Genomic DNA, 54,795 nt, shown 5'->3' on the forward strand with positions numbered 1-54,795 from the left:
CGGGTGAAGATCGTGTAGTCCGCTTCCGATACCATCAGCGCCACGAAAACCAGCACCAGCAGCGGCGGCAGCAGGATGGCGTAGACGAGCGCCAGCCGTTCCCAGGCCATGTGCATGAAGACGGCGACAATCAGCCCGGCCTTCAGCATCATGAACACAAGGATCAGCGCCCACCTCAGATAACCCTGGATGCCGAGATAATCGACCATGTAGGAAAAGGCGCTGAGCACGAAGAGCAGGCCCCAGACGAAGAGATAGAGCCGGATCGGGTGCTGCTGTCCGGTGTGTGTTTGTGCATGCACCGTTTGGCTTTGCGCATGCGCCGTTGTCTCGCTCATGACGACCTCACCACAGATAAAAAAACGCGAAGATGAAGACCCAGACCAGGTCGACGAAGTGCCAATAGAGGCCCATGATCTCGACGGCCTCGTAGCGGCCTTTCCGGCTGGTGAAGAAGCCGCGCCGTTCCACGTCGAAATCGCCACGCCAGACCTTGCGGGCGACGATGAGCAGGAAGATAACGCCGATCGTGACGTGGGTGCCGTGAAAACCGGTGATCATGAAGAAGGTAGATCCGAACTGTGCCGCCCCCCACGGGTTCTCCCAGGGGCGAACGCCTTCGGTGATCAGCTTCGTCCATTCGAAGGCCTGCATGCCGACGAAGCAGGCTCCGAGAACCGCCGTCAGCAGCATCAGCACCGCGGTCATGCGGCGATCGCGGCGATAGCCGCAATTGACCGCCATCGCCATGGTGCCGCTGCTTGAGATCAGCACGAAAGTCATGATCGCGATCAGGATCAGCGGAACGTTCTGGCCGCCGATATGCAGCGCGAAGACCTCGCTCGGATTGGGCCATGCAACCGGCGTCGACATCCGGGCCGTCATATAAGCGATCAGGAAACAGCCGAAGACGAAGGTGTCGCTCAAGAGGAAGATCCACATCATCGCCTTGCCCCAGGAGGCGGTCTTGAAGGCGCGCTGATCCGAGCTGAAATCGGCAGCGACACCGCGCAGGCCAACCGGGCTGAGGCCTGGCTCGCCGTGTGTCTGGACGGGATGTACCATCTGCAATCTCCTAACTGAGCAGTGTGCGGCAGAGATCGACGAAATCATTCGCCCATCCGGCAAAGAGCGCGAAGAGCAACAGCCAGACGGCGAGCATGAAATGCGAGTAGATGGCGGAAAGATCGACGCTGAGGCGCAGCCTGTCCGTCGCCACAGCCGTTGAAAAGGCCCCGACCGTCGTGTGCGCGAGCACGGCAAGCCCGCCGAGGATATGCAGGCCGTGCAGCCCGGTCAGCATGTAGAAGAAGCTGTTGGAAGGGTTATCGGCCAGCACGTACCCGGCCGCCGTCAGCTCCCGCCATGCCTGGATCTGTCCGACGAGGAAGAAGATGGCAAGCGCAAGCCCTGCAGCAAGCGCCGGTCGCAGCACTTCCATGCGGCCATGACCTGCTTCTCTTTTCGCCCATTGAAGGGCAGCGCTGCTTAAGGCCAGTGCCGCAGTGTTCACCCAGAGCAGCCGGGGAACAGGCGTCGCCCACCAGTCGGTCGACGCCATGCGCATGAAATAGGCGCTGACGGCAAGGCTGAAGACAGCGCCGACGACGCCGAGAAACACGAAGAGCCCGATTTTCACCGCCGGCGCCGGCAGCCTTTGCCGCTCGGCACCGTCATGACCCGGCAGTTGCACCGACCCGGTTTCGAGCCAGGGCTTCGAGGTCAACCGCTGCCCGGAAAGCCACCAGAAGATAATGGCGGCGACTGCGGCGAGGAAGATCAGCATGACGTTCATGCGTGGACCTCCCGTGTGACGCCGCCGCCTGATGGCACCGTCTGCGGTATGAAGTCCTCGGCCGCCCCGGGCACGCTGTAGTCATAGGCCCAACGGTAGACGACAGGCAGATCCTTGCCCCAGTTGCCGTGGGCGGGCGGCGTCTGCGGCGTCTGCCATTCGAGCGTCGTTGCCCGCCACGGATTGCCGCCGGACTCCCTGCCCCGGAAAAGGCTCCAGACCAGATTGAACAGGAAGACCATCTGTCCGGCCCCGACGATCAGCGCCATGACGGTGATGAAGATATTCAGCGTATGGGCCGAAGGCGGAACGAAGGCCGTCTCTCCCATCTCGAAGTAGCGGCGCGGCACCCCGAGCAGGCCGAGATAGTGCATCGGAAAGAAGATCGCATAGGTGCCGAGGAAGGTGATCCAGAAGTGGATATGGCCGAGCACGTCGTTCAGCATGCGTCCCGTCACCTTCGGATACCAGTGATAGATCGCCCCGAAAATGACGAGGATCGGCGCCACACCCATGACCATGTGGAAATGCGCGACGACGAACATCGTGTCCGACAGCGGCACGTCGACGACGACGTTGCCGAGGAACAGGCCCGTCAGACCGCCATTGACGAAGGTGACGATGAAGGCGAGCGCAAAGAGCATCGGCAGCGTCAGGTGGATGTCGCCGCGCCACAGTGTCAGCACCCAGTTGTAGACCTTGATCGCCGTCGGGACAGCGATGATCAGCGTCGTCGTGGCGAAGAAGAAGCCGAAGGCCGGGTTCATGCCGCTGACATACATATGGTGCGCCCAGACGACGAAGCTGAGCGCACCGATGATGACGATCGCCCAGACCATCATGCGGTAGCCGAAGATGTTCTTGCGCGCATGCGTGCTGATCAGGTCCGAAACGATGCCGAAGGCAGGCAGCGCGACGATATAGACCTCCGGATGCCCGAAGAACCAGAAGAGGTGCTGGAAGAGGATCGGGCTGCCGCCGCCATGCTGTAGCTGCGTGCCCATTTCGACGATGGCAGGCATGAAGAAGCTCGTGCCGAGCAGGCGATCGAACATCATCATGACGCAGGCGACGAAGAGCGCGGGAAAGGCGAGCAGCGCCATCACGGTCGCGGTGAAGATGCCCCAGACGGTGAGCGGCATGCGCATCAGTGTCATGCCGCGCGCCCGCCCCTGCAGCACAGTCACCACATAGTTCAGCCCACCCATGGTGAAGCCGATGATGAAGACGATCAGCGAGGAGAGCATCAGCAGGATGCCCCAGTCCTTGCCGCCAGGCGTGCCGGAGAGAACGGCCTGTGGCGGATAGAGGGTCCAGCCGGCCCCCGTCGGGCCTCCGGGGGCGAAAAAGCCCGCAGCGAGGATCAGCACTGCGAGCAGGTAAATCCAATAGCTCAGCATGTTGGCGTAGGGAAACACCATATCGCGCGCGCCGACCATCAGCGGAATGAGGTAATTGCCGAAGCCGCCGAGGAACAGTGCGGTCAGCAGATAGATCACCATGATCATGCCGTGCATGGTGATGAACTGATAATAATGATCGGCATCGATGAAGGTGAAATAGCCGGGAAAGGCGAGCTGAATCCGCATCAGCCAGGAGAGTACCAGCGCCACCAGGCCGATTGCGATCGCCGTGAGCGAATATTGGACGGCAATGATCTTGGCATCCTGGCTGAACACATATTTTGTCCACCAGCTTTTCGGATGATAGAGTTCGACATCCTCGACTTCAGCAGAGGGGACGGCGCCTGCGCTGTCGGATGGAATCTCGACCATGATCTCTCTCCCCTTCGTCTCCCAGCGGTCTGCGACCGCTGGGGGTCAGTTTGCCGGCGGCATCTCTCCCGATGACGCCGTAAGCTGGGTGAATGTCTGCTGCTGCCCGAGCCAGGTCTGGTAATCCGCATCCTCCTCGACAACGACGGTGCCGCGCATTTGCCCATGGCCGACGCCACAGAGTTCGGCGCAGAGGATGTCGAAGGTCCCTGTCCGCGTCGGCGTGAACCAGAAATAGGTGATCATGCCGGGTATCATGTCCATCTTGGCGCGGAATTCCGGCACGTAGAAATCATGGAGCACGTCGACCGAGCGCAGCAATATGTGCACCGGCTTGCCGATCGGCAGATGCAATTCGCCGCCCTCGATGATCACGTCGTCAAGGCCGCTTGCGTCGTTTTTATCAAGGCCGAGCGGGTTTTCGGGGGTGACGTCGCCGGTTTCGGCGCGGCCGAGCTTTCCGTCGGCTCCGGGCAACCGGAAACTCCACAGCCACTGCTGGCTGACGACCTCGACGGATGCGGCATCGGCAGGCACTGTGATGAACTGGTTCCACACGATCAGGCCGGGCGCCAGCATCGCCGCAACACCGACCGCCGTTCCCCCTCCCAGCAGCAATTCCAGCCTGCGGTTCTCGGGCTCGTAATGTGCACGGTTGCCCGGCTTGTGCCGGAAGCGGAAGACGCAATAGGCCATGAACAAAACCACCGCCACGAAGACGATGCCTGTGATCCAGAAGGTGATGACGAGGGTGGTGTCGATATAGGTCCAGTTGGACGCGATCGGCGTCCACCACCACGGGCTCAGCACATGGAACAGCACGGAGCCGACGACAATCAGGACGAGGATCAGCACGACAGCCATGTCCGCTCCTCCTCGAGCAGGTCGACCCGTGAAACCGCATTCCGCAAAAAGTCCGTGTTTATTATCGCACAGATAGAAAATATCGGCAATTACGGCAATTTAGGCATGCGCCCCGGGCCGCGAGCCGCCATTTGGAGTATTGCCCGTCGCGGGGAATGTTGCCCATCACTTGGAATATTGTTTGAGATAGGCGATGAGATTGGTGATTTCCTGGTCGTCCTTCACCCCGACGAAGGCCATCTTCGTACCCTTCACCTTCCCCTTCGGATTGTGCAGATAGTCGCGCAGCACCGTCTCGTCCCAGACGAGACCGCCCTCGCCGGCCGCCTTCATCCCGGCCGAATAGGCGTAATTGGGATGCGTTCCGGCCTTCCGGCCGAACAGCCCGTTCAACGACGGGCCGACCTTGTTCGTATCGGAATCGGCGACATGACAGGTCACGCATTTCTTAAAAACGGCAGCACCCGCCGTCGCATCGCCCTCCTGCGCCCCGGCGTCAGCAGGGGAAAGAGCAATCACGGATGTGGCGATCAGCAGAACAACACGGTAATCCATGGCAAACCTCATCCTCCTCAAGGTTGCCAGCCACTTGCACCCTCCGCAATCTCTCGCGTGGGAGTAGTGGTTGTTATGGCATAAAGCTTAGTCCTTCGCGGCAACAAGTCAATCGGCCCCACAATTGGGGCCACTTGAACGCCATCTGATGTCCGGGGGACCCGAGACGCGGATAAGCTCGTTGAGATCGAAAATCCGGCCAGCTATCCTTCAATCCACGGCGTAATGGATATGATGCAGGCCCCGCGCCACCTCAACTGCCGCCATTTGACCTACGTGCCGATCGAAAGCGCCTCCTTTACCGCCAGCTCGGCCATGGCGAGAGCGGCTTCGCGGGTCCTGGCGGCAGCGATGAAGCGGCCGTTATGGCAGAAGCTTGCGCCCTCTATGCCGCAAACCGCCTCCAATGCGCCATTGGTGAGCCCGGCCCAGGCCGCCGGCAGGTCGGCCCTGAGCTCGAACCCGTCCTCGGCGCGGCGGATGCCGGTCACGCACCAATCCTTTTCGCGCGGGTGGACGACGAACAGCAGGTGATCGGCGCCCGCCTTGACGATAGCGGGACGGAAGGGCATGCCCCTCGGCAATTCCAGAACACGCCCCTGCCCCGCAGCCTCGATTGCCCGATGCACGATCGCCTCGGCCCGCAATTTTGCGGCACTCTGAGCGATCCTGGCCTCGACGAAACTGCGGGCAATGGCAAGGGCCGTGTGGAAGGCGCGATCGTCGGCCTCAGGGTCTGCTTCGTCGAAAACCGGTTTCAGGGTTTCCAGCAGCGCCGGCAGCGTCAGCGCGGCCAGCGGCCCGGATGGGCTGAGCGCGCCATTGTCGGTCAGATCGACCGGCAGCACGAAGCTGGCGTCGAAAGAGCCATGCATCGCCTCGACATGCGCTTCGGGAAGGCCGAAGGCTGCGAGATAATCACGGCCGTAATGCTTCCAGATCAGGCCGAACGAGCTGTAGGGCTGGCCATCGTCGCGCAACGGCGCGCCGCGCTGGTGGTGATCGAATATCCCGGCAGCGGGATCATAGGCTCCGCCGACATCGTAGATGATCCGGTCTTCGCCCGGCGTGATCCACTCCGCCGCGCGGCTGCGAACGATACGAGCCTGCGGGAAAAGCCGGGTCAGGATGACGCTCGACAGCAATTCGTCGGCATGAAAGCCACCGGAATGGGTGACGAGGAAATCGGAGATCATGGGAGCTATGCGCCTTGTCGTTCGCGGACGATCCGCTTGCAGGTCGGCTGGAGATAACCGTTGCCGGCTGCTATCTCAACCCATACCTTAAATTGCAGTCGATTTAAGGATAAAATTATGCAGCAATCCAATGTGTTACAGCGTCCCCTGACGGGGCATCAGGAGTAAGAGGCAGTCCGTGGAGATCCCTCAGCGCTTTCACGTTGTCGAGACGGCCGGATGGCTTGTGAACCACCGCATGAACTCCGCCCTTCCCGGTTACCTCATGATCAGTTCCAAGACCGACACCAACGATCTGTCGGATCTGCCTGAAGACGCTTTGGCCGAATTCGGCCCATTGCTCGCAAGGGCTCAGAGTACGCTGAAACGGCAATTGAATGCTCAGCGCGTCTATATCGGCCGGTATGGACACACGCCCGGTTATCCGATCCACTTCCATGTGATCCCGATATATGAATGGGTGGAGGCGTTGTTCTGGAAGGACGCTCGATATCGCCTGCTTGAGAATTTTGCAGAGGGACCGGGGGAAACCGCAACGGATGGCGCAGAACTGACACTGTTTGTCTGGCGAGAGTTCTGTGAACGCGCAGAGCCGCCGCCGATCAGAGGGCCTTCGATCTCAGAGGCTATTAAGTTGCTGCGGGAAGCAATGCGGTTTCCGCCGCTTTAGATCTTTGTACTCATGCATGTCGCCGGAAAATGCCCAGCGGTTTTGGCAGGACGGCATGCATGAAGAGACAGCGCCGGCCTTGTGACCGCTGGCGATCCTGTGGCCGAAAGCGAGGTCGAAGGTCTCCGACCGTCTCGACCAACAATCCCGGATCCCCTCCTTGAGATCGAAATTCCCGGCCATCCGTCAATCCATGACGTATTGGATATGATGCCGGCCATGCACGGCCGATTTCTGGACATGGGCGCGAACGCCGAAGACCCGGCCGATCATATCCTCGGTCAGCACCTCCTCCGGCGCGCCGGAGGCGACGATCTCGCCTTTCTGAAGCACCGCCAGCCTGTCGCAGAACATCGCCGCCAGATTGAGGTCGTGCAGCGCGACGATGCAGGTGATGCCGAGCTTCGAAATCAGCGAGAGAATGTCGAGCTGATGCTGGATATCGAGATGGTTGGTCGGCTCGTCGAGCAGCAGTTCGCTCGGCGCCTGCGCCAGCGATCTGGCAATATGGACGCGCTGGCGCTCGCCGCCCGACAGCGTCTGCCAGAGCTGGCCCGCCCTCTCCTGCATACCCACCCGCGACAGGGCCTCGTCGACGGCGGCGTCGTCTCCGGCACCCCAGGACGACAACAGCCCGCGATGCGGCGTGCGGCCGAGCCGCACCACGTCGCGCACGGTCAATTGCGTATCGGTCGTCGACTGCTGCTCGACGAAGGCGACGCGACGCGCAAGGGCTGCGCGCGGCAGCGAGGAAATGTCGTCGTCACCCAGCCGGATGATGCCGCTGCGAACCCTGCGCAGCCGGCAGATCAATCTGAGAAGGCTCGACTTGCCGGAACCGTTCGGCCCGAGCAGACCGAGCACCTTGCCCTTTTCCACCGTCAGGCTGACGCCGTTGACGATGACGATATTACCGGCGGCAAAGCTCACCTCGTCGATGCTGATGCTCATGCCTTCCCCCGCACACGATAGAGGATGACGGCGAAGGCCGGTGCGCCGAAGAGCGCGGTGACGACCCCGATCGGCAGGATCTGCTGCGGGATGATGATGCGCGAAATAATATCGGCGCCGACCATGTAGATCGCGCCGCCGAGCGCCGTTGCCGGCAGCAGCCGCCTATGCGCCGGCCCGACGAGGAAGCGGGCGGCATGGGGGATGACGAGGCCGACGAAGCCGATCGAACCCACCATGCTGACGACGCTTGCCGTCATCGCCGCCGTCATGGCGAACAGCACGATCTGGACGCGGCGTACGGCAATGCCGAGCGAGGCGGCGGCATCCGTGCCGAAGGCGAAGGCGTCGAGCGCCCGCACATGGGCCATGCAGATGACGAAGCCGGCAAGCGCGATTGGCACCGACAGATAGACATCGGGCCAGCGCACGCCGCTGAGCGAACCCAGCAGCCAGAACAGGATGCCGCGCGCCTGCTCGGCATTCGCCGATGTCGTCACGATGTAGGAGGTTAGTGCATTGAAGAGCTGCGAACCGGCGACGCCGCACAGGATGATGCGCTCACCGGTTCCCCCCGCACCCGTCGCCAGGATGCCGACCAGCAAAAAGGCAATGACCGCACCGATGAAGGCGCCGCTCGACAGGCCGAGAACACCGTAGCCGAAACCGAGGATCATCACGCAGACGGCCCCCGTCGAGGCACCGGCGGAGATGCCGAGCACGTAGGGTTCGGCCAGCGGATTGCGCAGCAGCGCCTGCAGGATCGCGCCCGAAAGCGAGAGCGACGCGCCGGCGCTGGCCGCGACGAGCGCGCGGCTCAGACGATAATCCCAGACGATGCCCTGGTGGATGCGGCTGAGCTCGAAATCCGTTCCGAACAGACGGTTCGAAATCGCCTCCGCCGTCGTCGCAAGCGGGATCGCGATCTCGCCGATCGAAACGGCAAGACTGACCATCAGCCCGAGCAGGAGAAGTGCCGCCGTGGTGAGCGCGGCAAGCGCCCACCATCCCTGTTGCCTGACCGACACTGCCTTCACTGCGCCAGGCCGAAGGACTTGATGCCGTTCGCCAATGTCTCGATACCGTCGATCGTGCGGATCGTCGGGTTCATCGACTGCGCGTCCATCATCACGAAGTGCTTGTTTTTGACCGCGTCCAGCTCCTTGGTCACAGGATCGTTCTCGAGGAAATCGACCTTGACCTTGGGATCGTCAGCGGCGTAACGGCGGCGGTCCATGGTCGCGAGCACGATGACGGCAGGGTTAGCCTGGGCGATGGTTTCCCAACCGACCAGCGGCCATTCCTCTTCCGTGGTGACGACGTTCTTCGCACCGATCGTCTTCAGAATATAGGCGGGCGCGCTGTTCTTGCCGGCGATGAAGGCGTCGCCATTGACCTCCTTGCTGGAGAACCAGAAGACGACGGGCAGGTTCTTGCCCGACGCGCCTGATATCGAGGCGACGGCATCCGACTCGCGCTTCTTCAGCTTGGAAATCAGCGCATCGCCGCGCTCCTTGACGTCGAAGATCTCCGAGAGCTCGGCGATTTCCCGGTAGATCAGGTCCATCGTGAACAGCTCCTTGCGCACGCCGTCGCCGCCATCAGTGTTGACCTTGGCGACGCAATCGGCCGGCGCGAGATAGGTATTGATCCCGAGATCCTTGAATTGCTCCCGCTTGCCGACCGAGCCCTGCGCGCCGACATGCCATTCGAACTCGGCCGTCACCAGGTCGGGCTCCTGCCCGACGACGGATTCGAAGCTCGGGTCGTTGTCGGCAAGCCGCTTTATCTTGCTGTTGGCCTCGGCATATTGCGGCAGGACGGGACCGACCCAGACGGCCGTTCCGGCGATCTTGTCGGCAAGGCCGAGCGAGAAGAGCACTTCGGTCATGCCCTGACCGATCGAAACGACTTTGGATGGCGCCTTTTCGAAGGTCACCTGCTGGCCGCAATTGGTGATGGTCAAGGGATATCGGGTCGCGGCAAGGCTTGGTGCCGCAAAGCCGGCGAGCCCGAAGGCAAATGTCATGGTGGCGAGAATCTGGCGCATGGAAAACCTCGATGAAGGGAAAATCACGGCCGTTCCGCGCATATGCGCGGACCGAAAGCACGCTTAGGCGTGCACTAGCCGCAGGAGGCCCAATCGAGACGGATGCATGCCGGAATTCGGCGAAGGTTCAGCAGGTCAATCATATCTGTTCCTTGTCCGGGCATCCCCGCCCGGTTGATTGGATCGTGATTGACGGCAGGTCTCCTGGCTTGCGGATATCCGTCGTTTCATCCTCCTTCCCGCGATATCTCGCAGTGGCAGGGCCATGAGCCCTTCAGAGATGGCCAGTCGCTGGCCACTCCTGAGATGATCGACAATCCGCTTACAGTTGCGGGGGCAGCCACGGTCTCGGTCCCTACTGGGTCATCCTCACCGTGTTCCCTATTAATCCCCTTGGAGTCATCTTCAGGGAACCGTCGCCCCAGTTACGTCGCCGGCCCGCCCGGCGTCAATAACTATTCCCGCGTGTCATGCCGCCTCACCGACAAATGCGCTTCATGCCGTCTCACCGCGCAAACCGCCGGTTGCCAGAAGACGTTTGACAGCAATGCTGCCATTATGGCATTAATACTGCCATGAATAAAGTGACACCGCCTCGACCCACGGCCCGCGAAGAGTTGGCGACCATCACGCAGGACCGCATCATGGAAGGTCTTGCCGCCCTGTTGCGCGCCGGTAGCGACGAGGTCACCTTCGATCTCGTCGCCCGCCAGTCCGGCGTGCCGCAGCGCACGCTTTATCGCTATTTCGCCAACAAGGAGACACTGCTCGCCGCGTTCTGGCACTGGGTGAATGCGCTGATCGCCGTGCCGGCGCTGCCGGCTTCGCCTGAGCAAGTAGTGGCGCATATTCCCGAGCTCTTTTCTGCCTTCGACCGCGACGAGCCGCTGGTGAGAGCGATGCTGCACAATCCTCATGGTCGCGCGGTGAGGCTCGCCCATGCCGAGGCGCGGCGCGAGAAGTTTTCGATCGCGCTGCGCGATGTCACCGGGACGATTCCCGCAGAAGATGCCCGGCATCTGCTCGCCGCTGTGACAGCGCTCTGCTCTGCTTCGGGATGGGAGAGCATGAAAGATAACTGGAGCCTGTCGGGCGCTGAAGCCGCGAAGGCCGCGCAATGGGCCGTGCAGGCCCTGATCGACGATGCACGCCGGCGTTCCCGCGGGACCGAGGCCCGCCAGCCGGCAACAATGGAAGGAGACGCGCGATGATTCATCACATGTCGTTCGGCGTGCGCGATCCCGGTCGCGTCGCCCGGGTGCTGGCGGAGCTCATGGAGGCGACCGCGCTGCGGGCGCCGACCCCGCCCTTTCCCCATGACGCCTGGCTCGTCGTATCGGGCGATACGCAAGGCTCCTTCCTCAAAATCCTGCCCGCAACCGCGGTCTTCGATCCGGACGCACCGCTCGGCATCCGCCAGCGCCCGGCGACCTTCGAGCCGGTCACCGCCCACGTGCTGGTCAGCGCCGCGGTAGACGCCGCGTCGATCGAGACTGCCGCCGCCCGCGAAGGCTGGTGCGCCGAGCAGGTGGAAACCGGCCTCTTCCGGATCGTCAAACTCTGGGTCGAGGACAACGTCCTGGTCGAATTCCTGGCAAAGGGTGAAGCCGATCGTTACATCGAAGCCTTCGGCCCCGCGGGCCTTCCCTCCCTCGACGGCAAATTGCGGGACCTCGAGGCAAAGCTTGGCGATGCCCTCGCGCAGAAGCTGCCGCCTGGCGTGCTGGAAAAAGCGCTGGGACATCCGCAGGCGTAGTCGTTGCCGGACCTGCGTCACGACGGATTGCGGAAGGCAGGCCCCGACATAGTTTTGGCGCCACCGATTTCAACGAGGTTTGATGTAGCAATGAGCAATCCGGATAGCACCGATCTCGCCGCCGCCAGGATAGACGCGATTCGCCAAGCAGCCGAGCAAGGCGATGCGCAAGCACAATTTGAATTGGGCCACATCACCGCACGAGGTGAAGGTGTCACCCGCGATAAAACAGAAGGCGCGGGATGGCTTCAGAAAGCCGCCGAACAAGGTCATGCCGACGCGCAATTCCTCCTGGCGGGCCTCTATCTCATGGGGGACGGAGTTGCACAGAGCGCGCCCGAAGGCTGCGAGTGGCTTGAGAAAGCCGCCAATCAAGGCCACGCCGACGCGCAATATTTGCTGGGCTTGATGAGAGAAGACGGCGACGGTTGCGATATCGATGCAGCAGACGCTGTCAGATGGTACAGCCAAGCCGCAGATCAGGATCATGCTGGTGCACAGTACAGGCTAGCCCAGTTGAAAGAGCACGGCGTGGGCTGCGAGATCGATCTGACAGAAGCATTCAAATGGTACCGTCGTGCTGCACTTCAGGATTACCCGGATGCAAGGGAAGATCTACTCGGATTATGCCGTGCACATCCAGACCTGCCGCTACCGGTGTCAGAATTGCTCGATGGCAAAGGTCGCTCCTGATACCCAGCTCTTTTTCCCGGGCGGCGCAGCGTCCAGACGTCGTCACCGGCCAACTATCCCCCGCTCTCACAAAGCATCCAGCGGTATCTTCAGATACCGCCGGCCATTCCCCTCCGGCTCGGGCAGCCGTCCGCCGCGGATATTCACCTGCAGCGCGTGCAGCATCAGCTTCGGCTTCGGCAGCGTGCGGTCGCGTGCCTGGCGCAGCGCCACGAAACCGGCCTCGTCGATGCCTGCAATATGCGGATTGGAGCGCTTCTGCGCCGCCACCGTGCTTTCCCAGCGTGGGTGCCGGCCGCCCGGCTGATAATCGTGGCCGGAAAAGAGCCGGGTTTCCTCGGGCAGCGACAGGATGGCCTGGATCGAGTGCCAGAGGGCGGCAGCACTGCCGCCGGGGAAATCCGTACGCGCCGTGCCGGAATCCGGCGTGAACACCGTATCGTGCACGAAGGCGGCGTCACCGATCACATAGGTGATCGAGGCGAGTGTGTGCCCGGGCGAAAACATCACGCGGACTTTAAGCGCACCGATCTCGAACGTGTCGCCATCGGCAAACAGCCGGTCCCATTGCGAACCGTCGGTTTTAAGGGCCGGCCAGTTGTAGATCTCCTTCCAGAGCTTCTGCACGTCGGTGACATGGGCGCCGATCGCCGTCGGCGCGCCGGTCTTCTCATGCAGATAATGCGCGGCGGAGAAATGATCGGCATGCGGATGCGTGTCGAGGATCCATTCGACTGTCAGCCCTTCACTTTCGATATGAGCGAGGATGGCGTCGGCATTGGCCGTTCCCGTCGCCCCCGACATCTCGTCGAAATCGAACACCGGGTCGATGATGGCACAGCGTCTCGTCGCCGGGTCGGAAACGACATATTGCACACTGCAGGTGCGGGGCTCGAAGAAGGCCTTCACATGAGGCACCTGCCCTGTCCGCTTCTCGAGAAAGCGGCGCGCGCCGGCAAGATCGAAACCCAGGTTTTGACCGAAGGCTTCGACATCCCCGGGCTTCATCCGCCCATCCAGCACCTCGCCCAGCACATAGAGCATCAGCGCCCGCGTGCCGCTCTTGCAATGGGCGACAACCGGCCCCTTCGCTTGCGCCATCGCCGACTGAAAGGCGCGGATATCGGCTTCGGTGATCTCGGTCCCCTTCACCGGCACGAAACTGTAGGAAAGCCCGACCGCGGAGGCGGAAGCCTTTTCCACCGTATTGCCCGGCTGCTCCGGCTCCTCGCCGTCAGGCCGGGCATTGATGACGGCGGCAAAGCCTTGAGCCGCGAAGGCAGCAAAGCCTGCGGCATCGGGCTGCCCCGCCACCGATATCAGCTCATTGACCTTCACGGATGTCATCGAAATCCCCGCGCTGCCTTCGTCGGGCATTATCGCATGTATATCGATACAATCTCACAAGTATATTGCCGAGCGCAAGAATAGGCGCTTGGTATTCTTCCGCGCCTGTCGCCGGTCCGCAAAGCCTGACGACGCCGGCGGGAGACGCCGCCCGAACTCCCGCCCATCCCGACGGTGTATCGTCAAAACGACAGCGTTGCAGCACCCTCCTTGATCTCGGCATGCATGGCGCTGGCGCCGACGATGACGACGCCGTCGAGCATGTCCTCCTGCGTGTAACCGCGAGAGGCGACGCAGGGCGGGCAGGCCCAGATCGTGCCGCCGCGCTGCTGGAAATTCTCGATCAGGCTCGACAGCGGATCGAGCGGCGGCACATGCGTCATGCGCTGGCCGCCCTTGCGCACCAGGTCGATCCCGGTGCTGGTGAGGAACACAGAAACCTTCAGCCCGGCGGTGATGCCGCCATTGGCAATGGTGAAGGCGACGGAGGACAGTTCGGATTCGATGCCCTTGGTAACAAGCACGACCAGTTTGTCGCTTTGAGTTTGCATAGTATTCTCCCAGTGAGTTGACGTGAACGCTCACTACGAGCGAGCGGGAACACCATAGGAGGGTGCGCGGGGCGCGTATTTGGCCGGAATGCGTGAAGCCTTGTCCGAAAATCCAGACGCTGCGGGTGTTGCGCGCGACGACGTGCTGTCGGCGCTGCTGTCGACGATCCGCCTTTCGGGATCGCTGCAGTTCTGCTTCATGCCGACGGGCGACTGGCAGACCGATGCCGCGCCGTCGCTGGCAAATCTTTCGGCCAAGGCTTCGGGCACGATGCCGTTTCACATCGTCGTGGAGGGCCGCTGCTGGTTGAAAACGGAAGGCGAAGAGAGCGAGCTGGAGGCCGGCGACGTACTGGTCTTCCCCTTCGGCACCGGCCATCAGCTCGGCGCGGGCAGAGACGGCACGCTGGTCCTGCCAACCCGCGACCTTCCGCAGAAGCCATGGCGTGAGATTCCCGTGCTGCGCTATGGTGAGGCGGCTCAAGGGGTGCGGCTGCTCTGCGGCTATCTGCAATGGGACGGGTTGAGCTTTGCGCCGCTGCGTCAAGCGCTGCCCAAGCTGATCCATGTCAGGACACGAGCCGCCAATGACGGCGACTGGCTGCGCGCCACCATCCGCCAGATGGTCGAGGAGGTCGACAGGCCTCGCGCCGGCGGCGTCTCGATGCTGCCGCGGCTGACGGAAATCGTCTTCATCGAGATTCTGCGCCATCAGATCATGATGGCCGAGCCGCGCTCGGTCGGCTGGCTGGCAGCGCTCGCCGACCCGGCGCTGTCGCGCTGCCTCTCCCTCATTCACGACGATCCCAAACGTGACTGGTCGCTGGAGGACCTCGCCGCCGCCGCCGGCCAGTCACGCAGCGCCCTCGCCGACCGCTTCCAGGCAATGCTCGATACCTCGCCGATCCGCTATATCAGGGACTGGCGGCTCTACCTCGCAAGCGTCGCGCTCGCCACCTCAGGCCAGACGATCGCGACGATCGCTTACGAAGCCGGCTATGCCACCGAAGCCGCCTTCAACCGCGCCTTCTCCCGCGCCTTCGCCACCCCGCCGGCAGCATGGCGGGCGATGGCGCGGGCGTAGAGGGTGATCGGCACCCGAGGAGAGCCTCGTTCTGAGGCGCGCCGCAGGAGCCGCGAAAGATGAGGTTGGTTGCAGAATGCCGCGACACTCATGGGTGGAAAGAATCAAAGGATGCGCTAATTAGAAAAACCATCAAATTCTGGAGCGAGCCTTGGATTCCGAATCCCCTAAGCCACTTACAGCTCGCTTTCCTGTCGGTGGCGGGGAAATTGGCCGGCTGATCCAGACCCGCGACTGGAGCAAGACGCCGCTCGGTCCTCTCGACCTCTGGCCGCAAAGTCTGAAGACGGCCACGAATATGCTCCTGCTTTCACCCGTGCCGATCGTTCTTCTCTGGGGCGAAGACGGTGTGATGATCTACAACGACGCCTACTCCGTCTTCGCAGGCAGCCGCCATCCGGATCTTCTCGGTTCCAAGGTCCGCGAGGGCTGGAGCGAAATTGCCGATTTCAATGACAATGTGATGAAAGTCGGACTGTCGGGGAAAACGCTCGCCTACGAGAACCAGGAGCTGACGCTGTTGCGCCATGGCAGTCCGGCTCCCGCTTGGATGAACCTCGACTATTCGCCCGTCCTCGACGAAAGCGGCAAACCCGCCGGCGTCATCGCGATCGTCGTCGAAACGACGAAAAGCGTCCTTGGCCAGCGCCGACTGCGCGAGAGCGAAGAGAGGTTCAGGGCGTTCACGACCGCGACGACCGACATCGTCTATCGTATGAGTGCCGACTGGAAGGAGATGCAGCAGCTCGACGGTCGTAACGTTCTCGCCGACACGGCCGATCCGACTGTCGCGTGGCAGGAGGCCTATTTATTTCCCGAGGACATTCCCGCGATCCAGGCGGTGATCGACGAGGCCATATCAAGCAAGGGTGTTTTCGAATGCGAGCATCGCGTCCGGCGGGCCGACGGCAGCACCGGGTGGGTGCTGTCACGGGCTGTTCCACTCCTGAACGACGCAGGCGCCATCGTCGAATGGTTTGGGGCCGCGACCGATATCACCGAGCGGCGACACAAACAGCAGCAGTTGGAACTTGTCGTTCATGAGCTCAACCATCGCGTAAAGAACAATCTGGCGATGGTGCAGGCTTTTGCGTACCGCACCTTCCGGGATGCCGAAGACATCCCTCGTGCACTGGACAGTTTCACGGCGCGGCTGGTGTCGCTCGGCCGTGCCAATGATCTGTTGACAGGCGAATTGTGGAGCAGCGCCTCCTTGAAACAGACGCTCGACCAGGCGACCGTTCCACATCGGCCGGACGGCGGGCGGTGGGAGTTGACCGGAGACGAAATCCGGGTTTCCGCAAAGACGGCGCTGGCCCTGACCATGGCCTTTCACGAACTCGGCACGAATGCCGTCCGCCATGGCGCATGGTCGAATGATGGCGGCGCCGTCAGCGTTAAATGTTCCCTCCAAATCATCGACGGAACGCAACGCTACCGCATAGACTGGAACGAACATGGCGGACCGCCTGTCGAACAGCCGAAGCGAAAGGGCTTCGGCACGGTCCTCATCCAGCGCGGCCTTGCCGCCGAGACGGGAGGCAATGTGGAGATTTCGTTTGCCGAAACGGGTTTTTCCTTCAGCCTCGATGCTCCGGCAGACTGTCTTCGGAACGAATGACATGGCCAAGCGTGTTCTTGTCGTCGAAGATGAAATGACCATCGCCATGATGATCGAGGATATGCTCGTCGACCTCGGTCACGAGGTCGTCGCGACAGCCGCGCGTTTGCCTTCGGCGCTGGAGGTTGCCGCCGATGGAAATCTTGATTTCGTCGTTCTCGATGTGAACTTGGCCGGACATCAGTCATTCCCGGTGGCCGCAATCCTTCAGCAGCGCGGTATCCCGTTTGCCTTCGCAACCGGATATGGGCCAGCGGGTATCGATCCCGCCTTTGCCGGCCGACCGGTGCTGACTAAGCCGTTCACAACTGCCGATCTTGCCGCTGTCATCGAAACTGTCGGCTGAGACCCAAGAAGGCCGACGCCCAAGCCCAAGAGCCGCCCGAATGAGAGGTGTTGTGGCGGGCGATGGCGCAGGGCTGAACTGGATCCGATCGACACCCAGATGGACGATCAGCGCGGTTGCGGGCCTGTCAATCCGAGGGCCAGCGTGATGTCGTTGATGATCCCCAGTCGCGCTTCGATCACCGCAATTTTCTCAGGCGTATCGGCACCAAAAGCCTCGATATCGATGAACATTTGCTCGCAGCCGCCTGGCGTGACCGTGCCGAACATCTGGCCGGGTTCGTCGCCTATGTTTCGCCAGCTGTGCGGTACATGTGGCGGCAGAACGACGACGGTTCCCACAGGCGCGTCGAACGCCTCGTCGCCGCATTGGAATCGATAGAGCCCGCGGATGACCCGAAAGACTTCGATCTCCCGCGTATGCGTGTGCGGGGCCGGACCATGACCGGGCGGCGTGAAGGTTTCCCACATCCCGAACGCGCCGCCGGTCTCGGCGGTCGTGGCATGGATGACGATCCTCGCGCCAAAGGGCGTCCTCGCCACGCGTTCCTTGCCGGGTAAAGAGACGACGGCGTTCCTGAAACTCGACATATCTACCTCCCCTCGATTGCAATCTTTGGGCGGAGCCTGCGCCTCACCCTTGCGTCGCCGGCTCATTGAGCATCGCTTCGATATTGTATCCGTCGGGATCGAGAACGAAGCAGGCGTAATAGTTCTCTTCATATTCCGGCCGCGGGCCGGGCGCGCCATTGTCCCGGGCGCCGGCTTCGAGCGCGGCCTGATAAAACGCCTCGACCTCCGCCCTGCTCCGAACCCGGAAGGCAACGTGCAGCCGCGTCAGAGGCGGCTTGTCGTCGGTGTGCTGGATCTCGAACAGGCTGCCGCCGACATCGAAGGCCCAGAACACACCCTCCTTCCCGAAGGAGAGGCGATAACCCAGAGGTTCGAAAGCGCGCTCGTAGAACAACTTGCTCTTCTGCAGGTCACCCACTGCGATGGTGATATGATCGATCATGCCGTGCCCTCCCTATCGTTCCAGCGCCCCATCATAGTCGAAATCGCCGCGGCGGAAAAACTGACGACTGATGGCAGGGTGAATGCCAGATCAGCGGTCCCTGCCCAGACAGAGCGGACTCGCCCACACCCGCAGCCCACCTGCCCGCCAGACAGCAAAAGCCCCGCCAATCATTGGCGGGGCTGTGCATGCTGAAAATCGATCGGCATCCTCGCTTTGTCGACCGACAGCCGACGCGTCCGCGCAGTCGAACATTCCGACTATCGCATCGACATCAACTTCGTCATCAGCCCTGCTTTGATTTCGAGCACAGGTCGATTGACTTGGGGATGGCCGATGTCATCCCGGGGATAACCGATGTCCCTCAGCTGGTCGGGCGTCAGATCTGCCAATGCCTTCCGTCTTGCGACGCTCCGCTGCCACTTCCTCAGGGCAGCGACGATGATTGCTACGCTGTTCGCCCCGGACCCAAACACCTGTCTTTCCGGCGCGCTGATGCCGGCATGAGTTTCCGTGTGAGCCATTTTCAGTCTCCCATCTGTGAGATTTGCAAGTGGGAGCCTGCCACGCGGGTGTTTTCGCGCTGTTCGGCTCAGCGTGAACGGCCGGGAAAACTTCGACAAGCCGCCGCTAAATCGGTGTTAAATCTCTTTGCCGAGATGCTATTCTGCGGCGGCAGTCGAAATCTGGGGGACAATCTGTGCGCATCAGGTTGCTGGGTGGCCTCGAAGTGACTTCGCCGGAGCATCGGCAGGTTCGCTTCACCACGCGCAAGACGTCGCTTCTCTTTGCTGCCCTCGTGCTCGCAGGCCGCCGCGGCTATCGCAGGGAACTGCTTTCCGAGACCTTTTGGCCGGGACGAAGCAATGAGCAGGCCCGCAACAGCCTGCGCCAGGCGCTGGTCGATATCAGACGATCGTTCCCGGCTGGCGGGGATGCCGCCGTCTACATCGACGGGGATCAGGAGACCGTCGCGCTGATAACAGGTCCTGATGAAACCGACATTTCGATCTTCGACCGTAAACTGGAGGCAGGTCGGACCGCCGATCTCGCCTTCGCCGCCGATCTCTACCGTGGCGAGGTGCTCGCAGGCGAGGCCATTCCGGACGGGCTGGATGAGTGGTTTGGACCTTACCAGAGCACATATCAACGCAAGGCGCTGCAGCTGGTGGAGCGGTTGAGCCTCGCGCTCTCCGAGCCGGGCGCGGCGGAAGAATCGGCCTGCGAAGCGCTGGCGGAGAGGCTGCTGGCTGTGGACCCGACCATGGAGGCAGCCCATCGGGCGCTGATGCGGATCCACGCTCTCAGGGGTCACGAAAACGCGGCCTTGCGCCAGTTCGAGGCCTGTCGGGCGTTCTTGAAGAAGCATCTTCAGGCAGAACCCGAGGCAGAGACCTCTTCCCTGGCCGCTTCGCTGCAATCGCGCCAGGGATCTAAACATCAGCGGACCACACCGAGCCCCGACCTCGCGCTGCAGCCGCAGGCCATCTCAGCCTCGGCGAAACATCACGACCGGCCATCGGTTGCCGTGTTGCCGTTTCAGAATCTGAGCGGCGACGCGGAGCAGGAGTATTTCGCCGACGGCATTGTCGAGGACATCACCATCGCGCTTGCTCAATTCCGCCACCTCTATGTCATCGCCCGGAATTCGAGCTTCACCTACAAAGGTCAGGCGGTCGACATAAAGCAGGTCGGGCGCGAGCTGGACGTGCGCTATGTGGTCGAAGGAAGCGTGCGCCGGACGGGTGACCGCCTGCGCATTGCCGGGCAGCTCATCGATACGTCGACCGGTACACATCTTTGGGCCGATCGTTTTGACGGAACCCTGGCGAATGTCTTCGATCTCCAGGATCAGGTCGCCTCGAGCATCGTCGGCGCCATAACGCCGAAAGTGGAGGAGGCTGAGATCGAGCGTGCCAAACGCAAGCCGACAGAGAACCTCGACGCCTACGACTACTATCTCCGCGGCCTGGCGGCCTTCGACCGGACGGTCACCAACCGATCGGTCATCGACGAGGCGCTGCGGCTTTTCAGGGAGGCAATCGAGCGTGACCCGGAATTCGCCGTAGCGCATGCACGGGCGGCACGCTGCTACGCCACACGAAAGAGCAATGGCTGGATGCTCAATCCCGCAGACGAGACTGCCGAAGCGACCCGGCTGGCGAGGAGAGCGGTCGAACTCGGCTGGGACGATGCGGTTGCGCTCACCTACGGCGGATATGTCATCGGTTATGTCGGCGGCGACCTCGATGACAGTGCGGCCTGCATCGATCGCGCACTCTTCCTCAACCCGAACCTGGCGGCTGCGCTCGGCGTCAGCAGTTGGGTGAAGGCGTGCCTGGGCGAGCCTGATAGGGCCATTGAACACGCAACACTCGCCATGCGTCTCAGCCCTTTGGATCCGCGCCTGTTTGCCTGGCAGTTCAATATCGGTCTCGCGCATTTTTGCGCCGGCCACTATGACGATGCTGCCGTCTGGGCAGGAAAATCGCTACGCCACCAGCTGAACTACCCGAGCGCGATGCGCGTGATGGCGGCGAGCCAGGCCATGGCCGGGCGGCTTGCGCAAGCCCGGGAAACGATCGCCCGCCTGTGCCTGATGGACCCAGCCCTCCGACTTTCCAATCTCGCCGACGTGCTGCCACCGTTCCGGCGACCGGACGATCGCAATCTATATATCGAGGCTCTCAGGATGGCGGGACTGCCGGAGTAGCTGCGGCTTCAGCGGCTTCTTCGGAACGAAGGGGTCATGCCGGGCTATTACCACCCCCTATCGGCTAATTGCGAAACGATGCTGCTTCGTGTGAAATTGCCATGCTATGAATCACACGGGCGAAGTTCTCATTCTCACCGGGCCGCCGGGCTCGGGGAAAACCACGATGGCCGAGGCGCTCGCCAGCGAGCCCGGCTCGCCGAAGGTCCATCTTCATTCCGACGACTTCTGGCATTTCATCAAGAACGGCGTGATCCCGCCCTATCTGCCGGAAGCGCATGAACAGAATATCGTTGTCGTCGACGTGTTGACGAAGGCGGCGTCAGGCTATGCCGCCGGCGGTTACTTCGTCGTCGTCGACGGCATCGTCGGGCCATGGTTCCTGGAACCGTTCCGGAAAATCGCGGCACCCCTCCACTACGTGGTTCTGCGCCCGCCGCTCGATGTCGCCATCCGGCGCTGCCGGGAGCGTGGCGGCGACACGCTGACCGATCCCGGCCCTATTGCGGCACTCCATCAGCAATTCTCGTCACTTGGCCCGTTCGAACAACATGTCGTCTCGACGGAGGGGCACGACAGGGAAGATACGTTGCGCACGGTGATCGAGGCTATGCGCAGCGGCACGTTTCGCCTGGCGTCATAACGCCAGCCCCTCAGCTTTTGGCACAAGCGGCAGACACTGCCGGGATTCTCTTACCCGATCCCGGTTCGTCCTCTCCGAGCGAGCCGGGAAATTCATGAGCGGACCTCATAAGTTCATGCCGATATCCACGGCTAATCGCCTCCGGACTTTGCCCTATCTTGGGATCAAACCTGGGAAGGAGGACTTGAAATGATCAAGCGCAAGCTCGGCCAAAGAGGCCCTGACATATCGGCGATCGGCTTCGGCTGCATGGGGCTGAATTACCATCGCGGGCCGGCGATGGAGCGCGGCGATGCCATTGCGCTCTTGTGGGCGGCGCATGAGCGGGGCGTGACCTTCTTCGATACGGCCGAGGCCTACGGGCCGTTCACCAATGAGGAGCTCGTCGGCGAGGCGCTGGCGCCGATCCGTGATGAGGTGGTGATCGCTACGAAATTCGGCTTCAAGGATGGCCGGCCGGAAATCGGCCTGGATAGCCGGCCGGTACGCATCCGTGTGGTCGTCGAAGAAGCCCTCCAGCGGCTTCGCACCGATCGCATCGATATCTTCTACCAGCATCGGGTCGACCCTGCCGTACCGATCGAAGAGGTGGCAGGCACGGTGAAGGATCTGATCGGCGCCGGCAAAGTGCTGCATTTCGGCCTATCCGAAGCTGATGCTGGTTCCATCCGCCGCGCCCATGCCGTCCAGCCCGTCACCGTGTTGCAAAGCGAATATTCGCTGTGGTGGCGCAACCCGGAACGGGAAATCCTGCCCGTCGTCGAAGAACTCGGCATCGGCTTCGTGCCCTATAGCCCGCTCGGCCGCGGCTTCCTCACCGGCACGATGGACGAGAACACCAGTTTCGAAGGCGGCAACGACCACCGCAAGACCAATCCGCGTCTCTCGGCCGAAAACCGCAAAGCGAACCAGCCGGTGGTCGATGCGATCGAGGCAATCGCCGCTCGCAGAAACGCCACCGCGGCCCAGGTCGCCATCGCTTGGTTGATGGCCCGCAAACCCTGGATAATCCCCATTCCCGGCACGACCAAGCTGCACCGATTGGAAGAGAATATCGCCGCCGCCGACATCACCTTCACATCGGAAGAACTGGCCGAGATCGACGCGGTTTTTTCAGGCATCGAGATCCACGGCGACCGCTACTCGGAAACATCGGCAGCCCGCGTCATGCGGTGAGCCGACGCCACCAGTCGCCGACGCTAAATCCCCATGACAAGGGATCGATCAATTCGGGCGGCGGGAGCATTTCCTTCAGGTCGAGAAGATGGCGTCTCGACGGCGGTGTCACGGCCTCCGATAAACCCGCAAAACCGCCCGCGAGACGCGGGCGGCTGCATCATCGTGTGGCACCCGCCTCAAGCGCGGATGATCAGTCCTGGCCCTGCAGGCGGTCCATCACCTGGAGTAGCAGATCGGCGCAGGCCTTCATCGGTTCGTCCTCGGCGCATTTGAGATCAATCCGGGTGTTCCCATCCTCGATCCGGAAATGCGCTGCCTTGGACGGCGGTGGCGGTGGCGGGCGATGACCGCGGAAACCACGGAAACCCATGTCGCCTCTCCGACCATGCCAGCGGTAATCCGGGCGATCTCCCGGCCTCGCATCCGGCCGGTCCGTCATCTGCTCATCGTCATCAGGAGCGGACGGAGACGGCGGCGGAGGCGGCGAGCCGGGTTCAGCCGCTGCGGGCGGAGGCCCAGCGGATGGCGGAGCCGGCGGCTGCTGGGCGAAGGCGGTGCCGGCCAGTGCGGCAAGGGCAAGGCCTGATAGCAGAAGTCGTTGCATGGAAACGTTCCTTTCGGAGTTATGAGGCGTGTCTGTTAACACCGCAGCGCGGCTTTGGTTCACGCCCGTCACGGCCTGTGATCGAAATCTGCAAATCGTCTGTGCGGAGGACCTTTCGGCGGACGCAGCGCTTCGGTTCGTCCATCCTGACGAACGAGGTAGCTCGCATGCACGAAGCCGTCGTCGAAGCGGCCCTGGACGGTGACGGCTTCATCCTTGGTGACGAGATCGCCATCCTCGCCGGCCCGGCCGGTTTCAACAAGCGCCTTGCCGCTCTCATCCTGCAACACGAACTTGTTGCCGTAGATCTCGGCGACCTTGCCCTTGATGGTGACGAGGCTCGAAACCGGCATGGCCGAAATCGCCACCGGCGTCAGCGGCGCCATTTCGGGCGTGGGGCGCATCATCTTCACGGCGCCCGCGCCCCCGGCAGCACCGATGACAAGCGCCACGGCCGCGGCGATAACGGGAACCGCCAGCCAGCGCCGGTGCGGCACGGGCGTTGCCCCCTCGGCATGTTCGTTGTCCTGGTCTTCGTTCGGCATATATCTGCTCCTTGCTTCAGTAATAGTCGCAATCTAGCCGAGCCGCCCCCTCACCTGCCTGAACCTCTCCGTTCAGACTGAGTTAAGCTCGGCCCGATAGTTTCGGGCCGTTCCCGCAGATGAAAGCCCTGCCCCATGCGCGTACTGCTCGTCGAAGATGACGAAGACCTGAGCGGCCGGATCGCCGCCGTGCTGCGATCGGAGAACTTCGTCGTCGATATCGCGCGCAACGGCGAGGACGCCCTCCATGCGGGGCTGACCGAACTCTTCGACGTCGCAATCCTCGACCTCGGCCTGCCGAAGATCGATGGCGTCAGCGTGCTGAAGGGCTGGCGCGAGGGCGACCGCAATCTGCCGGTTCTGGTGCTGACGGCGCGCGACGGCTGGCCGGATAAGGTCGCGAGCTTCAAGGCCGGCGCCGACGATTTCCTCGCCAAACCGTTCAAGGTGGAGGAATTGGTGCTGCGCCTGCGCGCCCTGGTGCGCCGGGCGTCCGGTCACGCCGCCTCGCGGCTCGTCTGCGGCGCGCTGGTCTTCGACGCCCAGCTCGGCACCTTCGAGCTCGACGGCCTGCCGCTGAAGCTGACGGCGCTGGAATGGCGGGTGCTCTCCTGCCTGATGCTGCGCAAAGAGATGATCGTCGACCGGCGCGAACTGACCGAGCGCGTCTATGACGGCGATGCCGAAGTCGACTCCAATTCCATCGAGGTCATCATTGCCCGCCTGCGCAAGAAGCTCGGGGCCGACCATATCGAGACGGTGCGCGGCCGCGGCTATATGCTGACGTCGGCATCATGAAGGCGCCCTCCCTCAAACCGAAATCGATCGCCGGCCGGCTGCTGATGTTCTCCGGCATCTTCGTGACCCTGGCGCTCGTTGTGGCCGCCATCGTGCTCTGGCTGGCGCTCAAAACGGTGGTGCGCGAGCAGGTTGACCAGCGCCTCGACACACAGATCGGCGCCCTTGCCGGCGCCGTGACGCGCGACGCACAAGGCAAGATCACCTTGTCCGCGCCGCTCGATGCGCCGCCCTTCGATCGCCCCTCATCCGGCTGGTACTGGCAGATCGACGACGGGCAACAGCGCCTGACCTCCCGCTCCCTGATGAACGGCACGATAGACGCGCCGCCGCCCCGGCAGGATCTGCGCCATGTGTTGATGGGCATGCCGACATCAGGCAGGGGCGGTGATCGCGGAAGAGGACTGCTCTATCTGCGCCAGGCCGTGCGCAGCATCGACGGCATGACGCTGACGATCACCGCGACGGCGCCGATGATCGCCCTCGTCGGCCCGGCACTGCGCGCCCTTTTCTGGCTGGTGCCCTGCATGCTGCTGCTCGGCCTCGTGCTGATGGCCGGCACGCTCTGGCAGATCCGCTTTGGTCTCAGGCCGCTGAAATCCATGGCAGCCAACATCGATGCCATCAACCGGGGAGAACGCGCCCGCCTGCCCGATGAGCCAACCGTCGAGCTTGCGCCGCTCGCGCTGAAAACCAACACGCTGCTGGCGGCCAACGAAGAAAGGCTCGCGGCAACGCGCATGCAGTTCGCCAACCTCGCCCACGGCCTCAAGACCCCGGTGGCGAGCCTGCTCCTGGCGCTCGACGAGCAAAACGATCCGCAAGGCGCACTGCGGAGCCTCGCCGCCCGCATCGACAACAGGATCAAACACCACCTCGCCGCCGCCCGCCGCGTGATGGCCTCCTCGGACAATGTCGCCAGCACCGACCTCGCGGCCTCAGTCGCCGATGTCCACCGCGCGATCAGCCAGATCCATGCCGAGCGCAAGATCGCCTTCGACACCGATATATCAAAGGGCCTGCGCGTCGCCTGCGACGAAAGCGATGTCGAGGAAATGCTTGGAAACCTGATCGACAACGCCTTCAAATGGGCCGCCTCCCACGTCACCCTCCGCGCCCGCCGCGACGGCCCGACCGCCCGCATCATCATCGAGGACGACGGGCCGGGCATCGCTCCGGACCGCCTCGCCGCCGTCCTCCTGCCCGGCGTCCGCGAAGACGAACACGTCCCCGGCAACGGCTTTGGCCTCAGCATCGTCAGCGAGCTTGCGGGGCTTTACGGCGGGTCGTTGGTGCTTGAGGCAAATGGGGCGGCGGGGTTGCGAAGTGTGCTGTGTTTGCCGGTGGCGGTGCGAGTGGTGGGGTAGGATTCCTTTGGTCGGGCGGCGAAGATGGATATCGCCCATCTCCATGCCAGTCCTTCGAACGGCGAATTCCGCGGGCTGGCGGCCGATACTTGTCTTCTCCGCAACGCTCGACCTTCTCTGATGCCCTTCCCTTAAAGCCGCAACCAGACTCCTCCCCGATCATCACCCTCTCGCCGAGACGTCTTTCGCCTCGCCTCTGCCTTGTTGCTCGCGTATCCTGACGCACGATTCGCCGTCCGCAAACGAGGGTGGGCATGAACGAAGCATCAAAGGAGAGCGCGATGACGGACGCCAAGAGCGGCATTTCGGGACTACGGCCGCATATTACAGTCATTGGCGTCGGTGGCGGTGGCGGCAATGCGATCAACAATATGATCGCGGAAAAGCTGGCGGGCGTCGAATTCGTCGCCGCAAACACCGACGCCCAGGTGCTCGCCACCTCCAAAGCGACGCGCCGCATCCAGCTTGGCGCGAATGTGACGGAGGGTCTCGGCGCCGGTTCGCTGCCTGAGGTCGGCCATGCGGCTGCCGAAGAGTCGCTCGATGAGATCATGGATCACCTGGCCGGCTCGCACATGTGTTTCGTCACCGCCGGCATGGGCGGTGGAACGGGCACGGGTGCTGCACCTGTCATCGCCCGCGCTGCGCGTGCCGCCGGCATCCTGACGGTCGGCGTGGTCACCAAGCCCTTTACCTTCGAAGGCAACCGCCGCATGCGAATGGCGGAAATCGGCATCGAGGCGCTTCGCCAGGCGGCCGATACGGTCATCGTCATTCCCAATCAGAACCTCTTCCGCATTGCTGATGCAAAAACGACGTTCGCCGATGCTTTCATGACGGCCGACCGCGTGCTCTACGCCGGCGTCGGCTGCATAACCGATCTGATCGTCAAGGAAGGCCTGATCAACCTCGATTTTGCCGACGTGAAGTCGGTCATGTCAGGCATGGGCCGCGCCATGATGGGCACTGGTGAAGCCTCCGGTGAGAGCCGCGCGATGAAGGCGGCGGAAGCAGCAATTGCCAACCCGCTTCTGGACGACATCTCGATGCGGGGCGCCAGGGGCGTGCTGATCTCGATTTCCGGTGGTTCGGATATGACGCTGTTCGAAGTGGACGAGGCGGCAAGCCGCATTCGTGACGAAGTGCAGGAAGACGCCGATATCGTCGTCGGCGCGATCTTCGACCGCAGCCTCGACGGAAAGTTCCGTGTCTCAGTGGTGGCAACCGGCCTGGAAGGCAGCCCGCTGCCCGCATCCGCGCCTCACGCCGCCGAGCAGGTTCAGACGCGCACGCTGCAGTAAGCGCAGCGGCGCGACATATCCGAGCACGACAGCCTGCCACGTCTTTTCAGACGCGCGGCGCTGTCGTGCTTCAATGTCCTGCGCCCCGGGGAATCGCCGCGATCACCGGTCGTTGATTCGCGATCATCTGTCGTTGATCGTGGGAAGGTGCGTTTCGACCTCTACGCGGCGCTTGTCATCCAACGGCTCAATGTGCTTCTGCCAGAAGGCCTCGGCCTCCGGCGTGTCATCATCCCAGTGGCGGATCTTGACAATATTGTCATCGATCTTGGCCAGCCGTTTACCGCCAAGCCGCAGGTATTCGTCCGCCAGTTGTTTCGATCGGGTCGTTTGCATGTCGTGTTCCTCCATAGGCGAACCGAAAGGCCGATCGTCATTACCGGGTTGGCTGGCAATCGGCATCCCCGTTATCGGCGCTTCCGCGCCTTCCAGTTAAACAGTACGGCGGGATCATGGTTCCAAATCATCGGCCGAAACCGGTCCACGCGGCCGGCTGAAGGCGTCGGCCGCCATCCATGTTCCACACGGCCCGCCGCTCTTGCTGCCGGGACAGCCGGAGACGCCTCGTACTGGCTGAAGAGCGGCCTTGTCCGGAACGGTAAGACTGCATACGTCGGGGCGATCTTCGACCGCAGCCTCGACGGCAAGTTCCGCGTTTCGGTGGTGGCGACCGGTCTGGAAGGCAGCCCTCTGCCTGCATCCGCGCCTCACGCCGCCGAACAGATCCAGACGCGCACGCTGCAGTAAGTGGCCACTGTTATGCTGCTCTGTTCACCACGGCACTGAGTGGATAAACGCCGCCACGCCCTGTGGAAAACGGGCGGGGCGGCGTTGGCATTCGGCCAGCAAAGACCGTCAGGCGAAGAGTATGTCCGAGATATTGTGCACCACGGAGATTTCGTCGATCCCGGTGTTGGTGATGTAGAGATTATCCGCCGCTGAGTCATAGACGACGTTGGTGATCAAGTCGTCTCCCGGTATGGCGATGTTGACGTCGACCGTTGTCTTGACCCCGGTTTCGAAGTCGAAGGCCGTGCCGATATGCTCGCTGCTGGAGGAATCGCCGAAGAAGAACGTGCCGTCGATGGCAAAGCCGTATCCGAGCCCGCCCGCCGCGAAGGTCTTGGATTCGATCGGGCTCAGCGTTTCGGGATCGATTTTGGAGACCTGCCAGGTGGAATCATCGATGCGGCCGACGACGTAAATGCCGGTCGAATCCTGCATCGTATTGACGGCCGTGAATCCGCCCCAATCGAACGTACCCGCCCCGTTCTTGCCGACAAGGCCGGGGATCGGGTCGCCCTTCTGATCGAGCGATCCGTCGGCGGCATCCCACTTTGCGAGATAGGTCTGATCGGGGAAAGGGTCCTCCTCGCCTCTCGCCTCGTTGGTTCTTCCGATGATCTCGCCGCCGCGGACCGAAAAATAGGTTCCGCCGATGTCATATTCGCCCTTGTCATAGTCGCCGAGAGAGATGGCGCCGCTGGCGTGGCCGGCCTCGAATGCGGCGGCGTTGTCGTAAATGCTCACCGTGGAATCATCCGGGAAACCATGGCCGGAACTGACGTAAAATTTGCCCGTCAGCGGATCGATCGCCACCCCCTGGAGTTCGTAATGGTCATCGAAGGGGCGCACGACATCGGCCTGGGCCTCGACATGATCGGTATTCACAGACTTCCCGTCCGTCACGCCGTCGACGGTCAGGGTGATCACGCCGGCATCCGCGTGACCGGCGCCGTCGGAGACCTTGTAATATTGGAGTTTCTCCGTGACATGCTCGCCATCGTCGAGGCCCGCCTTCACGGCCGGATCGAGATCGTAAGTGAAGCTTCCATCGCCTGCGAAATGGAAGGTGCCGAATTCACCCGCCACGTCGGTCGTCTGCCCTTGCCCCTGACCGGCAGGAATGCTCGTTCCCTCGACCGAACGCAGGAAGAGCGTGCCCGCCTCTCCCGCGTGATCATTGGCGAGCACGTTGCGGGCCATCTCGCTTCCTTCGCGGAAGGAGAAGCCGTCGTCGACCGCGACCGGCGGGCTCGTGACCCCGTGAATGTCGAGCGTGAAATGGCCGACATCGGTATTGCCGGAGCCGTCGGAAATCTTGTAGCCCATCGTCTCCGTCAGCGTCATTCCCTCAACGAAGCCCCCCTTGGCGGCCTCGTTCAGCGTATAGGTGTAGGAGCCGTCGGCCTTGACGTGGAACGTGCCGTATTCACCCTCGATATCGGTGATCGCACCATCCTTCTTGGCCAGCACCCTCTCGCCGTCGAAGAAGTTGAGAAACATGTTGCCGGAGCCCCCGGCCAGATCATTATCCAGCAGATTGCCTGAGATCACCTCATTCTCGGAAGCGCTGCTGACATCATCGACCGTCACAGGTTTTGCAAGCTCTGTCATGGATATCTCCTTCAAGATCCATTCGCCTTGGTCTATCGGGAGGAAAGCAGCTGAAACCGGGCAGGTCAATTAATTTTCTAGCAGGAGTGGTATTTTAGGTTTTTACAGCTTTGTCATGTTTTGGGGCTTCGCCCAAAAAAGGAAGGGGAGAATATGATCAAGGAGGCTGTTCCAAACTCCGTCATTCCTGTGCTCGTCACAGGAATCCAGTGCGCCCAAGTCCTTGGGCGCAAGAGGTTCCTTGCCTGGAAGAAAGTCATTCACAGCGCAGACGCGCCGTGACTGGATTCCTGTGACGAGCACAGGAATGAGGGAAGAGAAGTGGGCGCCTATCAGCGGCCCAGAAGGTGAGGCTGGGCGTGCGGCGATCAGCTAAATGCAAGAAGCAGCGTTGCGGCGCACGCTTCGAGGCTTCGCCATACCGGCTCAGCACCTCAGCATGAGGGAGGGTGGTGGATCCCGCACCAACGCTCGAGAGAGGCTGCAGTGCGTCGTTACTCTGGCCCCCCTGGAAACTTCGCATAATCGCAGATCCCCGTATAATAGAACGCTTGCCCCGCAAATTCGGTTTTTGACATGCCGAATTCGAAAACGCCATTTTTCTTATCGCGATAGAAATACGTCGCGCTGACGAACTCCCCTAGACGCCCACAATCTCCCGTACCGAAACCCGTATAAAGCGACAGGGTTTTGCCTTTGAAAGTCCCCTTCAGCACTTTCTCGACTCGAACTCACCGCGCGTCATCCGCGGTATTTCGCCCGTCACCTGCGGATCCGGCACATCGACGCCCACCGTCACCGATTTCATGCGGCCCCTTACGACTAGATCGGAACTGGCAAATTTCTCCTTATCGGACATCTCTTTGCAACTGCAGGCGGATGCCCCCGACGCCGACAGCACCATCAAGGCCGAAGCGGCGACCAAGACCGCGGCACGATACGAATTCATTGAAATCCCCATCCGCACGGCTCAAATCTTGCGCGCGTCGATGCACAGCATGACGGCAGATTTGTCCGGATTGAGGCGATGAAGACCGCTATATCATCGATCGACCAACCGCCCTCGCCTCAGCCCACCAACCCCTTGATCTTCGCCGCATCCTCCGCCGTCGCCGGATTGTACACCACCATGCTGAGGTCCGGCCGCCCATCCACCTGGAAGGCCGAATATTCGAAGGAGAGCAGCCCGAGCACCGGGTGTTTGATGTGCTTGGCGCCCTCGCCGTGGGTGCGCACGTCGTTGTCGCGCCACATCGCCAGGAATTCGGGGCTCTTGCGACAGAGTTCGTCTACCAGCGGCTCGACCTCAGCCGCAGCCCCGGCACGGGCTGCATCCACGCGGAAAGCGGCGACGACGAAGCGGGCGACACTTTCCCAGTCGTATTGGGCAGCGCGCACGCGCGGATCGAGGAAGATGAAGCGCAGCACGTTGCGCTCCTCAGGCGGCAGCGCACCGTAATCGGTCAGAAGCACGGTTGCCGCCCGGTTCCAACCGACGACGTCCCATATCGCAGTGCGGATCAGCGCCGGGCTCGGGTCCAGCGCATCGAGCACGCCCTGCAACCTCGGCGTCACCCCTTCTTGCCTGTGGTAGTGCACCTCGGGCGGCCGGCCGAGGCCAATGAGGAAGAGATGCTCGCGCTCGACATCGGTCAGCATCAGCGCGCGAGAGATCCGATCGAGCACGTCAGCAGACGGCGCGCCGCCGCGGCCCTGCTCCAGCCAGGTGTACCAGGTCGGGCTGATATTGGCGCGGCTCGCCACCTCCTCGCGCCGCAGGCCTGGGGTGCGTCGCCTCTCCCCTGCAAAACCGAGGGCGGCAGGATCGAGCCTCACACGGCGATCCTTCAGATAGGCGCCGAGCCGGTTGTCCGAGGTGACGAATTCACCCATCCTGTTAGCCTTTATACCATGATAATGTCACTACTTTACCATGATACAGTCACGACGGATATGTGTCTCCAGCAAAAACGGAGATAACACATGCGCGTATTCGTCACTGGAGCCACCGGCTGGGTCGGCTCGGCCGTCGTCAATGAATTGATCGCCGCCGGCCATCAGGTGCTCGGCCTCACCCGCTCGGACAAGGGAGCGGATCAACTGGCAGCCGCCGGTGCCGAAGTCCATCACGGCACGCTCGATGATCTCGAAAGTCTGAAGAGCGGTGCGGCTGAGGCGGATGCCGTGATCCACACGGCCTTCAACCATGATTTCTCGAAATTCGCCGAGAACTGCGCCGCCGACCGGCGCGCCATCGAGGCCCTCGGCGAAGCCCTCCAAGGCTCCGATCGTCCGCTGTTGGTCACAGCCGGCCTCGGCTTTGCCCCCGGCCGCGTCGGCACCGAGAAGGATCCGCCGATGCCTTCGACCGAAACCTATCCCCGTGCCTCCGAAATCACCGCAGTATCGCTTGTCGCCCGCGGCGTGCGCGCTTCCACCGTCCGGCTGCCGCCCTCGGTGCATGGCCATGGGGACCACGGCTTCGTGCCGATCCTGATCGATTTGGCCCGTCGCAAGGGCGTCTCGGCCTATATCGGCGAAGGGCAAAACCGCTGGCCGGCCGTGCACCGGCTCGATGCCGCCCGCGTCTATCGCCTGGCGATCGAGCGCGGCGCCGTCGGTGGCCCGTTCCTGGCAGTCGCGGAAGAGGGAGTTGCCTTTAGGCAGATCGCCGAGGTCATCGGCCGACGGCTCGATGTGCCCGCCGTATCGCTCTCACGGGAAGAAGCGGCCGAGCATTTCGGCTGGTTCGCCATGTTCGCCGGCTTCGATGTGCCCACATCGAGCGAGCATAGCCGCGCGCTGCTCGGCTGGCAGCCGCAGCAGCCCGGCCTCCTCGCCGATATTGACCATCCCGCCTATTTCGGTGGGTAAGAACTGTGTCCGCATCTAAAAATCGAGCATTTCCGTGACTGGAGAAAACGGAAATGCCTCCGGGTTGGCTCATAGGAGAACCAGCGACGGCCCGAGCTAGTGCGATCGGCTCTCGTTCCTATCGGCTGGATCGTAATTGATGTCCCAATCCTTCCCAGCCTTTTTCTTGCCGGGCGGGTTCTTGTTCACAGTGGCGTCCTCAGAGCCAGTGATGACGGTCGGTTTGGCGCTGGCGACGCCGCTGCTTTTTCGGTCAGCCTGGGATTTGGCGAACTGGCCGGCTGCGTCTTTTTTGGGATCGGCCATCTCATTCGCCCTTCTGCTTCAGCGCGTCACCGATATTCTTGATGTCGGGATCGCGATTGTTTTCACCATGCGCGTCGCGGTCGCGATCCGGATCATCCTTGGCCTTCATGTAGCCGCGAGGTTTATTTTCCTTCGGCCCTTCCCAGCGGGGAGACTGGTCGGTGGTGCCGGGGGCGCCGTCTTTCGGTGTCGTCATGCCCATCTTCGTTCCTCCTTGGTTGGAACAAGGAAAACCGAAAAGATCAGCAACTGTTCCCGCGGCAATATTTTCGCGCAAAGCGGCTTACCGTAGCGAGGCAAGCGTGGCGCAGCAGAAGGCAAGCAAGGTGATCACGGCATTGACCGCGTGCGAATATTCCCATTGGGTGCGAAGGCTTTACCAATTCTCCGGCTGCACGGACCAGCTCTCCGTCGCCGCGTTCGCCGGCTGGGTGATGACCATGAAGATGACGAGCTTGAGCGCAATTAGCGCTGCCCGAACCGTCGGACGAGAATATCCGCGCGCGAGCCGCCGCCGCCATCAGCGCATTCCGAAAGCTCTGCGGCGCATAGAGCAATGCCAGCAAAGTCAGCACCACCCTGCCCGCGCCGATCGATGCAGCCACTATTGATCGGCGACACCTCCGCGCTAGCTTCTGTTCGCGGCCGATCGGCCGCAGGGGATACGATCTCTGGGTGAAGGCGGAGAGGCGACGTGGCATCCTATTCGATTGACGAGGCGATCCGGGAACTTGCCCCGGCTCTCGGCAAGGCGCCGGCCGGCGCCGTCAGCGGCGAATGGACCGCCACAACGATGCAGGCAGGGCACTCCTCCCGGACGGGCGGCTACCGCGATGTCGAGGGAAACTATGTCCCGGAGGCATCCAGGCATCCGCTCGATATCATCTCCGATGTCGTTGAAAAGCTCGGTGCATCAGGGATGCCCCGCTTCAATAAGGTGCTGATTCGCTGGAAGAAGCCGAAGTTCCCCTTCATACGGGGAGAGATCACGCTCGAAACTAGCTATGACCGGACGATCGTGCCGCGAGGGCCCGACGACCCGATCTACGAAACCACCGCCGCTGTCCGGCGCGTCTTCTGGCAGAACCGCGGCAAGGTGCAGGAGGACTTTGCTGCTGAGCGCGAAACGGCCAACATTCATGCCCAGACGAAATGGTTCGGCCCGCATCGCCGTATCCTCGCCATCCATGCGCCGGAAAGGCTGACACTTGCCACCGACGGGCTGTCGACCCCTTGGGCCGGCATATCCGAGCCGGAGAACGGCGTCGAATGCGAGCTCTTCATGGAATTCGACGCCGCGACACTGGATGCGGCCGGGATCGAAAACTGGGCGAACCTGTTGATCAACATCGGAGACCTCGTGGCAGACAGTTATCGTGTCGCCCGCGATGTCGAGAAGCACGGCGCCATCCTGTTCTGCCGGCTGACCGAGGATTACCACCCGATGACCCGCATCATGCTGAGCCGCGACGCCGGGCGCATCGACGGCCTGCCTTTCGGCTCCGTGCCGCTGATCCGGGCAACGCCGATCGCCGAAATAGAAATCGAAGGGCAGGACCTTTCCGACGATTGGGGCGCTGCGGCCGCCCGCCACGCCCTGGCCAAACGCGGCATGGGGATTGATTGATGTCGCCGATGCCGGGCGCCAATGCCGGGCGATTATCGCCCGGCCGGCGCGGTCCTCCCGCTATTCCTGGATGTCGGGTTCGACGACCCTGGCGAGGTTTCGCAGCGACTCCTGCCAGCCGAGATAACAAGCCTCGGGCGGAATGACGTCAGGCACGCCTGCCTGTACGATATCCACCTCTGTACCGACCGAAACCTTCTTCAGCGTCACGGTGACTTCCATTTCGCCCGGCAGGTTGGGGTCGTCAAACCTGTCGGTGTAACGCAGACGCTCGCCGGGTACGAGCTCGAGATATTCGCCGCCGAAGGCGTGGCTATTGCCCGTCGTGAAATTGCGGAAGGACATTCTGAACGTGCCGCCGACAACCGGCTCCGAATGATGCACGGTGCAGAGGAAGCCGTTCGGCGGAAGCCACTTGGCAAGCGCGTCTGCCTCCAGGAATGCGCGATAGACTTTCTCCGGGCTGGTCGCCAGAACGCGGTGCAGGCGTATGGTACTCGGCATGGTCGTGATCCTTTCTGGATTTATGCAATGGACGAACCTAGGACGGGCGTGGCTTGACCGATCCGACACCGGATCGAATTTTTCTTCAAGAAAAATTGCTCCTGAGCATGTCGCGCAAAAGTGTGCTGCGCTTTTGCGATAACGAGATGCGTGAAAACAAAGACCTAAAGCGCAAGGAGCGAATCTGAAAGATTGCGACGCGCTTTAGGGGTCGCGGCTCAACCGGGCATCCCATCGAACTGCGGAAGATCGAGCGGCCTTGCCCAGGCGAGCCGCCGCCTGGTGAACATTTCGACCCCCGGCTTGATCAGCTCGGGCCGGTCCAGGCTGCCGAGCGTCACGAAGACGAGGCCGGGGAAGCTCTCGAGGTTGCTGCTGAACAATCTGGCGCCGCAATCGGGGCAAAAGTTGCGGTCGAGCCCCTTGCCTGAATCGGCGATGTAATGAAACGCCTTCGGGCTGCCGCTGATCACGGTGAAATCTTCCTGCGGCACGGCGAAGAACGTGGCGGCCTCGCCGCCCGTTGCCCTCTTGCAGTCTAGGCAATGGCAATTGGCGACAAAGTTCGGATCGGTGTCGAAGGCAAATCTCACCGCGCCGCAGGCGCATTGCCCCGTATATTTCCTGGTCATGTCAGATGCCTCCCATCCCGTGTTCGAACATTTGCGATTGGCTCTGCCTCGCCGTCGTGCCGCAGACGTCGTCGTAGCGCGCCTGCGGCCGGGATCGGCAATAGCCGAATGAGAAGATCTCGGCCTCCCGGCGGCGGCAATCGTGCCCACCGGTCGAAACGCTTAAGCCGCGGCCTGCTTTTTCAAGGCATCGAGGAGCGTCCGGGCGCCCTGCCTGGATGAGGCAGGGTTTTGGCCGGTGATCAGCAGGCCATCCTGGACGACATGCACGCCCCAATCCGCCGTCTTCGAAAACTGGGCGCCCTGCTCTTTCAGCACGTCCTCGAGCAGGTAGGGAACAACCTCGACCAGGTGCATGGCCTCTTCCTCGGAATCGGTGAACCCCGTGACGGCCCGGCCCTTGGCGATGGGCTTTCCATCCGGCGCTTTCACATTCGTGAGGATACCGGGGGCGTGGCAAACGAGCGCCACAGGTTTTCTCGCCGAAAGCATGTCCTCGATGAGCGACAGCGCATTGCGATTGTTCGTCAGGTCCCACAGCGGGCCGTGCCCACCAGGGAAGAACACGCCGTCATAGTCCGCCTGCTTGATTTCGGACAGCATCAGGGTGTTGGCGAGCGCAGCCGTTGCCGCCTGGTCTCGCTCGAACCGTCGCGTGTCTTCCGTCTGGAATGCTGGCTCGTTGCTCTTCGGATCGAGCGGAGGTTGGCCGCCCTTCGGCGAAGCGAGTGTGATCTCCACCCCAGCGTCGCGGAAAACGAAATAAGGAGCAGCAAGCTCCTCGAGCCAGAATCCCGTCTTCTTGCCGGTGTTTCCCAGTTGATCATGCGATGTAAGAACCATGAGAATTTTCATTGCTCAGCTCCTTCAAGCCAGCCGGCGGACAACGCCGTCGGCACCCGGATTTACGGTGAAATACTGCCTGCAATCTCATGCTGAAACGGGAGAGGACATAGAGCGGCTGCGCTGCGAAACAAGCTCTCCCGCGCGGTGTTTGCTAGAATTGCTTTAGCCGAAGCCTAACCAGACAAACGAAGGTCGCCCGCGACATCCGTTCGCTGGGCTGAGCCGACAGATGTATCAAAGGCATTTGAAAAGCCTGACCGGCTTTCCCGGTCCGCGCTGGATGATGCGCTTGGCTTCCAGATCCAGTTGAACGGCCTTCAACCACCATCCGGCCTTAGAACAGGATGATTTTAGGCCGGATCGGCCTAAAATCTGAATCCTGTTCTAAATTAAATAGTTGGAGCATGATGTCGTCCGAAAACCGCTCACACTTTTCGGCATCATGCTCTAGCGCCGGCCGGGAATTCGACCTCGGAGAGATGCGGCAGGATGGCGATGTTTGCCTGTGCTACGGTCAGTCCGGGTGCCTGCTCAGGCAGTGCGGCCAGCAGAGCGTGGCGCATTGCCATGTATTTGGCCTTGTTGACCCGCTCCGTATGGTGCGGCGAGGTTATGCTTTCAATGAGGATTTTTTCGTCGTCAGGCATCGATAGCTCCTTTGACGGCGATGTCGGGGACCTTGAAGCCCATCGCAATCCACGCGGTGAGAAGTCTGCCATAGAAGCCGGCCGTCGCCAGCGCGCCGGAGGGCACGTCATCGGGCACGCTCGCGCGATCGGACACATTCTGGGTCATTGTGCGCAATTGAAGGGGCGGAAGCTCGTCCTGCTTCCAGAGATTGCCGTAGAGGCTAAGCCAGTGGCCACCCTTGAACTCCAGAAAAATGGGCGTGTTGCAGCAGGACGCCAGGACACGTCGCGTTGAAGCATTGGGGCCGAGGCGGAACTCCTGCAGGTTTTCGGTTCCGGCCAAAAGGCTGATCCGATCCTTGCGATAAAGCACATAGCGCGTACCGCCATGGATCGTCCGGATCGCCTCCGGCAAGGGAAGCGACTCCAGCCTTCCGGCCGCGTCACTACAACTCTTGCAGTGACATTCCGCGCTGATGATCGGGGCGCCGCGCACCTCAAGGTGAAAGGTTCCGCAGGCACAAGTCAGACGGGTTGTCTTGTTGTTCATGACATCGCTCGCTGTTGAGGATGGCTGGATAGTCGCAAAATCAAACTAGACCGTTTAGTTCCGTTATAAGAACTAGACGGTTCAGTTTGATCGTGTCAAGTAGAGTTGGAGCGGAGAATGAGAATGTTGGTACCGGGTATGGAAGCCGACCTTGCCCAGGGGCGGGCCGGCACTCGTTCGGAGCGCAAACAGGCGGCGATCGTCGGTGCCGCGGCCGAAGTCTTTCTCAGCACCGGTTATGCCGGAGCCAGTATGGACGAGATCGCCAGCCGGTCCGGCGTGTCCAAGCAGACGGTCTACAAGCACTTCTCCAGCAAGGAGGCGCTGTTCGTCGCGGTACTCACACAGATGATGGGAGAAGCAGATACCGCCGTTCACACCGGCCTCCCCCAGGTGGAGAACCGCGCTCAGCTGGAAGCCTATCTCCTCGACTACGCCGTCCGCCAGCTCACCATCGTCCTGACGCCGGGGCTGATGCAATTGCGCCGGCTCGTGATTGCGGAGGCGCAACGCTTCCCGGAACTCGCCAAGCTGCTTTACGCGCGCGGCCCTGCACGGGCGATCGAGGTCATAGGCAGCGCTTTCGAACAATTGGCCGGCAAGAAGCTGCTGCAGTTCTCCGATGCAACGGTAGCCGCATCACAGTTCAACTGGCTGGTGATGGCCGACCCCGTCAACCGGGTCATGATGCTGGGCGATGCGGCCATTCCGACGAAGCAGGAGATTTACCGCCACGCCGAGGCGGCCGTCGCCACGTTCCTGGCGGCATTTCTGCATCCAGATAAGCGATAAACGCCACCGAAAGTCCGGGTATCACAGCGGCAATGACTTGAATTTTCCGCACGTGCCAACAGGCCGGCGGTCACAAAGCCGCCGCTCAATCGTCAGTAAATCGCCCCGTTACCGCCGCACCGTGCCCTCTTAAAGGTTCCATCGTCGCGACCTCGCCCGGCCTTTGAGTGGCTGAGCGATCGACCGAGGCGGTCTTGCTGCCGATAAAATCATGCACTTGAAGAGGAATGAACATGATCACTCGTTACACATCTGTCGCAACATTGAGCGCGGCAGTCTTCAGTCTGCTTGCTTTCAGCCCGGCATCCGCTGTCGACATGGCCCAGGCGCAACAGCAGCCGGCACAAGCGCAGCCCCCGGCACAGGCGCAGCCGCCGATGCAGGGACAGCCCGGCGGCAGCGGTGCGGCCGCCCCCGTCAGCGATCAGAAAATCGAAGCCTTCGCCGTTGCCTATCTGCAGGTCGACAAGGTGAGACAGGAATATTCCGCCAAGATCGGCGCGACGAAGGACGAGGCTGCCAAGCAACAGCTGCAGGAGGAGGCCAAGAAGCAGATGGTCGATACCGTCCAAGCTTCTCCCGACATCTCCGTCGAAGAATATTCGTCGATCCTGACGGCCGCGCAGAGCGACCCGGCTCTGGCCAAGAAGGTACTGGAAAAGATCGGCACGCCGCCGCCGGGCCAGCAACAACAGCAACCGCAGCAATAGGCTGCACGTAGCGTTCAAGTCGCCACGAATAGGGAGCGGATGTCCTGTCGTTCGCGCCGGCAGCAGTGCCCGTCATTTGCCGGGCTCTGCTGTCCATCTCGGCAGTCGACAAAGAGATCGGCTAGAACAGGATGATTTTAGGCCGGATCGGCCTAAAATCTGAATCCTATTCTACATCATATAGTTAGAGCAAAACCGCTTACACTTTCGGCATCATGCTCTGGTTCAGTATTGCGACCCGCTCTTGTTGTCCAGGTCGTGCCGTTCGGTGCCCGTCAGCGGCGGGTTGAAGATGCTGACGAGAACGAGATCCTGATCCTTCCCGCCGCGCAGATAATGGCGGTCGTGCTTGTCGAGCACGTAGATATCGCCGGTGCGGATCGGAAAGACATTGCCGTCCATATCCTCCACTTCGCCCTCGCCCTTGATGCAGTAGCAGGCCTCCAGGTGATTGCGGTATTGGAGCAAGGCCTCGCTATTGGCGCGAACGACGGTATGGCACACCGTAAAGCCCATGCCATCGTCTTTGGTCAGCAGCCGGTGGCTCGTGCCGTTGCCCCAATCGACGAAACGCTCGGTGAGCTCCACCTCTTTCAGATTTCTGACGAACATCGCCGATTCCCCTGATAAATTATTGAAGATACGGTGATGATTCATTTTCATCGCCCGCAACAATTAGCTATTGAAATCACTGGAATTTTCAAATGATGATTTCTGCGTCATCTGTGAGGAAATTTTACAAATGCAATTGCCGCCGTTAAACGCTTTGCGCGCTTTCGAAGCCACGGCCCGCCTGATGAGCCTTTCGAAAGCGGGCGACGAGCTGCACGTCACTCATGCGGCGGTCAGCCATCAGATCAAGCATCTGGAAACCTGGCTCTGCCGCAAGCTGCTGCAGAAATCGGGCCGCGGCATTACGCTGACCGCAGCCGGCGGTGAATATTACCGGGCCGTCTCCGGATCGCTGGCGGCGATCGCGCATGCGACCGGCAATATGCGGCGCGATCACGACATGCGCGCCATCACCGTCGGCTGCATTCCCTCAATCGCATCGCGCTGGCTCGTCCCCGCCCTGCCCTCCTTCCAGGAAAGCGCCTCCGATCTCGACGTCAGGATCGTCTATGCCCGCGCCGAAGAACGCTTCGACGACGAGAGCCTCGACGTACTGATCACCATGGGCGAGGATCTGAGCGGGGGCAGGGAAAGCCGCCTGCTCTTCTCCCGCCGCAACCAGCCCGTCACCAGCCGCCATTACCTTGCCAAACGCAACTGGACGATCGACGACGTCTCGATCGCCGGCGCCGATCTGCTGCACGACGAATCCGTCGATGGCTGGAAGGAATGGTTCCGCAAGGCCGGCCAGACAGCGCAGGAGCCGCTTCGAGGGCCGATATTTCAGGATTTCAACATGCTGGCGACGGCCGTAATCGCCGGCCATGGCGTGGCGCTCTGCCCTGTCGAGGTGTTCCGCCGCGAGATCGAACGCGGCGATCTGCTGGTGCTTTCCGAGATCGCCACGGCAGAGAACCAGGGCTATTACGTCATATCGAACAGCTGGGCGAAAAAGCCGGTCGGCCGCTTCATCGACTGGTTCATGACCGAGTGCGGATCGGGCGCGTGAGATCCCCTGCCCTCAGTTCATCGAAGGGTCGCCGCCGAGGCGATGGATGCAAATGGGTCGCGGTAATAAAGCGTGGCATAAGCCCATCCGTGAGCGAGTTGGGCAGAGGTTGGGGATTGTTAATCAGAAATGCCTAATGTAAATCTTGGCGTGCACAAGTTGTGCGGGGGCTGATTTGCTACAATATCTGGTTATGACATGAGACTAGGGAGGGCCTCGGACATGCGGAAAATTCATGCTGCCCCCTCGGCGCTCGGACAAACAGAGGCAAAAACTTCGAGCTCAATCGACCGGCTTTTGTTCTTTGATCGCGATTTCAATCCCGTCGAGAATTTGCTCGGCAATGAGCTGCCTGCTTCTGTCAAACCAGCAGCGTCGTTTTGGGAGCATTTTCCTGAATTGGACAAATCGGCGATTACACTCGCCCTCCGTTCATTGGGCGACAGTGCCCAACCCTTGCAAATATCGGGGGATCTTGGCGCGCCCGCGTCGCACGGACTGACGATCTATCGGATCGGAGATCTGTTTGCCGTGGTTCGGTCCGAGGAATCTATCGACGATGAGCGCGCAACTCTTTTGCATCTGGCCACCCACGATCCGCTCACTGGACTGCCGAACCGACGCCAGTTCAGCGAGGACCTCGCTGTGTTGTTACGAGAGACCGCAGGCTCGAACGAGACTCTGTCCCTGATGCAACTCGATCTTGACGATTTCAAACCCGTCAACGACACGCTTGGGCATCCGGCAGGCGACAAGCTTCTTCAGCTCGCTGCAAGCCGCATTCAAGGGTGCCTTGCCAGGGACGACAGGGCCTATCGACTGGCGGGTGACGAATTCACCGTCATATCAAGAGGCCCAGGACATCCCGCCAAAGGACACCAGTTAGCAGAAGCTTTGGTTGATGCATTCAAAAAACCCTTCACGATTGATGGCATCGCGCTATTTGTCGGTGCCAGTATCGGCATATCTGCTGCTCCACCGGACGGTACAAGTCCGGAGCAGCTGATGAAGGCGTCCGACGTCGCACTCTACGCCGCGAAGAAGGACGGGCGCGGTCGTGCAAGACCGTTTGATCCCTCAATGCTTGAGTTGCTGGAACAACGCGAACTGCTGCGCCGCAGCCTTCGCATGGCCCTGGTCCAGCAACAATTCTCTATTGAGTACCAACCCATCGCCGAGGGCGGCAGCATTGTCGGCTTCGAAGCATTGCTGAGATGGCACCACCCTCTACTTGGAAAAATCCCACCAACGGCATTTATTCCGATGGCCGAGGCCGATGGAATAATGCCGGAAATAGGGGCATGGGTTTTGGAGCAGGCATGTCGCGAGGCAATGAAGTGGCCGCAGAACTACATCGTCGCGGTCAATTTGTCCGCGGCTGAATTCTTGACAAACGGCCTCACCGATCGCGTATCCCAAACGCTGGACTTGATCGGGTTGCCGCCAGACCGTCTGGAGCTTGAGATAACCGAAAGCGTGCTGCTTGAGCGCACCGTCAACAATATCGACACCTTGAATACGCTCAACGTGCTAGGGATACGAATCTCGCTTGATGATTTCGGGACCGAATATTCTTCGCTCAGCTATCTGAAGACATTCCCGTTCGACACGATCAAAATCGACAAATACTTTATCACCGACCTCGAAAGCGATCTGAAAAGCCAGGCAATCGTCCGCTGCATCGTTAACCTCGCACATGACCTCGACATGCAGGTGACGGCCGAAGGGGTTGAAACGCCAGGTCAGGCGGAATGGTTGCGCAGTGTGGGCTGCGACAGACTTCAAGGCTATTTGATTAGCAGGCCGCTTCCGGTCCAGGCGATTGGCGAATTCATCACCCGGGCGGACACATCCGCAAGCCCAGCGCTACCACAGTGAACAACCGATTTTCGCCGTGCCTTTAGCTATGGCATGCATCAACCTGACGCCCCAGGCAAAAGAAGGGAGGGTGTATTGGAACAGGAAGCAGCTAGCTTCGATGACCATGCATTTGCGCCGATGGTATCGCTGGAACTGGACGTTGCGATGTTCAAATCCCGATGGCAGTTTTGCGACGGGATTACCGAATATCTCTCAGACATTCTCGGCCAAGGTCACAGCGATCCCGCTCGATATTCCAATTTTCTTTCCGTCGCGACGAACGAGTTCATCGAACTTGCTTTCCGTTCGACGAGCGAGCTGGGAAGGATAAGGTTCAGTCTCTACCGGAATGCGACATTCAATCGGCTGAGAATTGCGTTTCCTTGCGAGGAAGCATTTGGCCGAAAGCACATGGATGCGAGAGCAAGCGAACACCAGCCTGTCCCGGGCGCCGGCTCTGGATTCGTGGTCACGAAGTCCGATGGGGCGATTTTGCTCAGAGATTTGGCAGCAATATTCCGCGCCACGATCCGAATTGAGCAAGACGGCGAACAAGAGATTCAAATCATTGCGGATTTCCCCTCGGTCGAGGACTTCCGATGAGCCTGCTTCCCCTACCCTTCACTGTTCATTTTGATCCGACAAATCAGGAGCTGTTGCTGTCTGGCAAGATGCGGCCTGAAAGCGCCACTGAAATTGCCGATGCCCTCAAGCTGGTGCAGCAAAGTTTGGAAAAATACAGTGGGGTCGTTTACGTCAATGTCAAACGTCTGACGCACATCAACATGACTGCCTTCGCGGCCCTGGCCGATATACTCGCGGCAAGTTGCCGGATCAGACCGGAACGGAAGATCGTCATCATTACGTCGAGCGTGGTGGCATGGTCGACCTCGTTATTCCAAACGCTGGCGGCATCACAACCAAGCCTGTCGGTTGAAGTCTACGATTCGGCATTTTATCCGGGCCAGAGCTTTGTCGAGGATGAGACTTTCATTCCCATTCTGCGCACCCAGACGAAAATGACATGGAGGCACGAACGCGAACTGTTGCCTCGCCACGGCCTGCGCAGCGGTCTTGTCATCGCAGATATCTGTTGCGGAATTGGTGATTTCGCCGCCTTGGTTCAACGGGAATTTAGACCGGCACGCCTTGTCGCGCTGGATCATTCCGTGCGTAGCCTCGAATATGCCCGCAGGGTCGCGGCCGACTTCGATCTGCAGGGAATCGAGTACACCTATGGCGACGCTTCCCAAATGCTGCTGCGAGACAATCAATTTGACTTTGTGACCTGCCGACATTCGCTGCAGATTTTCAACCGTCCCGAGATGCTGCTCAGGGAGCTTTACCGCATCTGCAAGCCTGGCGGCCGTGTCTACATCACCAACGAAAAAAACTCGCATTGTCTGGGCGAGCCACATGCTGAATCCATAAGATGGACTTACGAAGAAGTCGCCAAACTGTTCAGGCACTTCGACATGGATGTCGAGATGGGGCCGAAAAGCCGCCACCTCCTCGCCGACGCGGGGTTCGATAACATCAAGGTCGATTCATTTATGGTCACGAATCTTGATGGGGATCCCCAGGACTTCGCAGACATCATCGAAGCATGGGAAAATGTCTACGCGGGTGAGATGGCCGTTCGACGGGGCGACTCGTCAGATTTCATTCGCAGGTTCCGGCAAGGATTCAAAGATCATATCTTTGCTGCTCTTCACCCCAAGGGTTATGCAGGCTGGCCGATCTGGGCAGCCTCCGGCCGAAAGCCGCTGTGATGGACGGGAAATCGAAGAGACCGGCAAGGCTAGGCTCATTTCGGGCAAAGTTCATTTTGGTCGTCGGTGGAGCTGTCCTCTTTGATCTGCTGGTCAGCGGTGGACTGGCGCTTTGGAATGTTCAGAGGCTGTCGCGCGACGCCACCCTGGAAGTCGGACAGGGTCTGGAAGCGGCAAGCCAGGAATACATCCGCACATATGCCGATTCCACCGCAGCACAGGTGAGTTTGCTCCTGCGGCAGGTTCACAACGACGTCAGCACCTTGGCGGGTGTGCTCCAGGCGCAGATCGACGATCCCGAGCGTAATTCCGTTGTCGGCGCGGCGATCGCCCGCACATCTCCCGGCAGCGTCAGCCTGTCCTACGATCAAAAGGCGAACTGGTCTCAGAACGCTCCGGGCTCAGTCTCCGTCGTCAGCGTCTGGAGTTACTTGCTCGGAGAAGACCACAACCCAAGACCCGACGTTCAGACCGATATCCAGACCAGCGCGGTTCTAGACCTTGTCGCACCTAGCTTGCTGCAGCACGGGGCTTCAAAGCTGCAGATGTATTACATCGGATCGAAAGAACGACCAATCTTCAGAACAGCGCCCTATACCGACCAGGCTCAGACCTTCGACCGCCTTTATCCTGGTCATAACGAGGCCAATTTCTGGGACTTCTTTTTTCCCGGACTTTATGAGTCCTGGCAGGGCTGGGCCAAGGATATGAAAACGAGGCCGGTCGCGGACGATATAACCCAGACAGCGCCCTATACGGACGCCATTACCGGGAAACTGATCGTTTCTTTCTTTCAACCACTATGGACAGCCGACAGGAAGGATGTCGCCGGGACGGCTGGCGCGGACATTACGCTCGACCAGCTCGCGCAGACTGTAGAAAATGTGAAAGTGGCCCAGTCCGGCTTTGGATTTCTCGCAATGTCCGACGGAAACGTTGTGGCGATCAACAGCACAGGCGAAAAAACGCTCGGTCTGCGTTCTGCGAGCGATGCGAGCGGAAGCGGAGTGACCGGACTGGAGCGCTCCCTGAAGGGAAGCTCCCAGCCGGCGATAGCGAGCCTGGCCCTTGACCGCGAACTGGGCATCCAACATTTGTCGTTGCAGCGGGACGGCAGCCAGGTCCCCTATATCGTTATCGTCAAGAAACTCCCCGCGACCAATCTCTGGTCCAGCGGCCCGGTTCGGCAAGAGGCGATGTCTCTTGGAGTGGTTGTGCCTGAACGAGAAATCCAGGCCTCCCTCTATGCGGCTCAAGCCAAAATTTCGGAAGCTACCAACCGGATCGTGATCTACCAAATCCTGGCGATCCTAATGTCACTGCTTGTTGTAGCTATAGCAGTAATTGCGGCTTCGAAACGAATAACGAGCGGAATCAGTGCACTTGCAGATGCCGCCAAACGGATTCAGGCGAAGGATTATTCGGTCAGGGTGGCCATAACAAGCAAAGATGAGGTCGGCGAGGCTGGTGAAGCATTCAACCGGATGGCCGAACAGATCAGCTATCACACGGAAAATCTCGAGCAGCTTGTCGAAGAGCGAACAGCTCAAATCGAAGATGCAAAGGAAGAGATTTCGACGCTAAACGCACAGCTCCAGCGAGAAAACAGACGTCTCGGGACGGAACTCGCCGTCGCCGAGAGAATCCAGCTCATGGTTCTTCCGCTGCACCAGGAGCTTGAGGAGTTTCAGGCCCTTGAGATCGCAGCCTATATGAGACCTGCAGAAGAAGTCGGCGGCGACTACTACGACGTATTGAAGAACGGAAGCCGATTGAAGATTGGCATCGGCGACGTCACCGGACACGGGCTCGAAAGCGGCGTGCTGATGTTGATGGTTCAGTCCGTCGCCCGCGCCCTGCAGGAAGCAGGAAACACCGATGCAGTCAAATTTCTCACAGACCTGAACAGCGCCCTGTTTAAAAACATAGTGAGAACCAAAATCGATAAGCATCTCACGCTGGCGTTTCTTGACTACGACGGCAAAGAGATGATCCTGTCGGGACAACACGAGGAAGTTGTCGTCGTGCGGGCGAACGGCGAGGTCGAGCGCATAGACACCATGGATCTGGGTATACCGATCGGGCTGGAAGCCGATATTTCTGCCTTCATTAAAACCCGCGAAATAACCTTCGAGACGGGCGACCTCATACTCCTGCATACGGACGGCGTAACAGAAGCCGAAAACGACGCTGGAGAACTCTTTGGCATCGAACGTCTATGCCGCGAAGCACTGCGCTTGAAGGACCAGAGCGCTGAGAAAGTCGTTGCCGGAATTATAGCGACATTAATGCTCTTCATAGGATCGCAGAAGATTTACGACGACATCACGCTTCTCGCAGTGCGACATAGGTGAGACATGACGCCAACGGTATATGGTATCGAATCTCTGACGGGCATAAGCCTAGATTCAAGCACTCGCCTCACGTTAAGCGACGGACCGCTTCAGCTCGGATGGAAGCACTCAGGAATGACGTCGGACTTTATAGCGGAAGTCATGGCTCTGCGGTATTCACGTTCAAGGAAGGACTATGTGCAGGCGCATCATGACATCGGATATCTCAGCAATGAGTTGATCGAAAATGCCGTCAAGTTTCGACAGCCTGGGGAGATCCTCATTGAAGCCGGCATATTGGACGGTACTTTTTTAATAAGGGTGAAGAACACGATCGATGGCGTGACATCCTCTCGCTTTCAGCAACTGCTGCATCGCCTTCAATCGAGGGACCCCGGGGAACTTCTTCTTGAGCAAATCGAAACCAATGCCATATCGGCAGAAAGCGGTTCGGGCTTGGGGTTGCTGACCCTTCTGAGCGATTACGACGCAAAAATGGCATGGGCATTCGAAGACAATAATGACCAGCGTGTCATCCTGACGACAACTGCAGCCGTGGCAATGCCGCCCTCCTCCAATCTGTGAGCGAAGAATGGAAATCAGCGACGAAAACTTCCGCGTATGGGCTGAGAAAAACGAGGTCTATTTCGATGGCGTATTCCGGCTGGCGGGACCGGACGCCTACGCGCCCATTTATTCATTGATATCAGGCCTGCTTCATGAGGGGCACAAACAGGTCACGTTCAACCTGACGGGTCTCGAGTTCCTCAATTCCTCTGGCATAAATCTCCTGGCCAAGCTGACGATTGAAGCCAGAAAGATGGACGACCTCCTGCTCGTCGTCAAAGGCACCAGCCAATATCCTTGGCAAGCGAAATCACTGCCGAATCTCAAGAAGTTACACCCGCTTATCGATTTGCGCTTGGCGTGATTCTCTATTGAATTCGGTTTGACACTCTCGCAAAACTCAGCGAGGCGTCCTCTATCAAGTCCATATCTTTTCGATAACAGGCCAGCGGCTCCCGGATCGGCGAGCTGCTTCCAGTTATGCCCAAGGTATGGCCGACATACCTGCTGATCGAAAATGGACTGCAAGACTGGAATGTATCGTGCTCGCTCAGCACGGCGTACCAAGGTAATGAAACCGTCACCAACCCATGGAAAATGATTGGTGAGATGACGTCGACTTGATGGAAGGGAGCAGAAGTGGGGTTAAAACCAGCAACGAGGCATGCGGTGTTTGGATATTCATTCAATCGGAAAGAGGTCCATCATGAGAATTTTGTTGCTGTCCGCCACTTTGGTCCTGACGACGTCAACGTTCGCATTTGCAGATGATAACTGCGGCGAAGACAAATCAGTCAGACATGAACATCTGCGCTGCTGAATCCCTGAAGAAGTCGGATGCGGAGATGAACAAGGTCTACAAAGAGATCGAAGGTCGGCTGGAGGATGATGCCGACACGACCAAGCTTCTCGTAGCGACCCAGAAGGCATGGATTGCATTCCGTGATGCCGAGTGCAATTTCCAAAGCTCGACGGTCCAGGGTGGCACCGCCTATCCGTTCGTCAGCAGTTCGTGCCACGACGGCCTGACTCAAAGCCGCACGGAGGCGCTCAAGGTTTACCTGAGGTGCAACGACGGGGACCTGGACTGCCCGGTTCCGGGGGCAAATTAAACATCTGAAATATCGAAGTTACGCCTCGGCTCCGCGGTCTCTCGCCTTCCCGTCCCGTCGACCGTTCCGACCAGGAATCGTTAAGTATACGAAGCCGTGTAGGACTATAGACGGGATCGGCATCGGACCTCGGTCCGATGTGCAAGGGGCGATCGACGTCTAACCTCTCCTACCTGCTCAAGCCGTGCATCTGCCCGGCGCTTGATGATCTGGTTCGGAGGAAACGATGCGGACAGCAACCCTAGCGTCCTTGGCCTTGCTCTCGCTGGCTCTTGCAGCAAGCCCGGTAACGATTGCCGGGATCGACATGGCCGCACTGGCAAAGAGCGGGGGAAACGGCGGCGGTAACAGTGGGGGCAATAGCGGCGGCGGTGGTCATGGCGGCGGTGGTGGAAACAGCGGCAACCATGGCAGCAGCAGCCAAGGTAGCGGTTCAACCCATGGCAGCTCCAAATCGCAAGGCGTGAAAGGCAAGTCCAGCGAGGCGGCAAGCAAATCCAAGTCCGTCAAGGCAGACGAGACCAAAGTCAGCACGAAAGAAAAGAACCTGTCGGCGCAACTTGCGGGCCTGAACTCCTTGAAGCGAAACTACAAGGCGTTGATGCATACGTCGGACCCACGCATGACGGCGATCTCGGCCTACGCCATGGCCTATGCCCAGTATGAACTCGACAATGGAATCGAGCCCGCGGCCGATGACCCTCTGTTGGGGGACGAGGCGCTGGAGGACGCATTGGCTTCCGCAACAAAAACCGGTGAAGTCAGTCCGGCGGTTCTGAACCAGGCCAAAACCATTCTCGGGGTTGGCGACGCAAACGGGAAGATTGATCAAATTCGCACCTCGCTGGAGAACGCCGCGCCGGCGACATCAGACGAATAGCCGCGAATTCAGGTGCGAGCAGTGTGGAGCTGACAAGTATAGCTCCGCACTAAATTAAGAGAGCATTTCCGTTTTGTTTGAGTACGGGAATGCTCTTTTTTTGCATATTTTCGAACACAGACCGCTGCGCCAGCGAGCGAGGGTCGGTTAGGAGGCTCCCGCCAAGTCGCTGTTCTTTGAAACCATCGACACGCTTGTCGACTGGAGGCGGTCCTGGTTGGACTTGGTGTGGAGGAGCAGCAGCCTTGCTGGGGATGGGAACTATGCGCCAGAAGGGAGACGTCACTGATCATTGTTCACATTCTGTTTTTGACTTCGGCCATATCGGCGGGGTGACTGTTCCATGATCCGCTTGAACGCCGTGCTAGAGGCGTGCTCAGACGAATATCCCAGCGATACAGAAATTTCGGCCATTGTTTCCTCGCCCTGTATCAGTTTCGTTCCTGCCGACATCATTCTCCGGCGGGCAACGTAGGAGATCGGCGTTTCGCCGACGCGCCTTGGGAAGTACTGGGCGAAGCTCGTGCGGGACATCCCCGCCTTGCGGGCGAGGTCTTCCAGTGTCCAGACGTGCGATGGCCGGCGATGAAATTGCCATCCGGGGAGATATGTTGCGCAGCAGCGGCTCGCCCACTAAGACATCGCCCAAGATCGCTCAGAAAAGAAGCGAAAGTTCCGTCTTGCCCACTGTCTTCCTGCTATAGTGGAGAAGAGGAGACGGCTCAATGGGCGAGAATCGCAAGCTGGCCGCAATTCTGGCCGCCGACGTGGTCGGATACAGCAGGCTCGCGAGCGCGGACGAAGATCGTATTCTGGCGAGGTTGCGGGCACTGCGTAGCGACCTGATCGATCCAACTATAGCTGTGCACAACGGGCGCGTGATCAAGCGCACAGGCGATGGGGCATTGGTCGAATTCCGCAGCGTGGTGGACGCCGTCCGCTGCGCCGTCGAGGTGCAGAATGCCATGGTCGAACGCAATGCCGGCGTGCCCCAAGACCGCCGTATTGAGTTCCGAATCGGCATCCATTTGGGAGATGTGGTCGAGGAAAGCGACGGTGACCTGATGGGCGACGGCGTCAATATCGCGTCGCGCCTGGAGGGCGTCGCAGCGCCGGGCGCCATTTGCCTGTCGGAGGATGCCTATCGCCAAGTCAAGGCGAGGCTCGATCTCTCCGTCACCGATCTCGGCAGCACACAGCTCAAGAACATCGCCGAGCCGATTCGGATCTATTCGCTCCAGGTCGGCGTCGCCGCACTGGCAAAGTCAACAGTGACCGCCTACGCCGCCGCTAGTCGCGTGCCAGCCGCATCGCCGCCGGCGCTCTCGATTGCCGTGCTGCCCTTCGCCAACATGAGCGGTGATGTCGAGCAAGAATACTTCGCCGATGGCATCTCCGAAGACATCATCACTGCTCTGTCGAAGCTGTCGCAGCTGTTCGTCATCGCCCGCAACTCGTCGTTCACCTTCAAGGGCCGGAACGTGAACGTCCAAGAGGTGGGCCGCGGCCTTGGCGTGCGCTACGTGCTGGAGGGCAGTGTCCGCAAATCGGGCAGCAGGGTGCGGATCACCGCACAGCTGATCGACGCGACATCAGGCGGCCATCTGTGGGCGGAGCGTTTCGATCGCGACCTGACCGACATCTTTGCCGTGCAGGACGACGTAACGCAGCAGATTGTCGGCGCACTCGCGCTCAACCTGAGAGAGGGCGACCAGCAGCGGCTGGCTGCGGAGCAGACCGAGAGCCTGGAAGCGTATGACTGCTTCCTTCGGGGCCGTGAACACATGTGGAGGTTGACGAGAGAGCAAAACACGCAGGGCCGGGAACTGTTGCAACGCGCCATCGAGCTTGACCCGAAATTCGTTCCGGCCTACGCGTTCCTCGCCGTCACACATGGGCTGGCCTACATAAATCAGTGGAGCCAATCGCCGTCGAAATCGCTTGATCAGGCGATTGAGGCTGCCACGCGGGCGGTGGCGCTCGACGATCAATATCCCTACGCACATTGGGCGCTCGGCGTCGTCAAACTGCACTCGCGACAGCACGACGCGGCCATCGCCGAGGCCGAACGCGTGATCGCGCTTGCTCCCAATTTTGTCGAGGGGTACGAGAATCTCGGCAACGCACTACACTATGCCGGAAGGTCGGCCGAGGCGCTCGCCTATTTCGAACGGGCAATGGCCCTGAACCCCTATTACCCGGACCTGTTCCTGCACTTCTACGCGCAGGCGATGTTTCAGCTAGGCAGGTACGAGGAGGCCGTCGTCATCCTGAAGCGGCGGCTCGTCCGTAATCCAAACACAGACGTCTCGCGAGTGCTGCTGGCGGCGAGCTATGGTCACTTGGGGCGCTTCGAGGAGGCGCGCGGTGAGTGGGCGGAAGTGTTCCGAATCAATCCCGATTATTCCCTGGAGCACAGGCGCAAAGTACTGCCCTACAAGAACCCTGCCGATTTCGAACGCATTGTGGACGGCCTGCGGCAGGCTGGCCTGACTAGCTGATTGTTTGCCGCCAGCGGCAATGGGCCATAGCTTCTGTGCGGGGTCCACCGATGCATGCTCTCTGGTTTTGGGCCGGATGGTTCGCATCAGATTGTCCGAGAGACGTGCTCATGGGGCGCCAGACCAAGACTACGCCAAAAGCGGCCCAACCGCTGAGCCAGCAGCAACCGGTATCGCTCCCAAGCCATCCGGGTTACGATGCGCAGCTGAGAACGAGGGCGGGCGCCTCGTCGGACCACCTACGTCAGGAGGGCAGTGTGAAATCGCCGACAGTGAGAGTTATGGCCGCGGCCGAGGAAGATCTGGCGGTCGAAACGGTCATGCTGGCATTTGCTGCGGATCCTATGGCGCGATGGACCTGGCCGCACGCACACCAGTACCTTGCGGCCATGCCCCGAATGATCCGGGCGTTTGGGAGCAGCGCATTCTCTAACGGAAGCGGCTTTTGCACCGACGGCTACGCCGGGACGGCGCTGTGGTTATCGCCCGGGGTGCATTCCGACGAGGAAGGGCTTGGTGCGGTGCTCGAGAGCACGGTTGCGCGCTCTCTTGCCCCCGAAACCACGGCCATATTCGAGCAGATGGCCGCGTACCACCCGAGCGAACCACATTGGTACCTGCCCCTGATCGGCGTCGACCCAGCGCATCAAGGCCAAGGTCACGGCGACGCCTTGATGGCGTACGCACTCGCACGGTGCGATCGCGATCACGCGCCAGCCTATTTGGAATCCTCGAACCCGCGCAACATTCCGTTCTACCGACGCTACGGCTTCGAGCCGCTCGGCGCAATCCAGGCCGGTTCGTCGCCGACGCTCGTCCCGATGCTGCGGCGGCCGCGTTGAGCTTCAGTTCGATCAGATAGTTTGTGGCATACGGGCGGCGCAGAGCGCGCGGCACAGCCGCGAAACGAAGATGGAACGGACCGGCGAGAACTTTGCCGGCGGGCGCCCAGTCGGGTTATAGGCGATGCCCGCTTTTAGAAGTCGGATGATGTAGCTTTGACGGCCGACATGAGGGCACAAAGCAGCCCTATCGAACGAAACCTCTCGACGGCCGCACCCGGGTCAAAACTGCCAGCCCGCCGGAACCCAGGCATAACCCATGTCGGTCTTGAGCATTCGTCCGAGCCCCGGGAAAGGGTAATGAAATCCGAGAACAAGGAGCCTATCGGTCGCAGCCATATCGAATATGCGGCGGCGCGACGCGAGCGCGGTATCCTTGTCTCTATCAGGTCCGGGTCGCCATGGATGGTCGATGTTGACGACCGGGTGATAGGCAAGGTCCGCAGTGAGGAGCAGTTGGTCGTTTCCTGAGTGGACCAAGAATGTTGCCATGCCAGGCGTATGTCCGGGCGCAGCTATCGTGGTGAGACCCGGCACGATTTCCGCACCTGCCTCGTAGAGCTCGATGTCCTTTGCGATCGGCTCGACACTCCGTTTGATCGCCGCTGCGAACCGGTCACGAAAGTCCCTTGGTACCGGCATGTAGGAGAGATCGGGATCGTTGCGCACAAAAAAATCCCAGTCTGCCCGGGGTGCGTAGACGGTGGCATTGGGAAACGCTTTTTTGCCTTCGGAAGTGCTGAGATTGCCGACGTGATCAGGATGCGTGTGGGACACCACGATCGTGTCGATATCGCCTGCATCGAGACCGATGGCGGCGATATTGTCGAACACACGCCCGGCATTCGGTCCCATCGTGGCCCCGGCTCCCGCCTCAAGCAATATCCGCCTGTCGCCGACCTCAAGCAGCAGCGTGTTGAGTTGAAGGGTCATGTGATCGGTAGGAAGGAAAGCGCGACGAAGGACCTCCTGCAGTTCGGCCTCCGGAGCATCGTTGGCATAGACCGTCGGTGGGCCGCCGATCACGCCATCGCTCAAAACTGTCGCTTTGATCTGCCCGACCCGAAATCGATAATATCCAACATTACGGGCGTCCCGGCTCTGCACCTGCGCCTTGCCTGATCCCGCGGACCCTCCGAGCAGCAGAGCGGACGTTCCAGCAACCGCTGAAACCATGACCGTTCGCCGGTTCAATGTGAGTCGATCCATTGCTTTTCCTTTCAGTCGATAGTCCGCATGTGCGGGTGAGGTATTTAGATGACCTCAAATCACTGCGCTGATAAGACGAATAAATCTACGCAGCTTGATAAGGTAAGCTTCGCAATGGATCAGTTTCGTTTGGATAGCCTGGATGTTTTTGCGGCGATCGTCAGGTGCGGCGGATTCAGGGCCGCCGCCTTGGAGCGAGGCGTTTCATCATCGGCACTCAGCCAGACAATCAACGCTTTGGAAGAGGCGCTCGGCATTCGTCTGCTCAACAGGACAACAAGAAGCGTTGCGCCGACAGATGCGGGACAGCGTCTCCTGCAGCGCCTTGGTCCAGCTTTGACGGACATCCGTCTCGCAGTCGATGACCTTAACCAGTTAAAGGAAAACCCGTCCGGCACCCTTCGCATCAATGCGCCCGGCCCCGCAATCGATCACCTGCTCTGTCCGGCAATGTTCACCTTTATGGACACATACGCGGATATCAAGGTCGAACTCATCAGCGACGCAGCGGTCATCGACATCGTCGAGCAAGGCTTTGACGCGGGCGTTCGGTTCGGAAAGCAACTGGCACAAGATATGATCGCAGTGCCGCTGGGACCATCGCTTCGATACGCGATCGTGGCGTCGCCGGATTATATTGCAAAGCATGGCCTGCCCCTGACCCCCAATGATCTCGCCGGCCACAACTGTATTCGACGACGATTTCCCGGTGGCACGCTGGTATCCTGGAAATTTGAAAAGGGCGGAGACGCGCTGGAAGTCTTGCCGGAGGGGCGATTGACGGTAAGTTCGGCACACAACGAACTGCAGGCC

61 protein-coding genes, 1 pseudogene and 1 riboswitch (2 of these 63 running past the window's edge) are annotated in these 54,795 nt (G+C 60.6%); of the genes and pseudogenes, 33 read left to right on the top strand and 29 right to left on the bottom strand.

Features of this window, described 5'->3' with window-relative positions; translation table 11 throughout:
* The 7 genes from G9X67_RS04930 to G9X67_RS04960 all read right to left on the bottom strand — a co-directional run.
* Window positions 1-338, bottom strand: the 5' portion of a protein-coding gene (locus G9X67_RS04930; protein WP_138334789.1) for a cytochrome C oxidase subunit IV family protein. It extends 28 nt beyond the left edge of the window; only the first 338 of its 366 coding nucleotides appear in the window; the start codon lies at window positions 336-338; its stop codon lies off the left edge, out of view.
* A gap of 7 nt (window positions 339-345) precedes the next feature.
* Window positions 346-1,065, bottom strand: coding sequence for a heme-copper oxidase subunit III family protein (locus G9X67_RS04935; RefSeq protein ID WP_138334790.1), 720 nt, complete (start codon window positions 1,063-1,065; stop codon window positions 346-348).
* A 10-nt stretch (window positions 1,066-1,075) separates the two neighbouring features.
* Entirely contained in the window at window positions 1,076-1,795 is a 720-nt protein-coding gene (locus G9X67_RS04940; protein ID WP_138334791.1) for a cytochrome c oxidase subunit 3, read from the bottom strand.
* Window positions 1,792-3,570, bottom strand: a complete 1,779-nt coding sequence (gene ctaD / locus G9X67_RS04945) for a cytochrome c oxidase subunit I (protein ID WP_138334792.1) — start codon at window positions 3,568-3,570, stop codon at window positions 1,792-1,794. The genes G9X67_RS04940 and ctaD overlap by 4 nt, the downstream gene beginning before the upstream one ends.
* Window positions 3,571-3,615: 45 nt before the next feature.
* Complete coding sequence (locus G9X67_RS04950; protein WP_138334793.1) at window positions 3,616-4,434, bottom strand: cytochrome c oxidase subunit II; 819 nt, start codon at window positions 4,432-4,434, stop codon at window positions 3,616-3,618.
* Between the two features lie 165 nt (window positions 4,435-4,599).
* Window positions 4,600-4,989: a cytochrome c family protein gene (locus tag G9X67_RS04955; RefSeq protein WP_003540937.1), complete on the bottom strand. Its 390-nt coding sequence runs from the start codon at window positions 4,987-4,989 to the stop codon at window positions 4,600-4,602.
* A 272-nt stretch (window positions 4,990-5,261) separates the two neighbouring features.
* Complete coding sequence (locus tag G9X67_RS04960) at window positions 5,262-6,185, bottom strand: MYG1 family protein (RefSeq protein WP_171598292.1); 924 nt, start codon at window positions 6,183-6,185, stop codon at window positions 5,262-5,264.
* A 178-nt stretch (window positions 6,186-6,363) separates the two neighbouring features.
* Here G9X67_RS04960 and G9X67_RS04965 point away from each other — a divergent pair, with 178 nt between their 5' ends.
* Entirely contained in the window at window positions 6,364-6,855 is a 492-nt protein-coding gene (locus G9X67_RS04965) for an HIT family protein (protein ID WP_171598293.1), read from the top strand.
* A gap of 186 nt (window positions 6,856-7,041) precedes the next feature.
* On the opposite strand, the gene G9X67_RS04970 is transcribed toward G9X67_RS04965, so the two are convergent.
* Genes G9X67_RS04970 through G9X67_RS04980 form a run of 3 tightly spaced genes read right to left on the bottom strand, consistent with a single transcriptional unit; the run spans window position 7,042 to window position 9,856 of the window.
* Window positions 7,042-7,806 (bottom strand): ABC transporter ATP-binding protein, encoded by a 765-nt coding sequence (locus G9X67_RS04970; RefSeq protein WP_017988788.1) that lies wholly within the window; start codon window positions 7,804-7,806, stop codon window positions 7,042-7,044.
* Window positions 7,803-8,843, bottom strand: coding sequence for an iron ABC transporter permease (locus G9X67_RS04975; protein ID WP_138387316.1), 1,041 nt, complete (start codon window positions 8,841-8,843; stop codon window positions 7,803-7,805). Before G9X67_RS04975 ends, G9X67_RS04970 begins: the two co-directional genes overlap by 4 nt.
* On the bottom strand, window positions 8,840-9,856 hold the full coding sequence (locus G9X67_RS04980) for an ABC transporter substrate-binding protein (protein WP_138387315.1): 1,017 nt from the start codon (window positions 9,854-9,856) through the stop codon (window positions 8,840-8,842). The genes G9X67_RS04975 and G9X67_RS04980 overlap by 4 nt, the downstream gene beginning before the upstream one ends.
* A gap of 176 nt (window positions 9,857-10,032) precedes the next feature.
* A riboswitch (cobalamin riboswitch) is annotated at window positions 10,033-10,289 on the bottom strand.
* 211 nt (window positions 10,290-10,500) lie between these two features.
* Between G9X67_RS04980 and G9X67_RS04985 the strand changes: the two genes are divergently transcribed.
* The 3 genes from G9X67_RS04985 to G9X67_RS04995 all read left to right on the top strand — a co-directional run bounded on the left by G9X67_RS04985 (window position 10,501) and on the right by G9X67_RS04995 (window position 12,305).
* The gene (locus G9X67_RS04985) at window positions 10,501-11,067 is read left to right on the top strand and encodes a TetR/AcrR family transcriptional regulator (protein WP_171598294.1); all 567 of its coding nucleotides are present in this window, start codon (window positions 10,501-10,503) and stop codon (window positions 11,065-11,067) included.
* Entirely contained in the window at window positions 11,064-11,612 is a 549-nt protein-coding gene (locus G9X67_RS04990) for a hypothetical protein (RefSeq protein ID WP_171598295.1), read from the top strand. The genes G9X67_RS04985 and G9X67_RS04990 overlap by 4 nt, the downstream gene beginning before the upstream one ends.
* A gap of 90 nt (window positions 11,613-11,702) precedes the next feature.
* Window positions 11,703-12,305, top strand: coding sequence for a tetratricopeptide repeat protein (locus tag G9X67_RS04995; protein WP_171598296.1), 603 nt, complete (start codon window positions 11,703-11,705; stop codon window positions 12,303-12,305).
* A 66-nt stretch (window positions 12,306-12,371) separates the two neighbouring features.
* Here the strand turns inward: G9X67_RS04995 and blh are convergent, their stop codons facing one another.
* A complete protein-coding gene (blh, locus tag G9X67_RS05000) occupies window positions 12,372-13,652 on the bottom strand; it encodes a bifunctional sulfur transferase/dioxygenase Blh (protein WP_171598297.1) in 1,281 nt (426 codons plus the stop codon).
* A gap of 182 nt (window positions 13,653-13,834) precedes the next feature.
* A complete protein-coding gene (locus G9X67_RS05005; RefSeq protein ID WP_064652755.1) occupies window positions 13,835-14,203 on the bottom strand; it encodes a DsrE family protein in 369 nt (122 codons plus the stop codon).
* Window positions 14,204-14,291: 88 nt separating this feature from the next.
* Here G9X67_RS05005 and G9X67_RS05010 point away from each other — a divergent pair, with 88 nt between their 5' ends.
* From G9X67_RS05010 to G9X67_RS05020, 3 genes are all read left to right on the top strand, one after another.
* A complete protein-coding gene (locus G9X67_RS05010) occupies window positions 14,292-15,287 on the top strand; it encodes an AraC family transcriptional regulator (protein WP_171598326.1) in 996 nt (331 codons plus the stop codon).
* 151 nt (window positions 15,288-15,438) lie between these two features.
* Window positions 15,439-16,908: an HWE histidine kinase domain-containing protein gene (locus G9X67_RS05015; protein WP_171598298.1), complete on the top strand. Its 1,470-nt coding sequence runs from the start codon at window positions 15,439-15,441 to the stop codon at window positions 16,906-16,908.
* 1 nt (window position 16,909) lies between these two features.
* Window positions 16,910-17,254, top strand: a complete 345-nt coding sequence (locus tag G9X67_RS05020; protein WP_029870493.1) for a response regulator — start codon at window positions 16,910-16,912, stop codon at window positions 17,252-17,254.
* A gap of 107 nt (window positions 17,255-17,361) precedes the next feature.
* On the opposite strand, the gene G9X67_RS05025 is transcribed toward G9X67_RS05020, so the two are convergent.
* The 3 genes from G9X67_RS05025 to G9X67_RS05035 all read right to left on the bottom strand — a co-directional run bounded on the left by G9X67_RS05025 (window position 17,362) and on the right by G9X67_RS05035 (window position 18,792).
* On the bottom strand, window positions 17,362-17,844 hold the full coding sequence (locus tag G9X67_RS05025) for a cupin domain-containing protein (RefSeq protein ID WP_171598299.1): 483 nt from the start codon (window positions 17,842-17,844) through the stop codon (window positions 17,362-17,364).
* Window positions 17,845-17,887: 43 nt separating this feature from the next.
* Window positions 17,888-18,268: a VOC family protein gene (locus G9X67_RS05030; RefSeq protein WP_171598300.1), complete on the bottom strand. Its 381-nt coding sequence runs from the start codon at window positions 18,266-18,268 to the stop codon at window positions 17,888-17,890.
* Between the two features lie 260 nt (window positions 18,269-18,528).
* Window positions 18,529-18,792 (bottom strand): DUF1127 domain-containing protein, encoded by a 264-nt coding sequence (locus G9X67_RS05035; protein ID WP_171598301.1) that lies wholly within the window; start codon window positions 18,790-18,792, stop codon window positions 18,529-18,531.
* Window positions 18,793-18,968: 176 nt separating this feature from the next.
* Between G9X67_RS05035 and G9X67_RS05040 the strand changes: the two genes are divergently transcribed.
* The 3 genes from G9X67_RS05040 (at window position 18,969) to G9X67_RS05050 (ending at window position 22,800) form a co-directional block, all read left to right on the top strand.
* A complete protein-coding gene (locus G9X67_RS05040) occupies window positions 18,969-20,981 on the top strand; it encodes a BTAD domain-containing putative transcriptional regulator (RefSeq protein WP_171598302.1) in 2,013 nt (670 codons plus the stop codon).
* A 106-nt stretch (window positions 20,982-21,087) separates the two neighbouring features.
* On the top strand, window positions 21,088-21,624 hold the full coding sequence (locus G9X67_RS05045; protein ID WP_171598303.1) for an AAA family ATPase: 537 nt from the start codon (window positions 21,088-21,090) through the stop codon (window positions 21,622-21,624).
* 189 nt (window positions 21,625-21,813) lie between these two features.
* On the top strand, window positions 21,814-22,800 hold the full coding sequence (locus tag G9X67_RS05050) for an aldo/keto reductase (RefSeq protein ID WP_171598304.1): 987 nt from the start codon (window positions 21,814-21,816) through the stop codon (window positions 22,798-22,800).
* Between the two features lie 193 nt (window positions 22,801-22,993).
* Here the strand turns inward: G9X67_RS05050 and G9X67_RS05055 are convergent, their stop codons facing one another.
* Complete coding sequence (locus tag G9X67_RS05055; RefSeq protein ID WP_171598305.1) at window positions 22,994-23,407, bottom strand: hypothetical protein; 414 nt, start codon at window positions 23,405-23,407, stop codon at window positions 22,994-22,996.
* A 68-nt stretch (window positions 23,408-23,475) separates the two neighbouring features.
* Window positions 23,476-23,952 carry a hypothetical protein gene (locus tag G9X67_RS05060; RefSeq protein ID WP_171598306.1) on the bottom strand — a complete coding sequence of 159 codons (477 nt, stop codon included), beginning with the start codon at window positions 23,950-23,952 and terminating at the stop codon, window positions 23,476-23,478.
* Between the two features lie 135 nt (window positions 23,953-24,087).
* Between G9X67_RS05060 and G9X67_RS05065 the strand changes: the two genes are divergently transcribed.
* The 3 genes from G9X67_RS05065 (at window position 24,088) to ftsZ (ending at window position 27,418) form a co-directional block, all read left to right on the top strand.
* A complete protein-coding gene (locus G9X67_RS05065; RefSeq protein ID WP_171598307.1) occupies window positions 24,088-24,750 on the top strand; it encodes a response regulator transcription factor in 663 nt (220 codons plus the stop codon).
* Window positions 24,747-26,117 (top strand): HAMP domain-containing sensor histidine kinase, encoded by a 1,371-nt coding sequence (locus tag G9X67_RS05070; RefSeq protein WP_171598308.1) that lies wholly within the window; start codon window positions 24,747-24,749, stop codon window positions 26,115-26,117. The genes G9X67_RS05065 and G9X67_RS05070 overlap by 4 nt, the downstream gene beginning before the upstream one ends.
* A 281-nt stretch (window positions 26,118-26,398) precedes the next feature.
* Window positions 26,399-27,418 (top strand): cell division protein FtsZ, encoded by a 1,020-nt coding sequence (gene ftsZ, locus G9X67_RS05075; protein WP_003560594.1) that lies wholly within the window; start codon window positions 26,399-26,401, stop codon window positions 27,416-27,418.
* 123 nt (window positions 27,419-27,541) lie between these two features.
* On the opposite strand, the gene G9X67_RS35395 is transcribed toward ftsZ, so the two are convergent.
* Window positions 27,542-27,820 (bottom strand): hypothetical protein, encoded by a 279-nt coding sequence (locus G9X67_RS35395; RefSeq protein ID WP_138334815.1) that lies wholly within the window; start codon window positions 27,818-27,820, stop codon window positions 27,542-27,544.
* 210 nt (window positions 27,821-28,030) lie between these two features.
* Here G9X67_RS35395 and G9X67_RS05085 point away from each other — a divergent pair.
* A pseudogene (locus G9X67_RS05085) lies at window positions 28,031-28,165 on the top strand (cell division protein FtsZ); the annotation flags it as partial.
* A 108-nt stretch (window positions 28,166-28,273) separates the two neighbouring features.
* Here G9X67_RS05085 and G9X67_RS05090 read toward each other — a convergent pair.
* Window positions 28,274-29,815 carry an Ig-like domain-containing protein gene (locus tag G9X67_RS05090; RefSeq protein ID WP_171598309.1) on the bottom strand — a complete coding sequence of 514 codons (1,542 nt, stop codon included), beginning with the start codon at window positions 29,813-29,815 and terminating at the stop codon, window positions 28,274-28,276.
* Between the two features lie 863 nt (window positions 29,816-30,678).
* Between G9X67_RS05090 and G9X67_RS05095 the strand changes: the two genes are divergently transcribed.
* Window positions 30,679-30,846: a hypothetical protein gene (locus G9X67_RS05095; protein ID WP_171598310.1), complete on the top strand. Its 168-nt coding sequence runs from the start codon at window positions 30,679-30,681 to the stop codon at window positions 30,844-30,846.
* A 37-nt stretch (window positions 30,847-30,883) separates the two neighbouring features.
* Here G9X67_RS05095 and G9X67_RS05100 read toward each other — a convergent pair whose 3' ends face one another.
* Window positions 30,884-31,708, bottom strand: coding sequence for a helix-turn-helix transcriptional regulator (locus G9X67_RS05100; RefSeq protein ID WP_138334818.1), 825 nt, complete (start codon window positions 31,706-31,708; stop codon window positions 30,884-30,886).
* A 90-nt stretch (window positions 31,709-31,798) separates the two neighbouring features.
* On the opposite strand from G9X67_RS05100, the gene G9X67_RS05105 reads away from it, so the two are divergent.
* Window positions 31,799-32,689 (top strand): SDR family oxidoreductase, encoded by an 891-nt coding sequence (locus G9X67_RS05105; RefSeq protein WP_138334819.1) that lies wholly within the window; start codon window positions 31,799-31,801, stop codon window positions 32,687-32,689.
* A 96-nt stretch (window positions 32,690-32,785) separates the two neighbouring features.
* Here the strand turns inward: G9X67_RS05105 and G9X67_RS05110 are convergent, their stop codons facing one another.
* A complete protein-coding gene (locus tag G9X67_RS05110; protein ID WP_171598311.1) occupies window positions 32,786-32,995 on the bottom strand; it encodes a hypothetical protein in 210 nt (69 codons plus the stop codon).
* Window position 32,996: 1 nt separating this feature from the next.
* Window positions 32,997-33,197, bottom strand: coding sequence for a hypothetical protein (locus G9X67_RS05115; RefSeq protein ID WP_171598312.1), 201 nt, complete (start codon window positions 33,195-33,197; stop codon window positions 32,997-32,999).
* A gap of 100 nt (window positions 33,198-33,297) precedes the next feature.
* Here G9X67_RS05115 and G9X67_RS05120 point away from each other — a divergent pair, with 100 nt between their 5' ends.
* Together G9X67_RS05120 and G9X67_RS05125 are read left to right on the top strand one after the other, a co-directional pair.
* Window positions 33,298-33,606 carry a hypothetical protein gene (locus G9X67_RS05120; RefSeq protein ID WP_171598313.1) on the top strand — a complete coding sequence of 103 codons (309 nt, stop codon included), beginning with the start codon at window positions 33,298-33,300 and terminating at the stop codon, window positions 33,604-33,606.
* Between the two features lie 83 nt (window positions 33,607-33,689).
* A complete protein-coding gene (locus G9X67_RS05125; protein WP_171598314.1) occupies window positions 33,690-34,622 on the top strand; it encodes a hypothetical protein in 933 nt (310 codons plus the stop codon).
* Window positions 34,623-34,682: 60 nt separating this feature from the next.
* On the opposite strand, the gene G9X67_RS05130 is transcribed toward G9X67_RS05125, so the two are convergent.
* The gene (locus tag G9X67_RS05130) at window positions 34,683-35,126 is read right to left on the bottom strand and encodes an SRPBCC family protein (protein WP_003560606.1); all 444 of its coding nucleotides are present in this window, start codon (window positions 35,124-35,126) and stop codon (window positions 34,683-34,685) included.
* Between the two features lie 53 nt (window positions 35,127-35,179).
* Here G9X67_RS05130 and G9X67_RS35270 point away from each other — a divergent pair, with 53 nt between their 5' ends.
* Window positions 35,180-35,314 carry a hypothetical protein gene (locus tag G9X67_RS35270; protein ID WP_281385434.1) on the top strand — a complete coding sequence of 45 codons (135 nt, stop codon included), beginning with the start codon at window positions 35,180-35,182 and terminating at the stop codon, window positions 35,312-35,314.
* 30 nt (window positions 35,315-35,344) lie between these two features.
* On the opposite strand, the gene G9X67_RS05135 is transcribed toward G9X67_RS35270, so the two are convergent.
* The 4 genes from G9X67_RS05135 to G9X67_RS05150 form a co-directional block, all read right to left on the bottom strand.
* Window positions 35,345-35,758 carry a GFA family protein gene (locus tag G9X67_RS05135; RefSeq protein WP_047623313.1) on the bottom strand — a complete coding sequence of 138 codons (414 nt, stop codon included), beginning with the start codon at window positions 35,756-35,758 and terminating at the stop codon, window positions 35,345-35,347.
* Between the two features lie 162 nt (window positions 35,759-35,920).
* Complete coding sequence (locus G9X67_RS05140; RefSeq protein WP_138334824.1) at window positions 35,921-36,613, bottom strand: type 1 glutamine amidotransferase domain-containing protein; 693 nt, start codon at window positions 36,611-36,613, stop codon at window positions 35,921-35,923.
* A 431-nt stretch (window positions 36,614-37,044) separates the two neighbouring features.
* Window positions 37,045-37,251, bottom strand: coding sequence for a hypothetical protein (locus G9X67_RS05145; protein WP_171598315.1), 207 nt, complete (start codon window positions 37,249-37,251; stop codon window positions 37,045-37,047).
* Window positions 37,244-37,783, bottom strand: a complete 540-nt coding sequence (locus tag G9X67_RS05150; RefSeq protein ID WP_171598316.1) for a hypothetical protein — start codon at window positions 37,781-37,783, stop codon at window positions 37,244-37,246. Before G9X67_RS05150 ends, G9X67_RS05145 begins: the two co-directional genes overlap by 8 nt.
* A gap of 123 nt (window positions 37,784-37,906) precedes the next feature.
* Here G9X67_RS05150 and G9X67_RS05155 point away from each other — a divergent pair, with 123 nt between their 5' ends.
* Together G9X67_RS05155 and G9X67_RS05160 are read left to right on the top strand one after the other, a co-directional pair.
* The gene (locus tag G9X67_RS05155) at window positions 37,907-38,575 is read left to right on the top strand and encodes a TetR/AcrR family transcriptional regulator (RefSeq protein ID WP_171598317.1); all 669 of its coding nucleotides are present in this window, start codon (window positions 37,907-37,909) and stop codon (window positions 38,573-38,575) included.
* A gap of 227 nt (window positions 38,576-38,802) precedes the next feature.
* Window positions 38,803-39,285 carry a DUF4168 domain-containing protein gene (locus G9X67_RS05160; RefSeq protein WP_171598318.1) on the top strand — a complete coding sequence of 161 codons (483 nt, stop codon included), beginning with the start codon at window positions 38,803-38,805 and terminating at the stop codon, window positions 39,283-39,285.
* Window positions 39,286-39,510: 225 nt separating this feature from the next.
* On the opposite strand, the gene G9X67_RS05165 is transcribed toward G9X67_RS05160, so the two are convergent.
* Window positions 39,511-39,897, bottom strand: a complete 387-nt coding sequence (locus G9X67_RS05165) for an ectoine synthase (RefSeq protein ID WP_138387292.1) — start codon at window positions 39,895-39,897, stop codon at window positions 39,511-39,513.
* Window positions 39,898-40,027: 130 nt separating this feature from the next.
* Between G9X67_RS05165 and G9X67_RS05170 the strand changes: the two genes are divergently transcribed.
* The 11 genes from G9X67_RS05170 to G9X67_RS05225 all read left to right on the top strand — a co-directional run bounded on the left by G9X67_RS05170 (window position 40,028) and on the right by G9X67_RS05225 (window position 52,773).
* Window positions 40,028-40,906: a LysR substrate-binding domain-containing protein gene (locus tag G9X67_RS05170; RefSeq protein WP_171598319.1), complete on the top strand. Its 879-nt coding sequence runs from the start codon at window positions 40,028-40,030 to the stop codon at window positions 40,904-40,906.
* 222 nt (window positions 40,907-41,128) lie between these two features.
* Window positions 41,129-42,784, top strand: a complete 1,656-nt coding sequence (locus G9X67_RS05175) for an EAL domain-containing protein (protein ID WP_138334831.1) — start codon at window positions 41,129-41,131, stop codon at window positions 42,782-42,784.
* Between the two features lie 75 nt (window positions 42,785-42,859).
* A complete protein-coding gene (locus G9X67_RS05180; RefSeq protein WP_171598320.1) occupies window positions 42,860-43,369 on the top strand; it encodes a hypothetical protein in 510 nt (169 codons plus the stop codon).
* A complete protein-coding gene (locus tag G9X67_RS05185; protein ID WP_138334833.1) occupies window positions 43,366-44,538 on the top strand; it encodes a class I SAM-dependent methyltransferase in 1,173 nt (390 codons plus the stop codon). The genes G9X67_RS05180 and G9X67_RS05185 overlap by 4 nt, the downstream gene beginning before the upstream one ends.
* Window positions 44,535-46,892 carry a SpoIIE family protein phosphatase gene (locus G9X67_RS05190; protein WP_171598321.1) on the top strand — a complete coding sequence of 786 codons (2,358 nt, stop codon included), beginning with the start codon at window positions 44,535-44,537 and terminating at the stop codon, window positions 46,890-46,892. The genes G9X67_RS05185 and G9X67_RS05190 overlap by 4 nt, the downstream gene beginning before the upstream one ends.
* A 3-nt stretch (window positions 46,893-46,895) precedes the next feature.
* On the top strand, window positions 46,896-47,456 hold the full coding sequence (locus G9X67_RS05195; protein ID WP_138334835.1) for a hypothetical protein: 561 nt from the start codon (window positions 46,896-46,898) through the stop codon (window positions 47,454-47,456).
* Between the two features lie 7 nt (window positions 47,457-47,463).
* The gene (locus tag G9X67_RS05200) at window positions 47,464-47,802 is read left to right on the top strand and encodes a hypothetical protein (protein ID WP_138334836.1); all 339 of its coding nucleotides are present in this window, start codon (window positions 47,464-47,466) and stop codon (window positions 47,800-47,802) included.
* Window positions 47,803-48,238: 436 nt separating this feature from the next.
* Complete coding sequence (locus G9X67_RS05205; protein ID WP_348649102.1) at window positions 48,239-48,550, top strand: lysozyme inhibitor LprI family protein; 312 nt, start codon at window positions 48,239-48,241, stop codon at window positions 48,548-48,550.
* Between the two features lie 226 nt (window positions 48,551-48,776).
* Window positions 48,777-49,430, top strand: a complete 654-nt coding sequence (locus G9X67_RS05210) for a hypothetical protein (RefSeq protein ID WP_138334838.1) — start codon at window positions 48,777-48,779, stop codon at window positions 49,428-49,430.
* 725 nt (window positions 49,431-50,155) lie between these two features.
* On the top strand, window positions 50,156-51,931 hold the full coding sequence (locus G9X67_RS05220; RefSeq protein ID WP_138334840.1) for an adenylate/guanylate cyclase domain-containing protein: 1,776 nt from the start codon (window positions 50,156-50,158) through the stop codon (window positions 51,929-51,931).
* A 257-nt stretch (window positions 51,932-52,188) separates the two neighbouring features.
* Window positions 52,189-52,773 carry a GNAT family N-acetyltransferase gene (locus G9X67_RS05225; protein WP_171598322.1) on the top strand — a complete coding sequence of 195 codons (585 nt, stop codon included), beginning with the start codon at window positions 52,189-52,191 and terminating at the stop codon, window positions 52,771-52,773.
* Between the two features lie 222 nt (window positions 52,774-52,995).
* Here the strand turns inward: G9X67_RS05225 and G9X67_RS05230 are convergent, their stop codons facing one another.
* Window positions 52,996-53,982 carry an MBL fold metallo-hydrolase gene (locus tag G9X67_RS05230; protein ID WP_138334841.1) on the bottom strand — a complete coding sequence of 329 codons (987 nt, stop codon included), beginning with the start codon at window positions 53,980-53,982 and terminating at the stop codon, window positions 52,996-52,998.
* A gap of 48 nt (window positions 53,983-54,030) precedes the next feature.
* Between G9X67_RS05230 and G9X67_RS05235 the strand changes: the two genes are divergently transcribed.
* A protein-coding gene (locus G9X67_RS05235; protein WP_138334842.1) for a LysR family transcriptional regulator crosses the window boundary here: on the top strand, window positions 54,031-54,795 show its 5' portion. The gene runs 216 nt beyond the window's last position; 765 of the gene's 981 nt are visible here — the first part of the coding sequence; it begins with the start codon at window positions 54,031-54,033; the stop codon falls past the right edge of the window.

It is taken from the genome of Rhizobium sp. WYCCWR 11152, assembly GCF_013087615.1.
Taxonomy (GTDB): domain Bacteria; phylum Pseudomonadota; class Alphaproteobacteria; order Rhizobiales; family Rhizobiaceae; genus Rhizobium; species Rhizobium indicum.

Bases quoted from the DNA above. Each gene is read 5' to 3' on its own strand.
- G9X67_RS04935 (WP_138334790.1), bottom strand. From the start codon at position 1,065: ATGGTACATCCCGTCCAGACACACGGCGAGCCAGGCCTCAGCCCGGTT.
- G9X67_RS04940 (WP_138334791.1), bottom strand. From the start codon at position 1,795: ATGAACGTCATGCTGATCTTCCTCGCCGCAGTCGCCGCCATTATCTTC.
- ctaD (WP_138334792.1), bottom strand. From the start codon at position 3,570: ATGGTCGAGATTCCATCCGACAGCGCAGGCGCCGTCCCCTCTGCTGAA.
- G9X67_RS04950 (WP_138334793.1), bottom strand. From the start codon at position 4,434: ATGGCTGTCGTGCTGATCCTCGTCCTGATTGTCGTCGGCTCCGTGCTG.
- G9X67_RS04955 (WP_003540937.1), bottom strand. From the start codon at position 4,989: ATGGATTACCGTGTTGTTCTGCTGATCGCCACATCCGTGATTGCTCTT.
- G9X67_RS04960 (WP_171598292.1), bottom strand. From the start codon at position 6,185: ATGATCTCCGATTTCCTCGTCACCCATTCCGGTGGCTTTCATGCCGAC.
- G9X67_RS04970 (WP_017988788.1), bottom strand. From the start codon at position 7,806: ATGAGCATCAGCATCGACGAGGTGAGCTTTGCCGCCGGTAATATCGTC.
- G9X67_RS04980 (WP_138387315.1), bottom strand. From the start codon at position 9,856: ATGCGCCAGATTCTCGCCACCATGACATTTGCCTTCGGGCTCGCCGGC.
- G9X67_RS04985 (WP_171598294.1), top strand. From the start codon at position 10,501: ATGGAAGGTCTTGCCGCCCTGTTGCGCGCCGGTAGCGACGAGGTCACC.
- G9X67_RS04990 (WP_171598295.1), top strand. From the start codon at position 11,064: ATGATTCATCACATGTCGTTCGGCGTGCGCGATCCCGGTCGCGTCGCC.
- G9X67_RS04995 (WP_171598296.1), top strand. From the start codon at position 11,703: ATGAGCAATCCGGATAGCACCGATCTCGCCGCCGCCAGGATAGACGCG.
- blh (WP_171598297.1), bottom strand. From the start codon at position 13,652: ATGACATCCGTGAAGGTCAATGAGCTGATATCGGTGGCGGGGCAGCCC.
- G9X67_RS05005 (WP_064652755.1), bottom strand. From the start codon at position 14,203: ATGCAAACTCAAAGCGACAAACTGGTCGTGCTTGTTACCAAGGGCATC.
- G9X67_RS05010 (WP_171598326.1), top strand. From the start codon at position 14,292: ATGCGTGAAGCCTTGTCCGAAAATCCAGACGCTGCGGGTGTTGCGCGC.
- G9X67_RS05020 (WP_029870493.1), top strand. From the start codon at position 16,910: ATGGCCAAGCGTGTTCTTGTCGTCGAAGATGAAATGACCATCGCCATG.
- G9X67_RS05025 (WP_171598299.1), bottom strand. From the start codon at position 17,844: ATGTCGAGTTTCAGGAACGCCGTCGTCTCTTTACCCGGCAAGGAACGC.
- G9X67_RS05030 (WP_171598300.1), bottom strand. From the start codon at position 18,268: ATGATCGATCATATCACCATCGCAGTGGGTGACCTGCAGAAGAGCAAG.
- G9X67_RS05035 (WP_171598301.1), bottom strand. From the start codon at position 18,792: ATGGCTCACACGGAAACTCATGCCGGCATCAGCGCGCCGGAAAGACAG.
- G9X67_RS05045 (WP_171598303.1), top strand. From the start codon at position 21,088: ATGAATCACACGGGCGAAGTTCTCATTCTCACCGGGCCGCCGGGCTCG.
- G9X67_RS05050 (WP_171598304.1), top strand. From the start codon at position 21,814: ATGATCAAGCGCAAGCTCGGCCAAAGAGGCCCTGACATATCGGCGATC.
- G9X67_RS05055 (WP_171598305.1), bottom strand. From the start codon at position 23,407: ATGCAACGACTTCTGCTATCAGGCCTTGCCCTTGCCGCACTGGCCGGC.
- G9X67_RS05060 (WP_171598306.1), bottom strand. From the start codon at position 23,952: ATGCCGAACGAAGACCAGGACAACGAACATGCCGAGGGGGCAACGCCC.
- G9X67_RS05065 (WP_171598307.1), top strand. From the start codon at position 24,088: ATGCGCGTACTGCTCGTCGAAGATGACGAAGACCTGAGCGGCCGGATC.
- G9X67_RS05070 (WP_171598308.1), top strand. From the start codon at position 24,747: ATGAAGGCGCCCTCCCTCAAACCGAAATCGATCGCCGGCCGGCTGCTG.
- ftsZ (WP_003560594.1), top strand. From the start codon at position 26,399: ATGACGGACGCCAAGAGCGGCATTTCGGGACTACGGCCGCATATTACA.
- G9X67_RS35395 (WP_138334815.1), bottom strand. From the start codon at position 27,820: ATGCCGATTGCCAGCCAACCCGGTAATGACGATCGGCCTTTCGGTTCG.
- G9X67_RS05090 (WP_171598309.1), bottom strand. From the start codon at position 29,815: ATGACAGAGCTTGCAAAACCTGTGACGGTCGATGATGTCAGCAGCGCT.
- G9X67_RS05100 (WP_138334818.1), bottom strand. From the start codon at position 31,708: ATGGGTGAATTCGTCACCTCGGACAACCGGCTCGGCGCCTATCTGAAG.
- G9X67_RS05105 (WP_138334819.1), top strand. From the start codon at position 31,799: ATGCGCGTATTCGTCACTGGAGCCACCGGCTGGGTCGGCTCGGCCGTC.
- G9X67_RS05110 (WP_171598311.1), bottom strand. From the start codon at position 32,995: ATGGCCGATCCCAAAAAAGACGCAGCCGGCCAGTTCGCCAAATCCCAG.
- G9X67_RS05115 (WP_171598312.1), bottom strand. From the start codon at position 33,197: ATGGGCATGACGACACCGAAAGACGGCGCCCCCGGCACCACCGACCAG.
- G9X67_RS05130 (WP_003560606.1), bottom strand. From the start codon at position 35,126: ATGCCGAGTACCATACGCCTGCACCGCGTTCTGGCGACCAGCCCGGAG.
- G9X67_RS05135 (WP_047623313.1), bottom strand. From the start codon at position 35,758: ATGACCAGGAAATATACGGGGCAATGCGCCTGCGGCGCGGTGAGATTT.
- G9X67_RS05140 (WP_138334824.1), bottom strand. From the start codon at position 36,613: ATGAAAATTCTCATGGTTCTTACATCGCATGATCAACTGGGAAACACC.
- G9X67_RS05145 (WP_171598315.1), bottom strand. From the start codon at position 37,251: ATGCCTGACGACGAAAAAATCCTCATTGAAAGCATAACCTCGCCGCAC.
- G9X67_RS05150 (WP_171598316.1), bottom strand. From the start codon at position 37,783: ATGAACAACAAGACAACCCGTCTGACTTGTGCCTGCGGAACCTTTCAC.
- G9X67_RS05155 (WP_171598317.1), top strand. From the start codon at position 37,907: ATGTTGGTACCGGGTATGGAAGCCGACCTTGCCCAGGGGCGGGCCGGC.
- G9X67_RS05160 (WP_171598318.1), top strand. From the start codon at position 38,803: ATGAACATGATCACTCGTTACACATCTGTCGCAACATTGAGCGCGGCA.
- G9X67_RS05165 (WP_138387292.1), bottom strand. From the start codon at position 39,897: ATGTTCGTCAGAAATCTGAAAGAGGTGGAGCTCACCGAGCGTTTCGTC.
- G9X67_RS05170 (WP_171598319.1), top strand. From the start codon at position 40,028: ATGCAATTGCCGCCGTTAAACGCTTTGCGCGCTTTCGAAGCCACGGCC.
- G9X67_RS05175 (WP_138334831.1), top strand. From the start codon at position 41,129: ATGCGGAAAATTCATGCTGCCCCCTCGGCGCTCGGACAAACAGAGGCA.
- G9X67_RS05185 (WP_138334833.1), top strand. From the start codon at position 43,366: ATGAGCCTGCTTCCCCTACCCTTCACTGTTCATTTTGATCCGACAAAT.
- G9X67_RS05195 (WP_138334835.1), top strand. From the start codon at position 46,896: ATGACGCCAACGGTATATGGTATCGAATCTCTGACGGGCATAAGCCTA.
- G9X67_RS05200 (WP_138334836.1), top strand. From the start codon at position 47,464: ATGGAAATCAGCGACGAAAACTTCCGCGTATGGGCTGAGAAAAACGAG.
- G9X67_RS05205 (WP_348649102.1), top strand. From the start codon at position 48,239: ATGAACATCTGCGCTGCTGAATCCCTGAAGAAGTCGGATGCGGAGATG.
- G9X67_RS05210 (WP_138334838.1), top strand. From the start codon at position 48,777: ATGCGGACAGCAACCCTAGCGTCCTTGGCCTTGCTCTCGCTGGCTCTT.
- G9X67_RS05220 (WP_138334840.1), top strand. From the start codon at position 50,156: ATGGGCGAGAATCGCAAGCTGGCCGCAATTCTGGCCGCCGACGTGGTC.
- G9X67_RS05230 (WP_138334841.1), bottom strand. From the start codon at position 53,982: ATGGATCGACTCACATTGAACCGGCGAACGGTCATGGTTTCAGCGGTT.